This is a genomic window from Saccharopolyspora oryzae, assembly GCF_027853915.1.
In the GTDB taxonomy this organism is placed as follows: domain Bacteria; phylum Actinomycetota; class Actinomycetes; order Mycobacteriales; family Pseudonocardiaceae; genus Saccharopolyspora; species Saccharopolyspora oryzae.
In genome coordinates this window covers 1-56,826 of sequence record NZ_JAQGLA010000044.1, presented here as the reverse complement: position 1 = coordinate 56,826, position 56,826 = coordinate 1, and the positions used below count along the sequence as shown (strand labels likewise).

Genomic DNA, 56,826 nt, shown 5'->3' with positions numbered 1-56,826 from the left:
TTAACCCACCCCACGACCGGTCGGAGGTGTCCAGCCGGCCTTCGTCGGCGGCTGCGGCGATGCTGCGGCGCAGGTCGGGGCAGGACTCCGCGGGTTCGCCGGGGGAGCGGGACGCGAACACCGCGCACTGCTGGGTGCTCTCGGCGCTCCACTGGACGCTGGTGTGCTGTGGGCTGTTCTTCTTCGCCAGCACCGTCGTCGCGCACCGCTCGCACTGGACCGGGCGCAGGCCGTCGCGCAGGTAGGCGTCCCGGTCGGCGACCGTGCCCTCGCGGACCGCGTCGCGCTGGTGCGGGCGGTCGGCGAGGTCCGGTGCCTTGGCCCAGGTGGACATCAGCTCTGCGCCTCCTTGCGCGCCAGGTTCTCCGCGACCTCGCGCTCCCACGCCTCGTTGGCCCGGGTGGTGTCCACTTCGAACTCGAAGCGCGCCACCATGTCCTCGGTGACCTCCTCGACGTCCACGTAGAACTGGTCGTACCAGCGGCGCAGCTGGTACACCGGGCCGTCCTCCTCGCACAGCAGCGGGTTGTCGATGCGGGTCTTGTTCCGCCAGATCTCCACGTCCTGCAGGAATCCGACGCCGGTGTTCTTGGCGATCTTGGCGGCCAGCTTGTCGGCGTCCTCGTCGGAGAGCCCGGGCAGCTTCTTGACCAGCACGCCCCACTGCAGCACGAACGAGTCCGCGGTGATCGGGTAGTGGCAGTTGATCAGGATCGTCTCGATGGTGAAGCCCTTGTACTCGTTCCACAGCCGGTCGATCATGTACGACGGCCCGTAGTACGAGGCCTCCGAGCGGGCCACGTTGTCGCTGCCGGAGTAGCTGCCCGCGCCGATGTCGGGCCGGCCCTTGGTGGTCAGGTACTGGCTGGCGACGTGGCCTTCGAAGACGTTCTTGAAGTAGGTCGGGAACGCGAAGTGGATGTAGAAGAAGTGCGCCATGTCCACCACGTTGTCCACGATCTCGCGGCAGTTGGAGCCCTCGATGCGCACCGAGTCCCAGGTCCAGTTGCTCCACTCGTCGGAGTCGACCTCCGGCAGCTCCGGGATCGTCACGTGCTCCGGCGGCGGGTTGCCCTGCGGGTCGTTCCACACGAACAGCTGCTTGTTGCGCTCCATCGCCAGCCACGCGCGGGTGCGCGCCCGCAGCGGAACCCGCTTGGCGTAGGGGATTCCGGCGCAGCGCCCGTTGCCGGACCAGCGCCAGTCGTGGAACGGGCAGGCGATCGCGTTGCCCTTCACGGTGCCTTGGCTGAGGTCGCCGCCCATGTGCCGGCAGTACGCGTCGAGCACGTTCAGCTCGCCGTCTTCGCCTTGGAACACCACGAGTTTCGTGCCGAACGCCTCCACCGCGTGCGGCTGGCCGTCCTTGTACTGCTCGGCCAGGCCGAAGCAGTGCCAGCCGCGCGCGAACCTGGTGGGTGGCGTGCCGACGTCGATGGTGCGCACCTCGTCGTTGCTTGCCGCGGTCATCTCGTCCCTCCCGCTCGTTCCGCGCCGGATGCCAGGTGCCGGGCGGCGAGGTATCCGAACGTCATCGCAGGTCCGAGCGTTGCGCCCGGGCCCGCATAGGTGTGGCCCATCACGGCGGAGCTGGTGTTGCCCGCCGCGTAGAGCCCGTCGATGGGCGTGCCGTCCTCGCGCAGCACGCGCGCGTGCACGTCGGTGCGCAGTCCGCCCTTGGTCCCGAGGTCGCCCGGCACGATCTTCACCGCGTAGAACGGTGCGACCTCCAGGGCGGCCAGGCTGGGGTTGGGTTTGTTGGTCGGATCGCCGTAGTAGCGGTCGTACCCGCTCGCGCCCCGTTGGAAGTCGGCGTCGACACCGCTGCGCGCGAACCCGTTGAACCGCTCGACGGTGCTGCGCAACGCGTCGGCCGGGACGTCGATGCGCGAGGCCAGCTCGTCGATGGTGGGGGCGCGGTGGACGGCGCCGTGCTTGTACCAGCGTCCGGGGAACGGTTGCCGCGGGCCGAGCCCGGCGAACATGTACCGGTTGCGGTAGCGCTGGTCGGCGATCAGCCAGGTCGGCATGTTCTGCGCGGGCCCGTCGCCGGAGCCGTACATCGCGTGCACCGCGTCGACGTAGGGCGCCGCCTCGTTGACGAAGCGCTCACCTGCGCCGTTGACCAGGATGCAGCCCGGCAGGGTGCGCTCGGCGAGGCAGAACCACGGGCCGCCGGGCAGCGGCACCGACGGGCCCCACCAGGCGTCGTCCATCAGCTCCACGTCCGCGCCGAGCCGTTGCGCGGCGAGGATGGCGTCGCCGGTGTTGGCCTTGGCGCCGACGGTCCACTGCGTCCCGATCGGATCGCGCTGGTGCTGCTTGCGCATCACCTCGTTGTGTTCGAAACCGCCTGCTGCCAGCACGATTCCGCGTCGCGCGTGCAACGTCCGGCGCTCGCCGTCGCGTTCCACGACGACACCGGTGACCCGGTCGCCGTCCTGCTCCAGCTCGACCAGCGGCGTGTTCAGCAGCACCGGCACACCCGCGTCGCGCAGTCCGACCCGCAGCCCGGCGGTCAGCGCCTGGCCCAGGCCGAGCAGGTGCTTGCGGCGGGCTCGGGCGAACAGCCAGCGCAGCCCGACGCGCACGGCGCGGAGGGGACCGCGCGGGTGGCGGGCGAGCAGGTTGAGCCAGCGGAAGTCGGCCTGCGTGATGACCAGGTTCGCCGGTGCTTTGCGGTAGCCGCGTTCGAGGTCGGGGAGCAGGTCGCCGAGGAGCCGGCCGTCCAGCGGCGCCGGTTCGATCGACCGCCCGCCGACCCGGCCGCCGGGGGCTTCTGGGTAGTAGTCGGCGTAGTCGGTCACCCAGTGCATGCGCAGCGGCGTGCGCGGCAGCAGCTCGGCGAGCATCCGCGGCCCGGCGTCCAGGAACGCCTCCTGCCGCTCGGCGCTGACCGCGTCGCCGACGATGTGGGCGAGGTAGCTGCGCGCTGCCTCGGGTGTGTCGGTGATGCCCGCGTCGGCCAGCACGTGGTTGTTGGGTATCCACACGCCGCCGCCGGACCGGGCCGTGGATCCGCCGAACTTGGCGGCCTTCTCCACGACCACCGCGTCGAGCCCGTGCAGCGCGGCGGTCAGCGCCGCCGCCATCCCCGCGGCTCCGCTGCCGACCACCACGACGTCGAACCTGTCTGCGGTCATCGCACCTCCTCGCGATCAGCCTCGCGATCAATACTGAAACATGTTATAGATTTCTGCGCCAGTGGCGCTATGGTGTAGCCAGAAATCAGGCAGTTGTTCGCTCGAAGCCGTGAAGAGAACCTGTTTCAAACTGGTGAGGATGCGATGGCCCAGCGCAGCACGTTGCACGCCGATGTGGTGATCATCGGCTTCGGCGCGGCCGGGGCTTGCGCCGCGCTGGAAGCGGCGCACGCCGGGGCCCGGGTGGTGGTGCTCGACCGGTTCGGCGGTGGCGGCGCCAGTGCGCTGTCCGGCGGTGTGGTCTACGCCGGCGGCGGCACGCGGGAGCAGCGCGCGGCCGGGGTGTCCGATTCGCCCGAGGCGATGTTCGCCTACCTGCGGCAGGAGGTCAGCGACGCGGTCTCGGAGCGCACCCTGCGGCGGTTCTGCGAGGGCAGCACCGAGATGGTCACCTGGTTGGCGGAGCACGGCGTGCCGTTCGAAGGCAGCTTGTGCCCGTACAAGACCTCGTACCCGAGCAACCGGCACTACCTCTACTACTCGGGCAGCGAAGCCGCCGGCGGCTTCCGCGACGTCGCCCCTCCGGCCCCGCGCGGCCACCGAACCAAGGGCCGGGGGACGTCGGGGAAGGTGCTCTTCAACGCACTGGCCGCGGCCGTGCGGCGAGCCGGTGTGCAGGTCCTGACTCAGACGCGGGCGACCGAGCTCGTCGTCGACGCCGACGGGCGGGTCTGCGCGGTGGAGTGCGAGCAGCTGCGCGGAACGGCGGCACGCGAGCACCGGATGGTGAGTCGGGTGGCCGCGAAACCCGGTCTCTACGTGCCGAAACTGGCCCGGAAGCTGCACCGGCGCGCCGAGAGCTTGGAACGCCGCGCGGAACCGCTGCGGATCCACGCCGACCGCGCGGTGATCATCGCGGCCGGTGGGTTCGTGTCGAACCGGGAGATGATGCGCCGCCACGCACCCGCCTACCGCGCCGGGCTGCCGCTGGGCACCCAAGGCGACGACGGCAGCGGAATCCGGCTGGGGCAGAGCGTCGGCGGGGTACCGGACAAGCTCGACCGGGTGTCCGCATGGCGGTTCATCACACCGCCGAGCGCGCTGCTGTCCGGGCTGCTGGTCGACCAGCGCGGATCGCGCATCGGCGACGAATCCCGCTACGGCGCGGCGCACGGCCAGGCGATCGTGGAGGAGCACGGCGGACGCGCCTGGCTGCTCGTCGACCGGGACCTGCGCCGCCGGGCCAAGCACCAGCTGCGCAGCCAGACGGTGTGGTTCCAGCGGATGCAGGCGGAATACCTGCTGGCCACCGCGGCGACCGGCGACACGGTCGAGGCGGTGGCGCGCCGAGCAGGCGTGGACCCGGGACACCTCCAGGCCACTGTGGACACCCACAACGACGCGGCGCGGGCCGGGAAGCCGGATCCCGCCGGGAAACCGGCGGACTTCGTGCGGCCGGTGGACCAGCCGCCGTACTCGCTGCTGGACGTGTCGGTGCGACCCAGCACGGCCTACCCGTGCCCGGTGCTGACCCTCGGCGGCCTGCGCGTCGACGAGGACACCGGGCAGGTGCTCGACGAACGCGGCGATCCGGTCGCGGGGCTGTACGCGGCCGGGCGGTCGGCGGTCGGGATCTGCTCGAACTCCTACATCAGCGGGCTGTCCCTGGCCGACTGCGTCTTCTCCGGCCGCCGCGCCGGAGTCCACTCGGTGAAGGAGCTGAGCGATGCTGACAGTTGAGGCGCGCACCGAGATCGCGCAGCGCTTGTGGGACGCCGAGGTCCACCGCGAGCCGATCCCGCCGCTGGTGGAGACGCACCCGGAGCTCGACGCGGTGGACGCCTACCAGGTCCAGCTGCTCAACGTGCAGCGCCGCGACGAACCGGTGCTGGGGCACAAGGTCGGCCTGACCTCGCCGGTCATGCAGCAGATGATGGGCGTCTCCGAACCGGACTACGGGCACCTGCTGGCGAGCATGCGGCTGGCCGAGGACGAGCCCGTTCAGATCAGCCGCTACTGCGTGCCCCGGGTGGAGGTCGAGGTCGGCTTCCTGCTCGGCGAAGACCTGCCCGCCGAGTGCACCGAGGCCGACGTGCTGGCGGGCACCGAGGCGCTGGTCCCGGCGATCGAGCTGATCGACAGCCGGATCGCGGACTGGCGGATCAGCCTGGTGGACACCATCGCCGACAACGCCTCGTCGGCCGGCTTCGTGCTCGGCGAGGCCCGGATCGCGCCTGGCGACGTCGACCTCCGCGCGATCGACGCGACGCTGCTGTGCAACGGCGAACCGATCGAGCGCGGCCGGTCCGACGCGGTGCTGGGCAACCCGGCGACAGCGGTGGCCTGGCTGGCCCGCAAGGTGTCCGCCTACGGCGTCCGGCTGCGAGCGGGGAACGTCGTCCTCCCCGGCTCCTGCACCAGAGCCATCGACGTCACCCCGGGCGACATCTTCCGAGCCGACTTCCGGTCCGCAGGAGCCGACCTCGGCTCCGTGTCCCTGGAGTTCCGCTCGTGAGCGCGAAAGCCGGTTCCAGCCGGTTTTCGCACTCACGACCCATGACCTGCAGAAAGGAGGCGGGATGAGCAGTTCTGTGCCAACCCCGGACCACCTCAGCCGCACCTCAGGGGACCGTGACGCAAACCAGCCACAAGAAACCGCGAAACGCGAGATCGATCGCGAACGCGACCACCACTGTGAATCGCGGAGAGGCGGAACTGCGACTGCGGCGATTGTCGGGTCGGGGAACATCGGTACCGACTTGCTGTACAAGTTGAGCCGGTCCGCGCACATCGAGCCCAGGTGGATGATCGGCATCGATCCGTCCAGCGCCGGGCTGCGCCGGGCCGCGGACCTGGGTGTGGAAGCCAGCGCGGAGGGCGTGGACTGGCTGCTGGACAACCACCGGCCTGACGTCGTCTTCGAAGCCACCTCGGCGGGCGTGCACCGGGCCAACGCGCCTCGCTACGCCGAAGCCGGCATCCGCGCCGTCGACCTCACCCCGGCCGCGATCGGGCCGTACGTGGTGCCGCCGGTGAACCTCGACCAGCACCTCGACGCGCTGAACGTCAACCTGATCACCTGCGGCGGCCAGGCCACCATTCCGATGGTGCACGCGGTCTCGCGGGTGGTGCCCGTGGAGTACGCCGAGATCGTCGCCTCGGTGGCGTCGGTGTCGGCCGGACCCGGCACCCGCGCCAACATCGACGAGTTCACCCGCACCACCAGCACCGGGATCGAGGTGCTGGGCGGGGCGCAGCGCGGCAAGGCGATCATCGTGCTCAACCCGGCCGACCCGCCGGTGATCATGCGCGACACCATCTTCTGCGCGATCCCCGCCGATGCCGACACCGACGCGATCGCCGCCTCCATCGAGAAGATGGCCGCCGAGATCGCCGAATACGTGCCCGGCTACCGGCTGCTGGTGGAGCCGCAGTTCGACCCGCCGTCCGCGGCCACCGGCGGCAAGGCGCGGGTGGCGATCTTCGTGGAGGTCGAGGGCGCGGGCGACTTCTTGCCGCCGTACTCGGGGAATCTCGACATCATGACCGCCGCCGCGGTGCGGGTGGGCGAGCAGCTCGTGCGGAAGGAGGCAGTGCGATGACCGGTCTGCCCAGCACCTACTCCGATGCGCTGGACCTGCGCATCACCGACACCTCGTTGCGCGACGGCTCGCACCACAAGCGCCACCAGTTCACCGCGACCGAGGTGCGCGACATCGTCGCGGCGCTGGACGGCGCGGGCGTCCCGGTGATCGAGGTGACCCACGGCGACGGTCTCGGCGGCTCCTCGTTCAACTACGGCTTCTCCCGCACGCCGGAGCAGGAACTCATCACCATCGCCGCGGAAACCGCGCAGCGGGCCAAGATCGCGGTGCTGATGCTGCCCGGCGTCGGGGTCAAGGACGACATCGTGGTCGCCCGCGACAACGGCGCGTCGGTGTGCCGGATCGCCACCCACTGCACCGAAGCCGACGTGTCGGAGCAGCACTTCGGCCTGGCCCGCGAGCTCGGCCTGGAAACCGTCGGGTTCCTGATGATGGCCCACTCGCAGCCACCGGAGGTGCTGGCGGAGCAGGCGCGGATCATGGTCGACGCCGGCTGCCAGTGCGTCTACGTCGTGGACTCGGCTGGCGCCCTGGTGCTGGAGCAGGTCGCCGAGCGGGTCTCCGCGCTGGTCGCGGAGGTGGGCGACCAGGCGCAGGTCGGGTTCCACGGGCACGAGAACCTCGGTGTCGCGGTGGCCAACTCGGTGGCCGCGGCCCGTGCCGGCGCGGTTCAGATCGACGGCAGCGCAAGGCGTTTCGGTGCCGGGGCGGGCAACACGCCGGTCGAGGCGTTCGTCGGGGTGTGCGACAAGCTCGGCATCCGCACGGGCGTCGACTTCTTCGCCATCGCCGACGCCGCCGAGGACGTGGTGCGCCCCGCCATGCCGGAGGAATGCCTGCTGGACCGCTCGGCGCTGATGATGGGCTACGCCGGGGTGTACTCCAGCTTCCTCAAGCACGCCGCCCGCCAAGCCGAGCGCTACGGCGTCAGCGAGGCGGAACTGCTGGTGAAGGCGGGCGAGCGCAAGCTCGTCGGCGGCCAGGAGGACCAGCTCATCGACATCGCGCTGGAGCTCAAGCGCTCGTGAGCGCTTTGGGGCGCCACAGCACCCCGAAGTGCTCACGAAGGTAACGAGATGCGGAAACGGGAGCGCCGATGAAGGACAGTCGAGCAGTCGTGGAACGGGTCCGGGGACTGCTGCCCGACCTGCGGGAACGGGCGCAGCGAGCCGAGGAGCTGCGCAGGATCCCGGACGAGACCATCGCGGACCTGCAGGAGATCGGGTTCTTCTCGCTGCTGCAGCCGGAGCGCTACGGCGGCTGCGAGGCCGACCCGCTGGAGTTCTACACCGCGGTCAAACTCCTCGGCAGCGCCTGCGGATCCACCGGGTGGGTCGCCTCGATCCTCGGGGTGCACCCGTGGCACCTGGCCCTGTTCCCGCAGGAGGCGCAGGACGACGTCTGGGGCGCGGACCCGAACACCCGCATCTCCTCGTCCTACGCGCCGATGGGCAAGGCGAAGGTCGTCGACGGCGGCTACTTGCTGAACGGGCGCTGGAGCTTCTCCTCCGGCTGCGACCACGCCTCGTGGGTGTTCGTCGGCGGCCCGGTCGAGGACGGCGACGGCAAGCCGGTGGACTTCTGCACCTACCTGCTGCCGCGCGGCGACTACCGGATCGAGGACGTCTGGGACACCGTCGGCCTGCGCGGCACCGGCAGCAACGACGTCGTGGTGGAGAACGCGTTCATCCCGCAGCACCGGGCGCTGAGCTTCATCGCGATGTCGCAGAACAAGTGCCCCGGTCACGAGGTCAACACCTCGGCGCTGTACCGGATGCCGTGGGGCACGGTGCACCCCTCGACCATCACCGCGCCGATCATCGGCATGGCCCAGGGCGCTTACGACGCGCACGTCGACCACCAGGTCAAGCGCGTGCGGGCGGCGTTCGCGGGGGAGAAGGTCAAGGAAGACCCGTTCGCCAAGGTGCGGATCGCCGAAGCGGCCAGCGAGATCGACGCGGCCTGGCTGCAGCTGACCCACAACCTGTCCGAGGAGTACGAGCTGGCCAAGGCCGGTGAGGAGATCCCGTTCTCGCTGCGGCTGCGCGCTCGTCGCGACCAGGTGCGGGGTACCGCGCGGGCGATCTCGGCGGTGGACCGGCTCTTCGAGAACTCCGGCGGTCGCGCGCTGTGGTCGGGAACCCCGATCCAGCGCTTCTGGCGCGACGCCCACGCCGGCCGCGTGCACGCCGCCAACGACCTGGAACGCGCCTACCTGATGTTCGGTACCGGAGAATTCGGCCAGCCAGTGAAGGACACGATGGTCTGATGGTCACTTTCGACAGCACGAGCCGGACGACGAAGCTGCCGTCCGGGCTGACCTTGCACCACCACGAGGCCGGCGACCCGGCCCAGTCCACTGTGGTCATGTTGCACGGAGGTGGTCCTGGCGCCTCGTCGTGGAGCAACTTCTCCCGCAACATCCCCGTTTTCGCCGAGCGCTTCCACGTCATCGCGGTGGACCAGCCCGGCTTCGGGCGCTCGGACAAGCCCACCGAGCACGGCCAGTACTTCACGCACAGCGCCTCCGCGCTGCTCGAACTGCTCGACGAGCTCAGCGTCGAACGCGCGCACCTGCTCGGGAACTCGCTGGGCGGCGGCACCGCGGTCCGCTTCGCGCTCAACCACCCGGACCGCGCCGGACGACTGGTCCTGATGGGGCCGGGCGGGTTGAGCCTGAACGTGTTCGCGCCCGATCCCACCGAAGGCGTGCGCAAGCTCAGCGCGTTCGGCGCACCACCGGGCCCGAGCAAGGAGAAGCTCGCGGACTTCCTGCGGACGATGGTCCACGACCAGTCGCTGATCACCGACGAGCTCGTCGAGGAGCGCTTCGCCGCAGCGTCCACGCCGGAGTCGCTGGCCGCGATGCGCGCCATGGGCGCGTCGTTCATGCAGCCCGACACCTACGAAGAAGGCCTGCTGTGGCGGGAGGTGCACCGGCTGCGGCAGCGGGTGCTGCTGGTCTGGGGCCGCGAGGACCGGGTCAACCCGCTGGACGGCGCGTTGCTCGCGCTGAAGCTGATCCCGCGCGCGCAGCTGGAGAAGTTCGCCGAATTCAACCGGATCGCCCAGGACTTCCTGCTCGACTGAGGTCCTGGCACGTGGGAGGAGGCCCGCCGTGGGCATTCGTTCGCTCGGCTACCTGCGCATCGAAGCCACCGACGTCGAAGCGTGGCGCGTGTACGGGTTGAAAGTGCTCGGCATGGTCGAAGGCAGCGGACCCGACCCGGACGCGCTCTACCTGCGGATGGACGACTTCCCGGCCCGGCTGGTGATCCTGCCGGGCGAGCAGGACCGGCTGGAGTCGGCCGGGTGGGAGGTCGCCACCGAGGAGGAGCTCGACGAGGTCAGGGAACGGCTGGACGCGGCCGGCGTCCCGTACAAGGAGGGCACCGCTGGAGAACTGGCGGACCGGCGGGTCAACGGCCTGATCAAGTTCGCCGACCCGTCCGGAAACGGGCTGGAGGTCTTCCACGGGGTGGCGCTGCAGCACCGCCGCGTGGTCAGCCCGTACGGGCACCGGTTCGTCACCGAGGAGCAGGGGCTCGGGCACGTGGTGCTGTCCACCCACGACGACGAGGCGGCGCTGCGCTTCTACCGGGACGTGCTGGGATTCCGGCTGCGCGACTCGATGCGGCTGGCGCCGGAGCTGGTCGGCCGCCCGTCCGACGGCGACCCGGCGTGGCTGCGGTTCTTCGGCTGCAACCCGCGGCACCACAGCCTGGCGTTCCTGCCGATGCCCACGCCCAGCGGCATCGTGCACCTGATGGTCGAGGTCGCCGACGTCGACGACGTGGGCCTGACGCTGGACCGGGCGCAGCGGCGGAAGGTGCCGCTGTCGGCGACGCTGGGACGGCACGTCAACGACCTGATGCTGTCGTTCTACATGAAGACCCCCGGCGGCTTCGACGTCGAGTTCGGCTGCGAAGGCCGCCAGGTCGACGACGAGGACTGGATCGCCCGCGAGAGCACCGCTGTGAGCTTGTGGGGCCACGACTTCAGCGTCGGTGCTCGATGAGCGTGGTCGCGGTGGACCAGGCGGCGTTCCGGCGGGTGCTGGGGCACTTCGGCACCGGGGTCGTGGTGATCACCGGGGCGGGACCGGTCGGCTTCGCCTGCCAGTCGTTCGCCGCGCTGTCCCTCGACCCGCCGCTGGTGCTGTTCTGCCCCGCGCGCAAGTCCCGCGCCTGGCCGGCGCTGGAGCGCGCGGGGCACTTCTGCGCGAACGTGCTGTCGGAGTCGCAGCAGCCGGTGAGCACGGTGTTCGGCCGCAGCGGCGACGACAAGTTCGCCGAGGTGTCCTGGAGCCCGGCCCCGTCCGGCGCGCCGGTGCTGACGGGTGCGCTGACCTGGATCGACTGCAGCATCGAGGCGGTGCACGAAGCGGGTGACCACTACATCGTCGTCGGCCGGGTCGAAACCCTCGGCGAAACGACGCCGGAACGCCCGCTGCTGTTCTACCGAGGCGCCTACGCAGGCCTCGGCCCGACATCGCAGCCCCCGCCGCCGGACCTCGAAGCCTTCCTGACCGGTCTCCACCCCGACGACTGGATGTGACGGCGCCACCGGGCCCGTGAGCACTTTCTGGGGCTATGGCACCACAAAGTGCTCACGGGTCCGCCTGGCTCGCCGGGTCCCGTGAGCACTTTGGGTCGCTGGAGCAGCCCAAAGTGCTCACGGTGACTCAGCGCAGGCGCTCGATGATGGTGGCGGTGGCCAGTGCACCGCCCGCGCACATGGTGATCAGGGCCGTGGTGGCGTCGCGGCGCTCGAGTTCGTGCAGGGCCGTGGTGATCAGCCGGGCGCCGGTGCTGCCGACGGGGTGGCCGAGGGCGATGGCGCCGCCGTTGACGTTGACCCGGTCCATGTCCGGTTCGTGCACCGCGGCCCACGACAGCACCACCGAGGCGAACGCCTCGTTCACCTCGAACAGGTCGATGTCGCCGATCTTCATCCCGCTGAGTTCCAGCACCCGCTGCGTGGCCTGCACCGGGCCGTCCAGGTGGTAGTACGGTTCGCCGCCCACCAGGCACTGCGCGACGATGCGGGCGCGGGGTCGGAGCCCGAGCTCGGCCGCGCGGTCGGCGTCGGCCAGCAGCACCGCGGCAGCGCCGTCGGAGATCTGCGAGGACGTGCCCGCCGTGTGCATCCCGTCCGCGAGAACGGGTTTCAGCCCGCCGAGGGCCTCCATGCTGGTGTCGCGCAGACCTCCGTCGCGGGTGACCGGATCACCGCCGGGGACCTGCACCGGCACGATCTCGCGGTCGAACCGCCCTTCCCGCCAGGCCGCGGCGGCGCGGTCCTGGGAGCGCAGGCCGAAGGCGTCGATGTCCTCGCGGGTCAGGCCGCGGCGGGCCGCGATCCGGTCGGCGGCCTCGTACTGGTTCGGCAGGTCGATGTCCCACGAATCCGGCCGCGGCATCCCGACGTCCACGCCGAGGTTGCTGCGCAGCGGGACCCGGCTCATCGCCTCGACACCGCACGAGATCCCGACGCGCACCGCGTCCGCCGCGATCAGCCCGGCGATCAGGTGGGTGGCCTGCTGCGCCGAACCGCACTGGGCGTCGACCGTGGTGCAGCCGACGTGGTGCGGCAGGCCGGAGTGCAGCCACGCGGTGCGGGTGACGTTGTTCGACTGCTCGCCGGCCTGGGTCACGCAGCCGCCGATCGCCTGGTCCACGTCGGCGCCGTCGACACCGGCGCGTTCGAGCAGGCCGCGTTGTGCCGCGCCGAGGATCTCGGCCGCGTGCAGTCCGGAGAGCGCGCCTCGGCGCTTGCCGATCGGGGTGCGGACGGCGTCCACGATCACCGGGTTGCCCACCTGGTCCTCCCTTCGAACAGCATTGTCGATCAAAATTAGAACATGTTCCTATTGTTCGACAAGCTCTCCGGAGGGATTGCGCGAAGTTTCGTAATCTTGCTCGATCCGGGGTGAGTTACAGGGGTTTACTGAGCGCTGACGATGTGCTTTTCTGGCGTAGAACTCGTTTCATTTCTTGATCGGATTCCCCGCGTAGGAGGTAGCCGTGGTCGCACCGCGCATTCCGGAGGGCTTCGACTTCACCGATCCCGATCTGCTCGCCGAACGGCTACCGCTGGCCGAGTTCGCCGAGCTCCGCAACACCGCGCCGGTGTGGTGGAACGACCAGCCCAACAGGTGCGGTGGTTTCGACGACGGCGGCTTCTGGGTGGTCAGCAAGCACGCCGACGTCAAGGAGGTCTCCCGGCGCTCCGACGTCTTCTCGACCCGGGAGAACACCGCGATCATCCGGTTCAACGACAGCATGACCCGCGAGCAGATCGAGTTGCAGCGGTTCATCATGCTCAACATGGACCCGCCGCAGCACACCAAGGTGCGCCAGATCGTCCAGCGCGGCTTCACGCCACGCGCGATCAAGACCCTGGAAGCGGCGCTGAAGGACCGGGCGCAGCGCATCGTCACCGAGGCCCGCGCGAACGGCAGCGGCGACTTCGTCACCGACGTGGCCTGCGAGCTGCCGCTGCAGGCGATCGCCGAACTGCTCGGCGTGCCGCAGGACCACCGCAAGGAGATCTTCGACTGGTCCAACCAGATGATCGGCTACGACGACCCGGAGTACGGCGTCGACCCCGAGGTCGCGGCGGCCGAGATCCTCGGCTACTTCAGCGGCATGGCCGAGGAGCGGCGCGGCTGCCCGATGGACGACATCGTGACCAAGCTCGTGCACGCCGACGTCGACGGCAGCGCGCTGACCTCCGACGAGTTCGGCTTCTTCGCGATCCTGCTGGCGGTGGCCGGCAACGAGACCACCCGCAACGCGATCACCCACGGGATGCTGGCCTTCATGGACAACCCGGACCAGTGGGAGCTGTACAAGGAGCAGCGGCCGAAGACCACCGCCGACGAGATCGTCCGCTGGGCGACCCCGGTGGTGTCGTTCCAGCGCACCGCGCTGACCGACACCGAGCTCGGCGGGGTGCGGATCAAGGAGGGCCAGCGGGTGGGGCTGTTCTACAGCTCGGCGAACTTCGACCCGGATGTCTTCGACGAGCCGGAGCGCTTCGACATCACCCGCGACCCGAACCCGCACGTCGGCTTCGGCGGTACCGGCGCCCACTTCTGCCTCGGCGCGAACCTGGCCCGCCTGGAGATCGACCTGATCTTCAACGCGATCGCCGACCACATGCCGAACATCCAGCGCGTCGGCGAACCCCGCCGCCTCCGCTCAGGCTGGCTCAACGGCATCAAAGAAGTCCAGGTCCAGTACTCCTGACCCGACCAGCGGCGGTTTCCATCCTCGTCTCGCGCGGCGGTGCGGGTGGCGGAACCTCAGACGCCGCTTGGCTGCGGGATCCCGTTGTCCAATGCACGGCGAACGGGCTGTCCTCGCCAGGCGACGTCTGAGAACCCGCGGCGGTGCCGGTCGTGCTTCGCCGCTGCGGTCGTCTGATCGAAATTCAATGGAAATCGGACCTCCGATTTCCATTGAATTTGCGGAACTTCTCCCCAGGCCGGACGGGTCGTCCACATCCGTCGGCGTGTCGGTGTCCGACACGCCGGGGCCGGCACACCGGGGGACCGCAGTTTCAATTGAAACTGCGGATCCCAGGCACGGCGGATCACAGTTTCAATTGAAACTGCGGAACTCGGGGTCCGATCGGGGGTCAGTCGGCCGGGCGGAGGGTTTTCACGGCTCGGTCGAACTCCCAGAAGGCTCGCATGGAGCGGATCAGGCCTGATTCGTCGACGTGGTAGACGAAGACGCCTTCGGCGTCCATGGTGCTGCCGTCGGGGAGGAACGTCGAGATGCAGCCGACGTTGGCGACCTCGCGGCCCGCCGCGAACGAGTCGTGGACGTGGAACTCGATGCGGTCGGCCTGGGCGATCGCGAGGTCCCAGAACGCCGCGATGCCGTCGTGGCCGTGGTGACCGCAGCCCTCCGGGTCGAAGATCGACGGGCCGACCGGGTCCTCCACCACGCCGTCCGGCGCGAACAGCGCCACCCACTCGTCCTTCGCGCCGCGGGTCACCGCGCTCATCGACTTCAGCGCCGCATCGCGAGCCGGGTGCGGCTCGGTGCTGGCCGACCAGTGCACGCCCTCGACCATGCCATCCTCCGATCAGGTGGTGTGACTTCCGAGCAGTGCAAGAATCCCGGGCGGTTCCCGCGGAACCGGGCTTTCGCGCCGCTGCTCCCGGTCGAACGCCTCAGAACTGGCTGAGGACTTCGTCGGCGAACTTCCGGATCGAGTCCTGCTTGGCGCTCAGGTCGGCGTCGAAGCCGTGGCCGTCGAACAGCCAGGGGACCACGATCGCGTCCGTCACGCCGATCTCGGCCTGCTCGCGGTAGCCGGACGCGCCGAAGCGGTCCACGCACACCGCCTGGATCTCGAACGGCGCGTCCGAACGGTCGTAGGACGCGCGCAGCTCGGTGAGGCGGTCGATCGTGCTGCGCAGCTCGTCCAGCGTCATCATCGCCGACGCCCAGCCGTCGCCGATCCGGGCTGCTCGCCGCAGCGCGGCCTCGGTGTGCCCGCCGATGTAGATCGGCACCGGGCTGGCCGGCGCCGGACTCATCTGCAGGCGGTCGAAGTCGAAGAACTCGCCGTGGTGCTCGACCATCCCGCCGCCGAGGATCAGCCGCAGCACCTCGATGGCCTCGTCCACGCGCGCACCGCGCTTGGCGTACGGCGCGCCGCACCACTCGAACTCCTCCGGCGCCCACCCGAGCCCGATGCCCAGGCCGAAGCGGTCGCCGGTGAGCACCGCGACCGACGCCAGCTGTCGTGCCAGCAGCACCGGATTGCGCGGCCCCAGCTTGAGGACCGAGGTGTAGAAGCGGATCCGCGAAGTGGCCGCACCCATCGCCGCGGCCGCGATCAGCGGGTCCGCCCAAGGGGTTTCGGCGTCCCACATCCGCGAGCCGTCCGGCGTGTACGGGTAGGCCGCGGAGACCTTTTCGGAGTAGAACAGCGAATCGGGCAGGGCGATGGCGGCGAAGCCGCATTCCTCCGCGGTGCGGGCCAGCTCGGTGAGCTGGTCCAGCGGGCTCATCGCCACCGACATCGTGAACTTCATCGTTCCCCCGGTTTCCGGGCGCCGACCACCCACATCGAGAAGTACTGCGAGCCACCGCCGTAGGCGTGGCCGAGCGCGGTGCGCGCGCCGTCCACCTGGTGCTCGCCTGCTTTGCCGGTGACCTGCATCGCCGCCTCGGCGAACCGCAGCATGCCGGAGGCGCCGATCGGGTTGGACGACAGCACGCCGCCGGAGGGGTTCACCGGCAGTCGCCCGTCCAGCGCGGTCTCGCCTGCTTCGGTGAGCTTCCAGCCCTGGCCTTCGGCGGCGAAACCGAGGTTCTCCAGCCACATCGGCTCGAACCAGGAGAACGGCACGTAGATCTCCGCGGCGTCCACTTCGGACAGCGGGTCGCCGATCCCGGCCTCCCGCCACAGCGCTGCCGCCGCGTCCCGCCCGGCCTGCGGGTTCACCTGGTCGCGCCCGGCGAAGGTGGTCGGTTCGGTGCGCATCGCCGTCGCGTGGATCCACGCCGCGGACTGCCCGGCGGCGCTCTCGTCGCCGATGACCACCGCGCACGCACCGTCGGAGGACGGGCAGGTCTCGTCGTAGCGGATCGGATCCCACAGGACCTGCGAGGCCAGCACCGATTCCATGGTGATGTCGCTCTGCTTGAGGTGCGCGTACGGGTTGCGCGCGCCGTTGCGGCGGTCTTTGGCCGCCACCATCGCGCCGATGTGCTCAGGCGCGCCGGAGCGGCGGATGTAGGAGCGCACGTGCGGCGCGAAGTAACCGCCGGCGCCCGCGCCGACCGGCATGTTGAACGGCGGCAGGATCGACAGCGCCCACATCGCGTTGGACTCGGACTGCTTCTCGAAGGCCACCGCGAGCACCCGCCGGTGCACCCCGCCCTGCACCAGGCTCGCCGCCACGTTGGCCGTCGAGCCGCCGACCGATCCAGCGGTGTGCACGCGGATCATCGGTTTCCCCGTCGCACCGAGGGAATCCGCGAGGTGCAGCTCGGGCATCATCACGCCCTCGAACAGGTCGGGGGCCTTGCCGACCACGACGGCGTCGACGTCCGGCCAGTCCAGGCCGGCATCGGCCAGCGCGCGCTCGGCGGCTTCCCGGCACAGCCCGGCGATCGAGACGTCGAGGCGCTTGCTGGTGTGGTGCGTCTGGCCGGTCCCGATGACCGCCGCCAACCGCTTGCCCATCAGGACCTTCCCTCCATCACGCAGACCAGGTTCTGCTGCAGCGCGGGCCCGCTGGTGGCGTGCGCCAGCACCCGCGTCGCGGTACCGGACATCACGCGGGAAGCGGCTTCGCCGATGCGCGCCAGTCCCGCGGCGAACATCGGATTGCCGCACAGCGGGCCGCCGGACGGGTTGATCGCCACGTCGTCGCCGAGCCCGATGGCACGGCGCAGCAGGATTTCCTGGTGGGTGAACGGTGCGTGCAGTTCGGCGAGCTCGACGTCGCCGACGTCGGCCGCTCGGGCCGCGGCGGTGGTCGACGGCGACCGGAGCAAGTCGCGGGCACCGAGGCTGCCGGACTCGATCCGGTGCTCCAACCCGGTGATCCACGCCGGACGTTCGTGCAGCTCCCGGGCCCGTTCGGCGCTCGCGAGCACGACCACGGAGGCGCCGTCGGTGATCGGTGCGCAGTCATGCTCGCGCAGCGGATCCGCGATGTGGGGCTGGGCCAGCAGGTCTTCGACGTCGACCTGGCCCGAGCGCTGCGCGTCCGGTCCGGCGGAGGCCCGGCTGCGGGCGGCGACTTCGGCCATGTCCCGTTCGGTCCACGCGCCGGAGTCCAGGCCCAGGCGGGCCTGCAGGCCGGCGATGCTCACCGAGTCGGGCCACAGCGGCGCGGCGGTGTACGGGTCGAGCTGCAGGGCGAGCGTCCGGCGCAGGTCACCGGCCGAGGACTTGCCGAAGCCGTAGACCAGCGCGGTGTCGACCTCGCCGGTGCGGATCTTCACCCACGCCTCGTACAGCGCCCAGGCGGCGTCCATCTCCACGTGCGATTCGTTGATCGGGGGGAACGCGCCGATGGCGTCGACCGCCGCGATGAACGAGAACGCCCGGCCCGCCAGGTAGTCCGACGAACCGGAGCACCAGAACCCGATGTCCTCGGTGCGCAGCCCGGTGCTGGTGAGGACGTCCCGGAAGATCGGGACCAGCATCTCGACCCCGTTGGTGGTGCCGTGGGTGGCGCGCACGTTCGGTGCCTGCGCGAACCCGACGACGGCTACGTCTTCCACGGTGAACTCCTCGGCGGGCTAGAGGTGTTGGGAGTAGGTCTCGAAGGGGGCGTCGGGCTCGCCGGTGGGGCGGAAGTGGTCGATGTTCTGGAGCGTGTAGTTCCACTCCTCGCGCGGTTTCCACTCCGCGCGGACCCGCATGCCCATGCGGACTTCGTCGGCGGCGCAGCCCAGCACCAGGTGGAGGAAGGGGATGTCGGAGCCGTCGAGCAGGACGTAGGCCGACACGTACGGCGGCTTGATGCGCTGGCCCAGGAACGGCACGTTGACGATGCAGAACGTCGTCACGGTCCCGGTGTCGGGCAGCTCCACCTCTTCCTCGGTGGGCACGCCGTCGGTCGGGCAGGCGCCGCGCGGCGGGATGTAGACCTTCCCGCACTCCGGGCAGCGCTGGCCGAGCAGCCTGCCCTCGGCGAGCCCGCGCAGGTAGCGGCTCTCCTCGGGGGAGGCCGAGTGCTGGTAGTGCAGGTGCACCGGCGAGGTGATCATGGTGACCGGTTCGGGATCCTCCTCGGGCGCGGCGGGGGAGTCGCCGACCGGCTCGAAGCAGGCGATGTCGCGGATCCCGTTGCCGCGCTCGGCCGACCAGCGGACCTGGACCCGCATGCCGGTGCGGATGGCGTCGGGCGAACCGACGTCCACCGCGTGCAGCATCGGGGTGTCGGCGCCGTCGAGCAGCACGAACGCCCAGGCGAACGGGTGCTGCAGGGGCTGGCCTTCGATCGGCTGCGGCATCCACGACCAGCTCAGCACCGTGCCGCTGGTGCCGACCTGGACGAACTCGTCGAGCGCGGCGGCGGTGTCGGGGTCGTACTCGACGGGGGGCACGTGGACCCGGCCGTCGCTGCCGCGCACGCCGACGATGCGGCGGCCGCGCAGTTCGGTGGCGAACCGGCGGTGGACCGGTCCCAGGGAGCGGGTGTAGTCGAAGCCGACTTCGAGCGGTGCGCTGAGTGGTTCGGAGAGCCCAGTCACGAACTGAAGTGAAACATGTTCTCGATTTTGGGGCAACATGCGGGCAGGATGGGAACCGGTGGATCCGTCGGGACGAGGAGGATCGCTGATGAGAATCGGACTTCAGCTCGGTTACTGGGGCGCGGCGCCGCCGCCGAACGCGGAGGAACTCGTTCTCGAAGCCGACCGCACCGGGTTCGACTCGGTCTTCGCCGCGGAGTCCTGGGGTTCGGACGCCTTCACCCCGCTGGCCTGGTGGGGATCGCGGACCAGTCGCGTGCGGCTGGGTACGTCCGTGGCGCAGGTCGCCGCGCGCACCCCGGCTTCGTGCGCGATGCACGCGCTGACCCTGGACCACCTCTCGGGTGGTCGGTGCGTGCTCGGGCTCGGGGTGTCCGGACCGCAGGTGGTGGAGGGCTGGTACGGCACTCCCTTCGCGAAACCCCTTGCGCGGACTCGGGAATACGTCTCGATCGTGCGCCAGGTGCTGGCCCGCGAGGCTCCGGTGCGCAACGACGGGCCGCACTACCGGCTGCCCTACGACGGGCCGGGCTCGATCGGGCTGGGCAAATCGCTGCGGCCGATCACCCATCCGCTGCGCGCCGACCTGCCGATCTGGCTCGGTGCGGAAGGTCCGCGCAATGTGGCGCAGACGGCTGAGATCGCCGATGGGTGGATCGCGGTCTACTTCTCGCCGCGCGTCGCCGGGATGTACGAGGACTGGCTGGGGGAGGGCTTCGCCCGGCCGGGCGCTCGCCGCGGCCGCGCGGACTTCGAGGTCGCCGCGAGCTGCCAGGTGGTGGTGACCGACGATCCGGCCGCCGAACGGGCGAAGCTGAAGCCCTCGCTCGCGCTCTACATCGGCGGGATGGGTGCGCCGGGGATGAACTTCCACGCCGAGCTGTTCCGCCGGATGGACTACGACGAGGTCGTGGACGACGTGCTGCGCCTGTTCGGCGAGGGCCGGCGGGACGAGGCGGCGGCCGCGGTGCCGGACGAGATGGTCGACGACATCGCGATCATCGGCGACGCGGAGACCGTGCGGAGCCGGGTGGTGGAGTGGGAGAAGTCCGGAGTGGACACCCTCCTCGTCGGATGCCGCAGCACCGACCACATCCGCGACATCGCCGCGGCTCTCGGTCTTCCTGGTGCGGATTGAGTCCTATGTGGATGGATGTGGGGCTTGCCCGCCGTGTGGAACAGGTTCTAGATTTGTTGAGTTTCCGATTTCCGCGTCGTCGTTGACAGGAGTTCGCCGTGTCCGACATCGGGCTGTGGAAGATCGCAGAGCAGGAGCCGAACCGGGTTGCCGTGATCGCCCCTGATGGCGGTGAGCTCACCTACGGAGAACTCGCCGCTGCCGCGGACCGGTACGGCCGCGGGTTGCAGAGCATGGGGCTCGACGTGGGTGACAGCGTCGTGCTGATGCTGCCCAACGGGCCGGATCTGCTGGCCGCCTACTTCGCCGCGATGCAGTGCGGGCTGTACGCGGTCACGGTGAACTGGCACCTGGTCGGCGCCGAGGTGTCCTACCTGATCGAGGACAGCGGTGCGAAGGCGTTCATCGCTCATGAGCGGTTCAGCGCAGCGGCTTCCGACGCTGCGGCGCGCTGCGGGCTCCCGGGTTCGGCGCGCTTCGCGGTCGGGGAGATCCCGGGATTCCAGCAGTTGTCCCAGCTCGGTGCGCAAGAGCCACCGAAGCGCCCGGACGTCCGCACCATGGGCTCTCCGATGCTCTACACCTCCGGGACCACCGGTCGTCCTAAGGGCGTCAGGCGGCCGCTGACCGGAGCCGATCCCGATGTGGTGCCGGCCGCAGCGACGTGGTTCTTCGGCATCTTCGGGATCAAGCCCTTCGACGGGCACGTGCACCTGTGCGGCTCGCCGCTCTACCACACCGCGGTGCTCAACTTCGTCACCCACTCCATCCAATTAGGACATACCGCGGTGCTGATGGACCGCTGGGATCCGGCCGAGATGCTGCGGCTGATCGAGCGGTACCGGGTGACCCACACGCACATGGTGCCCACCCAGTTCCACCGGCTCCTGGCGCTGCCGCCCGAGGTCCGGCAGCGCTACGACGTGTCGTCGCTGCGCGCGGCGATCCACGGCGCCGCGCCGTGCCCGCAGGAGGTCAAGCGGGCGATGCTGGAGTGGTGGGGGCCGGTCGTGATCGAGTACTACGCGGCTACCGAAGGCGGTGGCACGGCGATCGGCGCGGCCGAGTGGCTGGACAAACCGGGATCGGTCGGCAAGCCGTGGCCGGGCTCGACGGTCAAGGTCCTCGGCGACGACGGCGCGGAGCTGCCACCGGACGAGATCGGCACGGTGTACATGCGGATGGGCGGCTCGAGCTTCGAGTACCACCGGGACGCCCGCAAGACCGAGCAGGCGCGCGTCGGGGACCTGTTCACCCTCGGCGACGTCGGCTACCTGGACGCGGACGGCTACCTGTACCTGTGCGACCGCAAGAGCGACATGATCATCTCGGGCGGGGTGAACATCTACCCGGCGGAGGTGGAGAACGCCCTGTCGGTGCACCCGAAGGTCGCCGACGTGGCGGTGTTCGGGGTCCCCAACGAGGACTGGGGGGAAGAGGTCAAAGCCGTGGTCCAGCCCGCCGAAGGCGCGCACCCCGGCGACGATCTGGCCGAGGAGCTGCTGGCCTACGCCCGCGACCGCCTGGCGAAGTTCAAAACCCCCCGGACCATCGACTTCGCCGAAGAGCTCCCCAGGGACCCCAACGGCAAGCTCTACAAGCGCAAGCTCCGAGCCCCCTACTGGGAAGACCACGACCGCGCGATCTGAACCCATCGAGCACCGCTCCCCCGCCCACCGGCGTCCGGTCGTGACCGGGTGATCCGCAATTTCAATGGAATTTCGAGGTTCGAATTCCATTGAAATTGCGGACCTCCGCCACGGAACAGGCCGGTTGCCGACACGTGTCGGCGTGTCGGGTGCCGGACACGCCGGTGGACCCCAGTTTCAATTGAAACTGCGGTCCACGATCGGGTGCCGTTCGGCGGGGAGGTCAGCGGGCGCGGAAGTGGGGGGTTCGCTTCTCGGCGAAGGCTCGGGGGCCTTCCTTGGCGTCTTCGCTGGTGAAGACCTCCACGCCCAGGCGGGCGTCCACTTCGAACGCCTCGTTCTCCGGCATGCCTTCGGTTTCGCGGATCGTGCGGAGGATCGCCCGGACCGCCAGGGGGCCGTTGGCGGCGATCAGGTCGGCCAGCTCCAGGGCTTTGGCGAGGGCTTGGCCGTCCGGGACCACGTGCCCGATCAGGCCGATCTCCTTGGCCTCGGCGGCGCGGACGTGCCTGCCGGTGAGGAGGATGTCCGCGGCCACGGTGTAGGGGATCTGGCGGGGCAGGCGGACCGCTGAGCCACCCAGGGGGAACAGCCCCCAGCGGGCTTCTGAGACGCCGAAGCGGGCGCTTTCGCCGGCCACCCGGATGTCGGTCGCTTGCAGGATCTCCGTGCCGCCCGCGATCGCCGGGCCTTCCACCGCGGCGATCAGCGGTTTGGTCAGGCGGCGGCCCTTGAGCAGCGGTTCGATGACGGACATGTCCATGCCCCGGGTGGTGTCGCCGGGGTGGGACTGCGTCATCGCCTTGAGGTCCGCGCCCGCGCAGAACGCGCCGCCCGCGCCGGTGAGGATGCAGGCGCGGATCTCGTCGTTGCGGTCCACTTCGTCCCAGGCCTCCCGCATGATCTGCATCATCGGGCCGGACAGCGCGTTGCGGGCTTCGGGGCGGTTCATCGTCACCACGAGCACCGGGCCGCGGCGCTCGAGCAGGCAGTGGGGTTGTTCGACGACCTCGGTGCTCGACGTCATGGGGGAACCTTCCACTTGGCGGATTTCCTTGTGTCAAGGGGAAACCGGATCTGGATCGTCCAAGGAGCCCGATACTGCCGGTGAAATCCGGTTGGGCCCAACGGGTTCTTGCCCCGGACGATAACACGTTCTACTTTCTTCAGGGTGGCGTACAACATCGCAGATCTTTTCGAGCACGCCGTCGATCTGGTGCCAGATCGCGTCGCCGTGATCTGCGGCGAGCGACGGTTCACCTTCGCGCAGCTGGACGAGCGGGCCAACCAGCTGGCGCACCACTACACCGCTCGTGGACTCGGGCGCGGCTCGCACATCGGGATCTACTCGCGCAACGGGATCGAGGCGCTGGAGGCCATGCTGGCCGCCTACAAGATCCGCGCCGTACCGATCAACATCAACTACCGCTACGTGCCGGCGGAACTCCGCTACATCTTCGACAACGCCGACCTGGCGGCGCTGGTGCACGAACGCCGCTACAGCGACAACGTCGCGCAGATCCGCCCGGAATTCCCGGGCCTGCGCGAAGTCCTCGTCATCGAGGACGGAACGGACCTCGAGCACGACGGGACCGAGTACGAATCCGCGCTGTCCGGGCAGTCCGGTGAACGGGACTTCCCGGAGCGCAGCGCGGACGACCTGTACCTGCTCTACACCGGCGGTACCACCGGCATGCCGAAGGGCGTCATGTGGCGCCACGAGGACGTCTGGCGGGTGCTCGGCGGCGGCATCGACTTCATGACCGGTGAAGCGATGCAGGACGAGTGGCAGCAGGCGCGCGCCGGGGCCGACAGCGGCGGCCTGGTCCGCCTGCCGGCCGCGCCGTTCATCCACGGTGCCGCGCAGTGGGCGAGCTTCGGCAACCTCTTCGCGTGCAGCGCGGTGGTGTTCGTGCCGCAGTTCGACGCGCACGAGGTGTGGCGGACCATCGAACGCGAGAAGGTCCACGTGCTGGCGATCGTCGGCGACGCGATGGCCCGGCCGCTGATCGAGGCCTACCGCGACGGCGACTACGACGCCTCCTCGCTGCTGGCGATCTCCAGCAGTGCGGCGCTGTTCTCGCCGTCGGTGCAGCGGCAGTACCTCGACGAGCTGCCGAACGTGGTCATCACCGACTCGATCGGATCCTCCGAGACCGGGTTCAGCGGCATCGGTGTGGTCTCCCGCGACACCGAGCAGTCCGGTGGCCCGCGGGTCAACGCCGACGCCTCCACGAGGGTCATCCGCGACGACGGGACCTTCGCCGAGGTCGGCGAGGTCGGGTGGTTGGCGCGCAGCGGGCACGTGCCGCTGGGCTACTACAAGGACGAGGTGAAGTCGCGGAAGGTGTTCGTCGAGATCGACGGCACGCGCTACGTGGTGCCCGGCGACTACGCCCGGATCGAGGACGACGGCACGGTGACGATGCTGGGCCGCGGTTCGGTGTCGATCAACACCGGCGGGGAGAAGGTCTTCCCGGAAGAGGTGGAGGCCGCGCTGAAGTCGCATCCGGACGTCTTCGACGTGCTGGTCGTCGGCGTGCCGGACGAGCGGCTGGGCCAGCGCGTCGCGGCGGTCGTGCAGCCGAGACCGGGAGCAGTGGCCCGGCTGGCCGACATCGACGCGCACGCGCGGGAGCGGATCGCCGGGTACAAGGTGCCGCGCAGCTTGTGGCTGGTCGACGAGATCACCCGCTCACCCAGCGGAAAACCCGACTACACCTGGGCGAAGAAGCACACCGAGGCGCACCCGCCGACGGAGGTGCGAGAGCCCGCGAACCGCACGGCTCCGGGCTGAGCCGCGCCGGACATCCCGCAAATTCCATTGAAATCGGACCTTCGATTTCAATGGAATTTGCGTCCCCGCCGGTGCCCGGAGCGCGCCGGATCTCGAGAGGACCGATCAATGCGAACGACACTGTGCGACACCCTGGGCATCGAGCACCCGATCGTCGGGTTCACGCCGTCCGAGCACGTCGCGGCGGCGATCAGCCGGGCCGGCGGGCTCGGGGTGCTGGGCTGCGTGCGGTTCAACGACCCCGACGAGCTGGACGCGGCGCTGGACTGGATGGACGCCAACACCGGCGGCAAGCCCTACGGGGTGGACGTGGTGATGCCGGCGAAGATCCCCACCGAGGGCGCCGCGGTGGACCTGGCGGAGTACATCCCGCCGGAGCACCGGGATTTCGTCCGGCGCACCCTCGACGAGCTGGGCGTACCGGAGCTGCCCGCCGACGAGCAGCAGCGGGAAGGCGTGCTGGGCTGGCTGCACTCGGTGGCCCGGTCGCACGTGGACGTCGCGCTGCGGCACCCGGTGCGGCTGATCGCCAACGCGCTGGGCTCACCGCCGGTGGACGTCATCGAGCAGGCGCACCAGCACGACGTCCTGGTGGCGGCGCTGGCGGGCAAGGCCGAGCACGCGGTGCGGCACGTGGACAACGGCGTGGACATCGTCGTGGCGCAGGGGCACGAGGCCGGTGGGCACACCGGTGAGATCGCCAGCATGGTGCTGGTGCCGGAGGTCGTCGACGCGGTCGGCGACCGGGTTCCGGTGCTGGCGGCCGGCGGCATCGGGTCCGGACGGCAGGTCGCGGCGGCGCTCGCGCTCGGCGCCAGCGGTGCGTGGATGGGGTCGTACTGGCTGACGACCGTCGAGTACCAGCAGATCCCGGGCAACTCGGTGACGCAGCAGGCACTGCTGGCGGCCGGGTCGAGCGACACGGTGCGCTCCCGGATCTACACCGGCAAACCGGCTCGGCTGCTCAAGACCCGGTGGACCGATGCGTGGGCGGTGGACGGTGCGCCCGATCCGCTGCCGATGCCGCTGCAGAACATCCTGGTCAGCGAGGCCCACCAGCGCATCATGCGGGCCGAGGACCCGTCGGTGGTGTCGATGCCGGTGGGGCAGATCGTGGGCCGGATGAACGAGGTCCGACCGGTCGCGGACGTCATGGCCGACCTGCTGGCCGAGCTCGACAAGACCATCACCGGTCTCAACGACCTCCGCTGAGCGATCGGGACCGGGGTGTCACCCACCCCGGTCCTGATGCCTGCGCTCCGGTGGTCCGTGGAACCGCAGTTTCAATTGAAACTGTGATCCGCCGTGCCTGGGAATTGCAGTTTCAATTGAAACTGCGGACCACCGGCGTGTCGGGACCTGTCCCACCGGCGGGTGAGATGAGTTCTGGTGTTCCAGCGGGGGTCGGTGTCCGGTTTCCGTTGGCGCAGCAGGTCGTTCTGCGGGAGTCGGTGGGGTTAGGGCCGGGGGACGTAGGTGGAGTCCTCGCGGTGGTAGACCGGGTCCTGGGTGTTGAGGGCTTCGGCCATCAGGTGGCGTTTGAGGATCTTGTGGGTGGCCGTGCGCGGGAGATCGGTCGCTAGGCGGATGTAGCGGGGCCACTGCTTGGGGCCCAGGTCCGGTTGCTCGGCGAGGAAGTCTGCAAGCTCGGCCGGGGTGAAGGCGGGGGTGGTGACCAGGGTGGCCATCACCTGGTCGCCGGTCTTCGGATCCGGGACCGCGTAGACCGCCGCTTCGCGGATCTCCGGGTGGCGCAGCAGGATTCGTTCGATCGGGGCGGTGGCGAGGTTCTCGCCGTCGACGCGGAGCCAGTCGGCGGTGCGGCCTGCGAAGTGGCAGAAGCCTTCGGCGTCCAGGTAGGCCAGGTCGCCGCTCCAGTACATGCCGTGGCGCATCCGGTCCGCGTCGGCGTCCGGGGCGTTGTAGTAGCCGGCGAACCAGCCGGAACCGGTGGTGTTGACCAGCTCGCCGATGGCTTCGCCGGGGTTGAGCAGCTGTCCTTCGGCGGAGAACTCCGCTGTGGCGCAGGGATTTCCGGTGTCCGGGTCCAGCACCGCCACGCCGTCCGGGAGGCGGCCGAGCGCGCCCGGCGGGGTGTCCGGGGTGCGGGGGATCGCGATGCCGCCCTCGGTGGAGCCGAACCCGTCGACCACCCGGCAGCCGAACCGCTCGGCGAAGCGCCGCACGTCCTGCTCGTTGGCCTCGTTGCCGTAGACCACGCGCAGCGGGTTGTCCGCGTCGTCCGGCCGCGGTGCGGTGGCGAGCACGTGGGAGAGCGGTTTGCCCACGTAGTTGGCGTAGGTGACGCCGAACTCCCGCACGTCGGGAAGGAAACCGGATGCCGAGAAGCGGCGGCGCAGGGCGATGGTCGCGCCGGCGGCCAAGCCGACCGCCCAGCCCGCCATCAGGGCGTTGGAGTGGAACAGCGGCATCGCCACGTACGCCACGTCGTCGCTGGTCAGCTCGAAGCGGTCGGCCAGCATCCGGCCGGGGAAGGCGATCTTGCCGTGCGTGCAGCGGACCGCTTTCGGGTCGCCGCCGGTGCCGGAGGTGAACACCAGCACCAGCAGGTCGTCGGGATCGGTCGCGACCGGGGCGATCTCGGCCCCGGCGTGCTCGGCGAGCAGGGCCGACCACGGGGGAGTGTCGACCAGCAGGACCGGAACGCCCAGGTCCAGGCCCGCGAGCAGGTCGGCGTGCGCCGAGTCGGTGAGGATCACCTGGCAGTCGGTCAACCGCACGTCGCGGGCCAGCGCCTCGCCGCGCCGCGTCGGGTTCAACCCGACCAGCACCGCGCCGGAGAGGGCCGCGCCGCCGAGCAGGAAGGCGAACTCAGGGACGTTGCCGAGCAGCACCCCGACGTGGAACGGGCCTGGGCCGCGCAGGGAGCGCAGCAGCGAAGCGTACTGCGCACTGGTGCGCACGACCTCGGCCCATGACCACGAGCGGTCTTCGAAGCGCAGGCCGCAGTGCTCGTCCTTGGTGCGGTTCAGCAGGAGTTCGGTCACGGTCGGTGTCATGTCAACCCGCCAAGGCGTCGCCGAGCCGACCGAGCTGCACCGCCGCGCCACCGAGGGCGAACTCGTTGCGCTTGGCCGCCACGAAGTAGCGGTGCAGCGGGTGGTCGAGGTCGATGCCGACACCGCCGTGCACGTGGACCGCGGTGTGCGCGACCCGGTGCCCGGCGTCCGCCGCCCAGAACTTCGCGGTGGCCAGCTCCGCCTCGCACGGCAGTCCTTCGTCCAGGCGCCACGCGGCCTGCCACAGCGTCAGCCGGGCCGCTTCGACGTCGATGAACGCGTCGGCGAGCCGCTGGGCGACCGCTTGGAAGCTCCCGATCGGCCGCCCGAACTGCACCCGCTCGCGGGCGTACTCGCTGGTCAGCTCCAGGGCTCGGGAGATGACGCCGACCTGGTGCGCGCACACCCCGACGGTGGCGCGGGCGAGCAGCCAGTCCAGCACCGAGCGATCGTGCAGGACGTGGTCGTCGTCGACCCGGACCCCGTCGAGGTCCAGCCGGGCTTCGCTGTCGGAGTCCACGATGCGCTGGCGCTGCGGGCTCAGCTGGCCCGATCCGACCAGGAACACCCGCGGGCCGTCCGGGGTCCACGCCGGGACCAGGACGAGATCGGCGATCGTGCCAGCCGGGACACCGGTCTTGCTGCCGCTGAGCACCCATGCGCCGTCCTGGCGTTCGGCGCGGCAGGACGGAACGGCCGGATTCGGGTTGTGCTCCTCGACCAGCGCGGCGGTGAGCACCAGCTCGCCCCGGGCCGCCGGCGCCGCCCAGGTGCGTTTCTGCTGGTCCGTGCCGAACTGGGCGATGGCGGACGCGGCAGTGGTGATCGAGCTCAGGTAGGGTGCTGGAGCGACGGCGCGACCGAGTTCGATCAGCACGCTGCACTGCTCCAGCAGGCCGAACCCGCCGCCTCCGACGGTTTCCGGCAGCCCGGCGGAGAGCACGTCAGCGGTCGCCAGTTGTGTCCACAGTGCACGGTCGAAGCGGTCCTCGCCGCGCTCCACCTCGCGCAACCGCTCGTTGGTGACGTGGTCGTCGAGGATCTTCCGGGCGAGTTCGGCCAGGTCGTCCTGCGCCTCGGTCAGTGCGAAGTCCACAAGTCCTCCTTCGAAGTCGGGTCGTGCCCGGGTCAGCGCTTGGCGGGTGGGAGGCCGAGGCCCACTGCGGCGACGATGTCGCGCTGCACCTCGTTGGTCCCGCCGCCGAAGGTGAGGATCAGCGAGGAGCGGTGCATGCGTTCGATGCGGCCGCGCAGGGCCGAGCCGGGGGAGCCCTGGCGGACGTGTGCCGCGCTGCCGAGGACCTCCATCAGCAGGCGGTAGGCCTCGGTGGCGAACTCGGTGCCGAAGACCTTCGTCGCGGACGCGGTCGCCGGGGCGGGCTGCTGCTCGATGGTGGTGGCGATCTTCCAGTTGACCAGCTTGAGGAACTCCGCCCCGGCGTGCGCGCGGGCCAGGTGGTGGCGCACCCACTCCTGGTCGATCACCCGGCGCCCGTCGGTGAGCCGGGTTTCCCGCGCCCAGTCCAGCACTTCGTCCAGCGCGGACCGCAGCGGGGCGGCCGAGGTGAGTGCCACGCGCTCGTGGTTGAGCTGGTTGGTGATCAGCGGCCAGCCCTCGTTCTCGTTGCCCACCAGCGCGGACGCGGGCACCCGCACGTCCTGGTAGTAGGTCGCGCTGGTGGTCGGCCCGGCGACGGTGTGCACCGGTGTCCAGGAGAAGCCGGGGGAGTCGGTGGGCACGATCAGGATGCTCAGCCCGCGGTGCTTCTTGGCCTCGCGGTCGGTCCGGCAGGCCAGCCACACGTAGTCGGCGTACTGGATCAGGCTGGTCCACATCTTCTGCCCGTTGACCACGTAGTCCCCGCCGTCGCGGTCAGCCGTCGTGCGCAGCGAGGCCAGGTCGGTGCCGGCTTCCGGCTCGGAGTAGCCGATCGCGAAGTGGATCTCGCCGCCGGCGATCTTGGGCAGGTAGTGCGCTTTCTGCTCCGGGGTGCCGTACCGCATGATCGTCGGCGCGATGCTGTTGAGCGTCAGGAACGGGACCGGGGCACCGGCGATCGCCGCCTCGTCGGTGAAGATCAGCTGGTCCAGCGTGCTGCGGTCCTGGCCGCCGTACTCGGTGGGCCAGCCCAGCGCGAGCCACCCGTCGGCACCCATCTGCCGGACCACTTCGCGGTAGGCCGCGCCGTCGCCGTAGTCGCCGTGCGCGGCCAGTTCCGCGCGGATCTCGGGAGTCATGAGCTTGCCGAAGTAGTCGCGCAGCTCTTCGCGCAGCTGCTCCTGCTCGGGCGTGTAGGCGATGCGCATGCACCCCTCCTGCGATCGGGAGCGTGTGGAACATGTTTCAACAACCATAAGCCGGAGAGGGGTGCCAGGTCGACACATCAGTAGTGGGACCGGGTGTCGCTCGCGGATCGGCGTGCGGAAACTGGTTCTACGGTGCGGTGGCGGAGCGAAATCGCGCCGAACGGAGCAGTCACGCTCGCACCAATGGGTCGTTGAGCAGCTGAGCAGATGTTCCGAATGGGACCAGTTAGAACCAGTTGCACGTTATGAGACGTGCGGAAAACCGTTTTTTCTAGGGTTTTTCCCATGAGCCTTGCCACTGTGAAAGAACACGTTCTACTGTTGTGCGAGTTACAGTCCTCGGCTATCGCGGTGAGGTGACCGGCTGGTGAAGGCAGCGGTGCTCGAGCAGATCGGTGATGGCGGGCTGGACGTGCGCGAGGACGTCGCCACCACCACCCCCGGGCCGGACGAGGTGCGCGTGCGCATCAAGGCCGCCGGGGTCTGCCACAGCGATGTGTCCGCGATGAGCGGCGCGCTGCCCGCGCTGGCACCAGGCGTGATGGGACACGAAGGCGCTGGTGAGGTGCTGGAGGTCGGCAGCCGGGTGACCGAACTGCGGCCCGGTGACCGGGTGGTGCTCTCGTTCGTGCCGCCGTGCGGGCGCTGCGCGTACTGCCTGGGCGGACAGCCGCACCTCTGCGAGGTGCACACCGTAGCGGCCTTCGTCACGCCGCGCTTCGAGATCGGCGGCCGACCGGCCTACGGGTTCGGCGGGTGCGGGGCGTTCGCGGAAGAAGTCGTGGTGCCCAGCGCCGGCGCGATCAAGGTCGACCAGGACGTCCCCTTCGAGATCGCCGCGCTGATCGGGTGCGGCGTGCTCACCGGGGTCGGTGCGGTGCTCAACACCGCGAAGGTCGAGCCGGGGTCCACTGTGGCCGTCATCGGCTGCGGTGGGGTGGGGATCTCGGTGCTCCAGGGGGCTCGGCTGGCCGGTGCGGCGCAGATCGTCGCGGTGGACCCGGTGGTCGAGAAGCACGCCGCGGCAAAGCGGTTCGGCGCCACGCGCGCCACCACGCCGGAAGGCTTGGAGGACGTGAAGCACGAAGTCACCGGCGGTCGCGGGTTCGACTACGCCATCGAGGTCGTCGGCCAGGCGGGCACGATCCGCGCGGCCTACGACGCGACCCGGCGCGGCGGCAGCGTGGTCGTCGTCGGCACGGGCGGTCCCGAGGAGACGGTCGAGTTCAACGCTCAAGAACTGTTCATCAACGAGAAGAAGATCCTGCCGTCCTTCTACGGTTCGGTCGATCCGCGGCGCGACACGGCGCGGATGGTGGACCTCTGGCGCGCCGGACGCCTCGACCTGGACGGCATGATCTCCCGCCGGATCGGGCTGGACGAGATCAACGACGGACTGGCCGCCCTGCAGGAGCAGGGCAGCGCGCTGATCCGCCAGATCGTGACCTTCGACTGAGAACCCCCGTCCCGGATCCGCGGCTGCGCGGAACGCGGACGCACGACGAAGCGAGGAGTGGTGGTGCGGAGTCTGGAAGGCAAGGTCGCAGTCGTCACCGGTGCCGGTGCCGGGCTGGGGCGCGCGGAAGCGCTGGCGCTGGCCCGGGCCGGAGCCGACGTGGTGGTCAACGACGTCGCCGAACGCGCATCGGACGTGGTCGCCGAGATCGAGGAGATCGGCGGCAAAGCGGCCGCGGTGCTCGGCGACGTCTCGGCCGGTGAGACCGCGCAGGAACTGGTGTCCACCGCGGTGCAACGATTCGGCGGACTGCACGTGGTGGTGAACAACGCCGGTGTGCTGCGCGACCGGATGCTGTTCAAGATGACCGATCAGGAGTGGGACGACGTGATCCGCGTCCACCTGCGCGGCCACTTCTTGTTGTCCCGCAACGCCGCCGCGTTCTGGCGCGACCAGTACAAGCAGGACGGGAAGACCTACGGCAGCGTGATCAACACCGCCTCGGAGGCCTTCCTGCTCGGTGCCGCGGCGCAGCCGAACTACGCGGCGGCCAAAGCCGGGATCGCCGCGCTGACGGTGTCCAGCGCGCGTGCCCTCGCCCGCATGGGCGTGCGCGCGAACGCGATCTGCCCGCGAGCCCGGACGGCGATGACCGAGGAAGTGTTCGGCCCGGCGCCGGAGGACGGCGTCGACCCGCTGTCGACGGACCACGTCGCACCGCTGGTCGCCTACCTGGCTTCGCCGGCTGCGGAGCGGATCAGCGGGCAGGTGTTCGTCGTGCACAGCGGGATGATCGCGCTCATGGCCGCGCCGGTCGTCGAGCAGCGCTTCGACACCAGCGGACCACTGTGGACCGAAGACGAGCTCGCCGACACCGTCGGGTCCTACTTCGCCGAGAGAGATCCGGAGCGGAACTTCGCCGCCGCGGAACTGCTCTCGCTCCCCTAGACCATCCACGCCGAACCCGCTGTGCAGGGAGGACTTCCGATGGCGCTGACCGTGCAGCAGCACCGCGACGCTGCTGGGCTCAAGGACGGATTGCTGCTGGTCGACGGCCAGTGGCGGCAGGCCCGCGCGGGCCGCACCTGGACCCACCACCACCCGGCGACCGGCGAGACCATCGGCGAGATCGCCGTCGCCGACGTCGAGGACGTCGACGAAGCGGTGCGCGCCGCGCGCCGCGCGTTCGACGAGAGCCCGTGGCCGACGATGCGGGTGGGGGAGCGCTCCCGGCTGCTGCGCCGGTGCGCGGACCTGCTCCGGGACAACGCCGCCGACCTGCGGGCGCGGCAGGCGCTGGACAACAGCGTGCCGCTGTCGTTCGCCACCGTCTACGCGGGTTCGGTCGACGTGGCCGCCGACGTCTTCGACCACCACGCCGGGTGGATCGACAAGGCAGGCGGCGAGACGTTCCCGCCGTACCAGGGTGGCGACCACCTGGCGATGACGCTGCGCGAACCGATCGGCGTGGTGGCCGCGGTGCTGCCGTGGAACGCGCCGTTCCTGCTGTTCGCGCAGAAGATCGCTCCCGCGCTGGCCGCCGGCTGCACCGTGGTGATCAAGCCGTCGGAGTACGCGACGTTCTGCGTGCTGCGGATGGTGGAACTGCTGCAGGAGGCCGGAATCCCGGACGGCGTGGTCAACGTCGTGACCGGACCCGGTGATCCGACCGGTGAAGCGCTGATCACCCACCCGCAGGTGGACAAGGTCAGCTTCACCGGCAGCCGCGAAGTGGGGCGGCGGGTCGTCGAGGCCTCGGCGGGCACCATGAAGCGGGTGTCGCTGGAGCTCGGCGGCAAGAGCCCGGCGATCGTGTTCCCGGACGGCGACGTCGGTTTGGCAGGCATGACCGCGATGGGCATGGTCACCCTCGGGTTGTCCGGGCAGGCGTGCGTGGCCACGACCAGGGCGCTGGTGCACCGCGACGCCTACGACGAGTTCGTCGGCGCGGCGGAGATGATCGCCGGCTCGGTGACCTACGGCGACCCGTTCGATCCCGGCGTGCTCTCCAGCCCGCTGATCAACCAGCGGCAGCTGGACCGGGTGCTCGGCTTCATCGAGCAGGGCCAGCAGGAAGGCGCCCGGCTGGTCACCGGCGGCGGGCGCGCCGACGGCGACCTCAGCGCCGGGAACTTCGTGCAGCCGACCATCTTCGCGGACGTGGCCAACTCGATGACCATCGCGCAGCAGGAGATCTTCGGCCCGGTGCTGACGGTGGTGCCCTTCGACGACGAGGACGAAGCGGTGCGGCTGGCCAACGACACCGAGTACGGGCTCGGCGCCGGGGTGTACACCAAGGACGTGCAGCGGGCGTTCCGGGTGGCCAAGCGGATCCGCTGCGGAACGGTCGGCATCAACGGGTTCCAGGTGGAGCCGCACCTGCCCTTCGGCGGCTACAAGCAGTCCGGGATCGGCCGCGAAGGCGGGCGTTCCGCCTACGAGGCCTACACCGAGCTCAAGACCGTCCTGCTGCCGCTGACAGAGGAGCTGATGTGAGGTGAGGCTGGCGGGCAAGGTCGCGATCGTCACCGGTGGCGCGCGGGGGCAGGGCGCAGCGGCCGCGCGGCGGTTCGTCGCCGAAGGCGCGCGGGTGCTGGTCGGCGACGTGGCCGACGAGCAGGGCAAGGAGCTGGTCGAGGAGCTCGGATCGGCCGCGGTCTACCAGCACCTGGACGTGTCCTCCGAGGACGACTGGGTCGACGCGGTGCGCACCGCGGGCGAGCTGGGCCGGATCGACGTGCTGGTCAACAACGCAGGGGTCCTCCACCTGTCGGAGCTGGCCGACACGAGCCTGGCCGACTACGAGCGGGTGATCCGGATCAACCAGATCGGCACCTTCCTGGGCATGCGGGAGGTGATCCCGGCGATGTCCGACGGCGGCGGCTCGATCATCAACGTGTCCTCGGTGGAGGGAATCGGCGGGATGCCGCTGCTGGTGGCGTACTCGGCGAGCAAGTTCGCCATCCGCGGCATGACCAAGGTCGCCGCGATGGAGCTGGGCAAGCACGGCATCCGGGTCAACTCGGTGCACCCCGGGGTGATCGACACCCAGATGGTCTCCGACGCCGCGGGCGGCCCGGTCCCGATGGACCACGTCGGCAAGCGGGTCGCCCTCGGCCGCGTCGGTCAGGCTTCGGAGGTCGCGGACCTGGTGGTGTTCCTGGCCAGCGACGAGAGCTCTTACTGCACCGGCGCGGAGTTCGTCGCCGACGGCGGTGCGACGGCAACGCACTCGCTCGCTTGAGCGGGAGGGTGACCGGGAGTTCCTCCTCCGGGGCCGAATCCCCGGAGGGGTGACCCCCACGCGATTTCCATTGAAATTGCGGGAATCCGGTGCTCCGGGACTGGACCGGAGCAGGTGAAGGCCTCGGATCGACGTGGATCGGGAGGTGTGCTGGTGGCGGTGCGGAGTGCTGGGGCGGGTGCGTTCGTCCAGGTCGGGCGGATGGCCACGTTGGGCTGGGAGGTGCTGCGGACCATGCCGCGGCGCCCCTTCCAGGTGCGGGAGGCCGTCCAGCAGGCGTGGTTCTTCGCCAGCGTGACGATCCTGCCGACCGCGATGGTGGCGATCCCGTTCGGCGCCGTCATCGCCATGCAGCTCGGGTCGCTGACCCAGCAGATCGGGGCGCAGTCGTTCACCGGCGCCGCCAGCGCGCTGGCCATCCTCCAGCAGGCCAGCCCGCTGATCACCGCCCTGCTGGTGGCCGGGGCGGGCGGCTCGGCGGTGTGCGCGGACATCGGTGCGCGCACCATCCGCGAGGAGATCGACGCGCTGGAGGTGCTGGGCGTCTCTCCGATCCACCGGCTGATCGTGCCCCGAGTGGCCGGCGCGATGCTGGTATCGCTGCTGCTCAACGGCATGGTCAGCGTCGTCGGCGTGCTCGGCGGCTACTTCTTCAACGTGATCCTGCAGGGCGGGACCCCCGGCGCCTACCTGGCCAGCTTCAACGCGCTCGCGCAGCTGCCGGACCTGTGGATCAGCGAGTTCAAAGCGCTGCTGTACGGGTTCGTGGCCGGCGTGGTCGCGGCCTACCGCGGTCTCAACCCGTCCGGCGGGCCGAAGGGCGTGGGCGACGCGGTCAACCAGGCCGTGGTGATCACGTTCCTGCTGCTGTTCCTGATCAACCTGGTGCTCACCGGGATCTACCTGCAACTCGTGCCGCCGAAGGGGCTGTGAGCCGATGGCCGTCGTCGAAGCCGCCTCCCCGGCGCGGAACCGCTTCTTGCGCGGACCTGGTGACGCGCTGGCCGATCTGGGCTGGCAGCTGTCGTTCTACCTGCGCGCCCTGGCCCTCGCGCCGGTCGCTCTGCGCCGCTACTCGCGCGAGACCGCGCGGCTGCTGACCGAGGTGGTGTTCGGCAGCGGCGCGCTGGCCGTCATCGGCGGCACCCTCGGCGTGATGATCGGCATGACGGTGGCCACCGGTGCGGTCGTCGGCCTGCAGGGCTACTCCTCGCTGGACCAGCTGGGCACCTCGGCGCTGACCGGGTTCATCGCCGCCTACTTCGACACCCGCGAGGTCGCGCCGCTGGCGGCAGGTCTGGCGCTGTCGGCGACCGTGGGGTGCGGGTTCACCGCGCAGCTGGGCGCGATGCGGATCTCCGACGAGATCGACGCGCTCGAGGTGATGGGCGTGCGGACCGTGCCGTACCTGGTGACCAGCCGGGTGCTGGCCGGGGTGACCGCGGTGATCCCGCTGTACGTGGTGGGGCTGCTCGGTTCCTACTTCGCCTCCCGGCAGATCACCGTGTGGTTCTACGGCCAGTCCGCGGGCACCTACGACCACTACTTCCACCTGTTCCTGCCGCCGGAGGACGTGCTGTGGTCCTTCGGCAAGGTGATCGTGTTCAGCATCGCGGTGATCCTGACGCACTGCTACTACGGCTACACCGCGCGCGGCGGCCCGGCCGGCGTCGGGGTCGCGGTGGGGCGCGCAGTGCGCACCTCGATCGTGCTGATCTCGGTGCTGGACTTCTTCCTCAGCCTGGCGATCTGGGGTTCCACCACGACCGTGCGGATCTCCGGATGAGGGCCGGGTGGAGCAGGCGCCGCTACCAGGCGCTCGGGGCGGTGTTCCTGCTGGTGGCAGGGGCGTTCTTCGCGGGCACCATCGCGGTCTACCGCAAGGCGTTCACCTCGGTGGTGGCGGTGAGCCTGGAGACCGACCGGGTCGGCAACCAGATGCGCGTCGGTGCCGACGTGAAGGCGCGCGGCGTGGTGGTCGGTGAGGTGCGCGGTGTGCGCGCGGTCGGTGATCACGCGGTGCTGGACCTGGCGCTCAAGCCCGATCAGGCCGAGCTCATCCCGGCCAGCGCATCGGCGCGGCTGCTGCCCAAGACGTTGTTCGGCGAGCGCTACGTTTCCTTGCAGATCCCGGAGAACGCCGGTTCGCAGGTGCTGGCCGACGGCGATGTGATCCCGCAGGACCGCAGCGGTTCGGCGATCGAGGTCGAGAAGGTGCTCGACGAGCTGCTGCCGGTGCTGCAGGCGGTGCAGCCGGAGAAGCTGTCCACGACGCTGACCGCGGTGTCGCAGGCGCTGGACGGGCGCGGCGAGCAGCTGGGCGACACGCTGGTGCAGCTCGACGACTACTTGCAGAAGATGAATCCGTCGCTGCCGAAGCTGGAGTCGGTCCTCTCGCGCATCGACGACGTCGCCGACACCTACCACGAGGCCGCCCCGGATCTGGCGCAGGCGCTGGGGGATCTGACCACGACCAGCCAGACCATCGCCGAGCAGCGCACGCAGCTCCAGCACATGATCGGCGGCGTCACCAGCAGCGCTGACAGCCTCAACAGGTTCCTGGACCTGAACAAGAACAACCTGATCAACCTGACCAGCACGTCGCGGTCCACTTTGGAACTGCTGGCGGAGTACTCGCCGCAGTACCCGTGCATGCTCAAGCAGTTCGCGGACTCCATCGAGCCCGGCGAGCGCTCCTTCGGCAAGGGCAGCGAGAACCCGGAGATCGCCAAGTTCACCATCGAGATCACCGGCAGCCGCGGCAAGTACGTGCCCGGCAGGGACGATCCGAAGTACCTGGACCAGCGGGGGCCGCGCTGCTACCCGTGGGTCGAGCCGCCGGACACCTTCCCGCAGTACCCGCCGGGCGGTCCGGTGCAGGACGGCTCGACGTTCCCGGAACCGCCGCGCGACCGCGACGAGGTGTTCCCGTGGTCCACGCCGGCCTCGACCACGACGCAGTCGGTGGCGAACTCGTCCGCTGAACGCGACCTGCTCTCGACGCTGCTCGCGCCGCAGATGGGCGTGGCCAGGGAGGACGTGCCCGGCTGGAGCGGCCTGCTGGTCGGGCCGGTGTACCGCGGAGCGGAGGTGGAGGTCAAATGAGGTCGATCACTGCGCCGCTGCTCAAGCTCGGGCTGTTCGCGCTGGTCACGGTGGTGCTGACCAGCGTGCTGGCGATGACCATCTCGGCGCAGACGTCCAGTTCGTCCAGCGCTTACACCGCGCGGTTCGTCGACGCCTCCGGGCTCAACCTCGGCGACGACGTGCGGATGGCCGGGGTGAAGGTCGGCCGGATCACCGGGCTGGAGGTCGTCGACGGCAAGCACGCGCTGGTCAGCTTCGACGTCGACGCGAACCGCAAGCTGCCGGGGGACGCCTCGGCGACGGTGAAGTACCGCAACCTGGCCGGGCAGCGGTACCTGGCGCTGGACGCGGCGATCCGCAACCCCGATGACGTGCTGCCGCCGGGCGGGGAGATCCCGCTGGAGCGCACCCACCCGGCGTTGAACCTCACCGCGCTGTTCAACGGGTTCAAGCCGCTGTTCCAGGCGCTGTCGCCGCAGGACGTCAACCAGCTCTCCGGTGAGATCGTCCAGGTGCTGCAAGGCGAATCGGGCACTGTGGACAGCCTCCTCGCGCACACCGCGTCGCTGACCACCACGCTCGCCCGCAAGGACGAGGTGATCGGCCAGGTGATCGACAACCTCAACACCGCGGTCGGCGCGGTCAACGCGCGAGGCCCGCAGCTGGGCGATCTGATCAACTCGCTGCAACAGCTGACCACCGGGCTCGCCGAGCAGCGGAAACCCGTCGGCGAAGCCATCTCCGCGCTCGACGAGCTGGCCGGGACCACCGGTGATCTGCTCGAGCAGGGCCGGGAACCGCTGCGGCGCAACATCGTCGAGCTCGACCGGGTCACCACCGTGCTCAACACCGACATGCCCAAGCTGGAGCACGACCTGCAGACCGTGCCGGACCGGCTCAACGCGTTGACCCGGACCGTCAGCTACGGGAGCTGGTTCAACTTCTACCTGTGCCGGATGTCGGGCACCGTCGGGATCTCCGACCTCAACATCAAGGTCCCGATCCTGCCCGCGCCGCCCTCGGAGATGCCGGAGAGGTGCCAGTCGTGAAACCGTTGCGGGAGCGGAACCAAGCGGTCGTCGGGCTGGTGACGGTCGTGCTGCTGGTGTGCGCGACGACGGGCGCGTTCTTCGCCAAGGACCTGCCGGTGCTCGGCGGGCGCACCTACCAGGCGTACTTCACCGAATCGGCCGGCCTCGCCGCGGGCAACGACGTGCGCATCGCCGGGATCCGCAGCGGCGAGGTCACCGACGTCTCGCTGGAGGGCAACCGGGTGCTGGTGTCGTTCCGCGTCGACGACGCGGAGGTGGGCGACCGCAGCAGGGCCGGGATCGAGATCAAGACGCTGCTCGGCGAGAAGTTCCTGGCGCTGCAACCGGAAGGCGACCAGGAGCTGTCCGACCCGATCCCGGTGGAGCGCACCGCCGCGCCCTACGACATCCCCGACGCGCTGGACCAGCTCACCCGCACCGCCGACCAGGTCGACACCCAGCAGCTCGCGCAGAGCTTCCGCACCCTCGCCGACACCTTCCGCGGCGCGCCGCAGCACTTCGGCGAGGCGGTGGACGGGCTTTCCGCGCTGTCGCAGACGATCTCGTCGCGCGACCAGCAGCTGGCGGAGCTGCTGCGCAACACCAGCGGCGTCAGCAAGATCGTCGCCGACCGCGACGAGCAGGTCCAGCGGCTGATCGCCGACGGCAACCTGCTGCTCGGCGAGCTGCAGCAGCGCCGCAGCGCGATCTCCTCGCTGCTGAGCGGGACGCAGAAGCTCTCCGACGAGCTGCGCGGTCTGGTCGCCGACAACCAGGCGCAGCTGCGGCCGACGCTGGACAAGCTCAACCAGCTGACCGAGATGCTGCAGCGCAACCAGGACAACCTGAACCGCACCATCGCGGCGATGGCGCCGTACGTGCGCGGGTTCAACAACACCGTCGGCAACGGCCGGTGGTTCGACGGCTACATCTGCGGGTTGTTCCCGCCCCCGATCAACGCCGGTCCGCTGCAGACGAACACGAACTCCTGCGAGCTCCCGGTGCCGAGCCGACCCGTCGGAGGTGGCTGATGTCCGAACCGGACGAGTCGCGACCCCGTTCCCGAACGCTGACCGGCAAGGTGATCGGTCTCGGGTGCGTGCTGTTGCTGCTGGTCAGCGCGGGTGTGTGGTGGGTGTTCAGCGGGACGGTCAAGCCGCTGACCGCCTACTTCGACAAGGCCGTCGGCGTCTACGCCGGGTCGACCGTGCGGGTGCTCGGCGTCGAGGTGGGGCGGATCGACGCCGTGGTGCCGCAGGGCGAGGTGGTCCGGGTGGACCTGCACGTCGACGAGGACGTGCAGATCCCCGCCGACGTCAAGGCCGTGGTGGTGGCGCCGAGCCTGGTCAGCGACCGGTACGTGCAGCTCACCCCGGCCTACTCCGGCGGTCCGGAGCTGGCCTCCGGCGCGGTGCTGCAGAAGGACCGCACGGCAACCCCGGCCGAGCTCGACGAGCTCTACAAGAGCGCGCGGACGCTCGCGCAGGCGCTCGGGCCGGACGGGGCGAACAACACCGGGGCGTTGACGGACGTGCTGAACACCTCGGCCGCGGCCCTGAACGGCAACGGCGCGGACCTCAACACCACCGTCAAGCAGCTCGGTGATCTGGCCGGAACGCTGCAGGAGAACCAGGGAGACCTGTTCGCCACGGTGGACAACCTCAACAAGTTCACCGCCGCGCTGGCCGCCAGCGACGGGCAGATCCGGCAGTTCAACGGGCGTCTCGCCGACGTCGCCGGGTTCCTCGGCAGCGAGCAGGAGCAGATGGGTGCGGCGCTGGGGTCGCTTTCGGGGGCGCTGGGCGACGTTTCGGCGTTCATCCGGGACAACCGCGAGCAGATCGCGTCCAATGTGGACAACCTGACCGGCGTCACGCAGGCGCTGGTGGACCAGCGCAAGGCGCTGGGCGAAGTGCTCGACGTGGCGCCGCTGGGCGCGACGAACTTCATCAACGCCTACGACTCCGCCTCGGGCAGCGTGACCGTGCGCGGTCACATCAACGAGCTGACCAACCCGCCGATCCTGATGGTGTGCAAGCTGATCCAGAACACCATGCCGGAACCGGTGCCCGAAGAGCTCAAGAAGGCGTGCGACGAAGTGGCGCCGGTGCTCGACGGCAAGCTCGGACTGCCCTCGATCGGCGAGACCATGCACTACCTCCAGCAGGGCCAACTGCCGCCGCTGCCGTTGCCGCTGGTGGACGCCAACCGCAAGGGAGGCGGCCAATGAAGCGGAGTGCGCTGGTCCTGGTGATGTTCATGGTGTCCGGTTGCTCGGCCGGAGGGTTCACCGGCCTGTACAACGCTCCGCTGCCCGGTGGTGCCGAGCTGGGCGACCGGCCGTACCAGGTGAGCGCGCAGTTCGCCGACGTGCTGGACCTGGTGCCGCAGTCCAGCGTGAAGGTCAACGACGTGCCGGTCGGCCGGGTGGAGAGCATCGAGCTCGGCCCGGACAACACCACGGCGCTGGTGCGGATGTCGGTCAACGGCGACGTGCGGTTGCCGGCCAACGCCGACGCCCGGCTCCGCCAGTCCAGCTTGCTGGGGGAGAAGTTCGTCGAACTCGCCGAACCCGCTAAACCCGCATCCGCCCAGCTCGCCGACGGCGCGGTGATCCCGCTGGAGCGCACCAACCGGAACCCGCAGGTCGAGGAGGTGCTCGGCGCGCTGTCGATGCTGCTCAACGGCGGCGGGGTGGCGCAGGTGCAGGACATCGTGCGGGAGCTGAACAAGGCCTTCACCGGCAACGAGCCGGAAATCCGCTCGCTGCTGAACAACCTGAACGAGACGGTGTCCAGGTTGGACGGTCAGAAGGAGAACATCACCCGGGCCATCGACGGTCTCGACCGGCTGTCGACGACGCTGCGGGAGGAGACCGGCACGGTGTCCGAAGCGCTCGACAAGATCGGGCCGGGGTTGCAGGCGCTGAACGAGCAGCGCGACCAGCTGGTGGGGATGCTGCAGTCGCTGGACCGGCTCTCCGGCGTCGCGGTCGACACCGTCAACCGCAGCAAGGACGACATGCTGGCCGACCTGCGCGCGCTGACCCCCACGCTGCAGAAGCTCGCCGACACCGGCGACAAGCTGCCCGACGCCATCGGCTACCTGGCGACCTACCCGTTCCCGGAATACGTGATGAAGCCGCTCAAGGGCGACTTCGTCAACGCCGACGTCCGCTTCGACCTGGACCTGAGCGGCATCGTGGAGAACCTCACCCGCTCCTCCGGGCCGCTGATCCCGATCCCGGGCATCAGCGACTCCGGGCAGTCGGGCCTGCGGCTGCCGCCACCGGCCCCGCCGCTGCCACCGCTCCCGCTGCCGAGCCCGTCGCAACCCGGCTCGAAGCCGCTGCTCCCCGTCCCGCCGCTGCTGGGAGGCCAGTGATGTTCAGCCGCAAGACCAAGGTGCACCTGGCGCTGTTCCTGGTCCTGGCCGTCGTCGGCATCGGCTACACCGGTGGTCGCTACGCCGGGCTGGACCGGTTCTTCGGCGGCAACGGCTACTCGGTGACTGTGCAGCTGGCCGACTCCGGCGGGTTGTTCACCAACTCCGAGGTCACCTACCGCGGTGTGGCGGTGGGCCGGGTCACCGCGATGCGGTTGACCGCCGCCGGCCTCGACGCCGAGCTGCACATCGACGACTCCGCCCCGCCGATCCCGGCCGACACCCGGGCGGCGGTGGCCAACCGGGCGGCGGTCGGCGAGCAGTACCTGGACCTGCGGCCGGGCCGCGACGGCGGTCCGCACCTGGCGGACGGGGCGGTGATCGCGCAGGACCGCACCGACGTGCCGCTGCCCCCGGAGTCGCTGCTGGTCGACCTGGACCGGCTGGTCGGAAGCGTCCCGGTCGACGACCTGCGCACGGTCGTCGACGAGGTCGGCACCGCCTTCGACGGAACCGGTGCGCACCTGCAACGCCTGCTGGACTCGACCAGCTCGGTGACCGCCGCGGCCCAGCAGCACCTGCCGCAGACGACGGAGCTGCTGAACAACAGCGACGTCGTGCTGCGCACCCAGCAGGAGCAGGGCGAGCAGATCAAGTCGTTCAGCAGCGGCCTGCGCCAGATCTCCGGGCGGCTCAAGGAGTCCGACCCGGACCTGCGCGGGATCATCCGGGACGCGCCGGTCGCCAGCCAGGAGGTGCAGGGGCTGCTGGACAGCGCGGGCACCGACTTCGGCGTGGTGACGGCCAACCTGCTGACCACGATGAAGATCACCGAGGTCCGCACGGCGGGCATGGAGCAGATGCTGGTGGCGCTGCCGGTCATCTCGGCCTTCTCGCACACGCTGTCCCCGGACGGCACCGGTCACCTCGGGCTGGTCCTGAACTTCTTCAACCCGATCGCCTGCACCCGGGGCTACGAGGGCACGCCCCGCCGCCCGGGCAGCGAAACGGCGCCCGGCCCGGTCAACGAGGACCTCGGCTGCGACGAGCCCCCGGGCAGCGTGATCAGCGTCCGCGGCTCCCAGAACGCGCCGCGCGCGCCGATCCCGGACCCGGTCCCACCGCCGCCCCCGTTCAAGCCCTAGGAGGGCCTGGTCGGCTGACCTGCGGTAGTGGTTGATAATTTGTTGAACATGCAGGTAGATCGACAGGTGAACGGTTCAGCCCGGGTGCGCGCGACGGGCGCTGCGAGGCGCTTCGGCGCGGTCCTGGCCGGGGCCGGCCTGACCGCGCTGCTGGTCGCGGGCTGCTCCTCGAGCGAGCAGGCGCCCTCCGACTTCGCCGGGATGCCCGGTGAGCCGCCGGTCTCCTCCGGTGACGCGGCTGCTCCGCTGCCGGTCGTGGAGGAGCCGACCGACGCCGACGAGCAGTTCGACGACGGTTCCGAAGGCGGGAACTTCCAGGGGCAGCAGCACGGCGGTCAGCCGCTGATCGTCCGGGACAGCGGCACCAAGCTGACCGAGGACTGCCAGTCGCGGAAGGTCATCGTGCTGGGCAGCGACGTCGACCTGACGCTGAACGGCACCTGCACCCTGGTCAAGGTCCAGGGCGCCAACTCCACCGTCCAGGTCGGCTCGGCGCAGAAGATCATCGCCGTCGGCACCGGCGACACGGTGCGCTACGCCACCGGTCAGCCGCAGGTGATCAACCCGCGCGGCAACGACGTCTCCCAGGGCGGCTCCGCGACCCCGTGAGCCCAGGCGCGATCTCGCGGTGGGAAGTACCGCGAGATCGCGCTCTTTCAGGCCGCTCTGCGTCCGAAGTGGACCGTTTTGGCGGTGAGCAGGAACAGGTCCGGGCGCCGGTCGATGCCCGCCGGATCGGCCGGGTCGAGCAGCCGGTCCACCGTCGCCAGGTCCTCGGCGTCCAGCTGGCCGTCGAGGCCGTGGCGGTAGCGTTCGAGGGTTCCGCGCACCCACCGCCGGGTGTCGCCGTCCAGCGGCGCCGGCCGGTCCACCAGGAACGTCTTGCTGCGCGCCTCGACGAGCCCGGCCGTCCGCAGCATGTCCGCCCAGGTCTCCGCGGTCGCGACCGATCCGGGCAGCTCGGCGCGCATCTGGTTGAACCGCTCGGACATCGCCGCGTCGATCCGCGTCTGCAGGCCGGGGCGGCCGAAGCCGAGGTCGTTCGGCAGCCAGCGGGTCGGCAACCCGCCCTCCACGACCGCCAGCACGCCGCCTGCCGTCAGCAGTCGCGCCATCCGGTTCAGCGCGTCCTGCTGGTCGCCGACGTGGTGCACGGCCTGCGCCGACCAGATCAGGTCCGCGGCCTCCAGCTCGTCGAGCCCGGCCGGGAACTCGGCCTCCCGGGTGCGCAGCTCGACGCCGAGCCGCTTCGCCCGCTGCTCGGCCCGCACCAGCAGCTCCGGCGTGCCGTCGACCGCGGTCACCTGGGCCGGCGGGAACGCCGCCGCCAGCTGGCAGGCGGCCACGCCGGGGCCGCTGCCGACGTCCATGATCCGCTGCGGTTCCAGGTGCGCCAGCTCCGCCAGCGCCTGCTGCACGTACGGGCGGTTCACCTCGCCTTCGAGCTCCATCACATCGGCCATCGCGGCCCAGTCGAGGTCGGTCATCCGCACTCCAATCCGAGGTGGTCTGGAGCCACGATGCGCGCGTGCCGGCCGACTTGACAAACCTTGTTGCTGTTTCTGCAATGAGGTCATGGACGAAGTGCTCGCCGCGGTCGGACCGCGCCTCAGAGGTATCCGCCAGCAGCGCAAATGCACCCTGTCGGCGCTGTCGGAGAAGACCGGCATCTCGGTCAGCACGCTCTCGCGCCTGGAGTCCGGGCAGCGCAAACCGAGCCTGGAGCTGCTGCTGCCGATCGCCCACGCCCACCAGGTGCCGCTGGACGAGCTGGTCGGCGCCCCACCGGTCGGCGACCCGAGGGTGCGGATGAAGCCGGTAAAGCACGGCGACGCCACCACGGTGGTCCCGCTGACCCAGCAGCCGGGCGGGCTGCAGGCGTTCAAGATGATCATCGGTCCGGCGCGCAGCGAACCGGACCCGCGCACCCACGAGGGCTACGAGTGGCTGTACGTGCTGAGCGGGAAGCTTCGGCTGGTGCTCGCTCAGCACGACGTGGTGCTCAAGGTGGGGGAGGCCGCCGAGTTCGACACCCGCCTCCCGCACTGGTTCGGCAGCACCGGTGAGGCGCCCGTCGAAGTCCTGAGCCTGTTCGGCCCGCAGGGCGAGCGGATGCACGTCCGGGCCAAACCGGCCTCGTGAGCGGCGGTGGTCGCTCCCGCCACTCGCGCACCTCTTTGCCCAGGTGGACGCCCCTGCGCGCAGTTCCCATACTGAGGTTGTCGGCCTCGCGGGACTCGAGAGGGGTGCGTGATGGGGCGCGCGGTAGGTATCGACCTGGGGACGACGAACTCCGTGGTGGCCGTGCTGGAGGGCGGCGAAGCCACCGTGATCGCGAACTCCGAGGGCTCGCGGACGACACCGTCGGTGGTGGCCTTCGCGAAGAACGGTGACCTGCTCACCGGTCAACCGGCGAAGAACCAGGCGGTCACCAACGTGGACCGCACCATCCGGTCGGTCAAGCGCCACATGGGCACCGACTGGTCCGTCAAGATCGACGACAAGGACTACACGCCGCAGGAGATCAGCGCCCGCGTGCTGATGAAGCTCAAGCGCGACGCCGAGGCGTACCTGGGCGAGGAGGTCACCGACGCGGTGATCACGGTGCCCGCCTACTTCGACGACTCGCAGCGCCAGACCACGAAGGAAGCCGGTCAGATCGCCGGGCTCACCGTGCTGCGGATCATCAACGAGCCGACCGCCGCGGCCCTGGCCTACGGGCTGGAGAAGGGCGAGAAGGAGCAGACGATCCTGGTCTTCGACCTCGGTGGCGGCACCTTCGACGTGTCGCTGCTCGACGTCGGCGAAGGGCTGGTCGAGGTCAAGGCGACTTCCGGTGACACGCACCTGGGTGGTGACGACTGGGACGAGCGGATCGTCGAATGGCTGGTCGAGCGGTTCCGCGCGTCCGCGGGCATCGACCTGACCAAGGACCGGATGGCCATGCAGCGGATCAAGGAAGCCGCGGAGAAGGCCAAGATCGAGCTGTCCAGCTCCTCGCAGACCAGCATCAACCTGCCCTACATCACGGTGGACGCGGACAAGAACCCGCTGTTCCTGGACGAGACGCTGTCCCGCGCCGAGTTCGAGCGGATCACCTCCGACCTGCTGGAGCGCTGCCGCAAACCGTTCGGCAACGCGATCCGGGACGCCGGGATCAAGGTCGGCGACATCAACCACGTGGTGCTGGTGGGCGGCGCGACGCGGATGCCCGCGGTGACCGACCTGGTGCGAGAGCTCACCGACGGCAAGGAACCGAACAAGGGCGTGAACCCGGACGAGGTCGTCGCCGTGGGCGCCAGCCTGCAGGCCGGTGTGCTGCGCGGTGAGGTCAAGGACGTCCTGCTGCTCGACGTCACCCCGCTGTCGCTGGGCATCGAGACCAAGGGCGGCATCATGACGAGGCTGATCGAGCGCAACACCACGATCCCGACCAAGCGCTCGGAGACCTTCACGACGGCCGAGGACAACCAGCCGTCGGTGATGATCCAGGTGTTCCAGGGCGAGCGGGAGATGGCGGCGCACAACAAGAAGCTCGGCATGTTCGAGCTGACGGGCCTGCCGCCGGCGCCGCGCGGTCTGCCACAGATCGAGGTCACCTTCGACATCGACGCCAACGGCATCGTGCACGTCTCCGCGAAGGACCTGGGCACCGGTCGCCACCAGTCCATCAAGATCAGCGGCGGCTCCGCGCTGCCGAAGGACGACATCGACCGCATGGTCAAGGACGCCGAAGCGCACGCGGAAGAGGACCGGAAGCGCCGCGAGGAAGCGGAAACCCGCAACCAGGCGGAAACCCTGGTCTACCAAACGGAAAAGGTCCTCACCGACAACGCGGACAAGATCCCGGCCGACACCCGCACCCAGGTCCAGGACGCGATCAAGGACGTCAACGAAGCCCTGAAGGGCGACGACGTGGAACGCATCCGCTCGGCGGTCGACCACCTGGCGTCCACGTCCCAAGCCATCGGCCAAGCGATGTACGGCCAAACGCCCCCGAGCGCGGAACCCGAACCGGGCGACGAAGACGTCGTCGACGCCGAGATCATCGACGAGGACGACAAGAAGAAGGACTGACGGCATCTGGTCTTTTCCGGTGAAACAACTGGCTTTCCCTATGCGTTCCAGCACTCCTGGCTAACCTGGAAGATCCTCGGAAGATCCGTGCGAGCGGCATTGCGAGGTCTGGGGTGGAGTGCAGCTTCTGGGAATTCGGCGCGATCGTGCGACACGAGAAAGCCCGCCACGACTCCGGGGGCGTGTCGTCGGTAGAAGCGCAGCGCAGGTTCGACATCCCGGCGTTCGTCACGTCCCGCGACAGCGGACTCGACCAGCCGGAAGACCCGAAAGCGGTGCTGGAAGCAGCAGAGGACAGCGTGCGCGCCAAGGGCTGGATCGACCGCGGGCGGCTTAGCGACCAGTGGTACGAGATCGTGTCCGCCCTGGCCTACGGCCACTCGCTGACGTACCTGTACCTGACGGCGCCCGACGAGCCGGAAACCCGCGCGATGGCGGCGGTGAACAACCTGGCGTTCCGCATCGTCCTGAGAGGTGACCGCGTATGGATCGATGAAGTCGCTGCCGCCGAGGCGGAACGATCGGTCGTGGACTGCTTGCCCGACGTCAACCCGGCGAACGGGCGAAGTGTCCTAGTGCCAACGGAAATCCTGTCTGCAGCAGCCCTAGAAGCCGAGAATCACAAGTCAGACCAGGGCGATTGGATAGCCTACGAACTCGGTCAAGCGGACCTGGACCCAGCCGACGCCAGAGAAGTGGGCCGGCTCGTGACGCTGAGCGACCGCGTCATCGGGCAGCTGAACGCTGCGATTCGGGACGATGCAGGGCGAATCCATTTCGCGCCGTGGGCGATCGTCACGCATCACGCGCCTTCGGGGCGGGTTGCCAGCACCGTTCAGCCGCCTCGCGGCACGCACACCCTGATCGCTCCGGCCGGAGTCAACGGGCTCGTTGCCGCGTTGTCCCGTTATCGACGTGAAATTTGCTTACGACTCATGGGCTAGCTCTTCCTGCCGTAGAAACACCCAATTGGATCAATGAGTTGGTTGGTAGGCGAGTTTTGGTTGATTTCGGCCAGCAAGGTCGAGACCATCGCCTGCGGACGCTGATCTGCGCGGGGGGAGGACCTGCGTGAGCTCACCGGAAATCGTCAACGGTCGCACCAAGTTCTACCTCGACATGGATCGAGTACCGGAACTCATCGCCGATCTCGACGCTGTGCGTGCGAAATTCGAGGAAGTGCGAAAGCAGGCGCAACAACTGGGAAATCCGCGACCGCCGTTCGCGGATGGTGTGACCGAAGAAGTATTCCGGAAGATCGCTGAGCGAGCGATGGGCGGCTGGGGCAACTTGCACGAGAACGTCGCCGCTATGTCGAAGTGGATCGACGACTTCAAAGCCGCCGTGCAGCAGGCGTTTGACGAGCACCAGCGAATTGATCAGGACAACACCGAGATGGGCTGATCTTGCATCCCAAACGCAACTTCGCGATAGCCGTGGGTCTGTTGATCGTCACGAGCACGGCCTGCGCGGACACCGCCGGCAAGCCGGTGCCTGCCAGTACCGGCGAGCAAACCACTCCGGTGGCCGACGACGCGCTGCACATCGAGCGGCCGAAGCAGCTCAAGGCGATCAGCGATCCCTGTCAGCTTTTGACGCCTGACCAGGCGCGGCAGCTCAACGCGGGCCCCACTTCTTCCGGCCAGTCCGAGTGGGGGCAAGCGGACTGCACGTGGCGCAACCAACAGCTCCGCATCGACATCGCGCCGGACACGGTGCAGGGCCAAGGTCTGGATTGGCTGGTCAAGACCGCCGGCAACGGCAAGCCCACAGCGGAGGTCAACGGGTACCCAGGGGTGCGCTACGGCATCAGCAGCGATTCGTGCGGTACCTACGTGGCTACTTCGGATACGGAGCTTTTCCTGGTGGGCTTCCAGGTGGGTTCCGAGGGGCGGGGAAACCCGGAGTACGCGGATCCTTGCGCGGTGACGGACAAGGTCGCCGCGCTGGTGCTGGAGAACCTTCCGCCTGCCTGACCTGGGGGTGCTGGAGCTGTGGAGCTGTTCGGTTGGTTGTTCGGAACTCGAGAGGTGCCGGGCCGCGCGCAGGTGGAATTCGACCATCAGAAGATTTACCGAGCGCTCGAGTCCGGACCGGGTTTCGCCGCTGCGTCGCGTGCCGCGGCCCAGTGGCGGGACCAGGTCAGCGCCGCGTTCGCCGAGGCCGACGCGGATCTGTGCCGAGTGCTGAAGAAGTTCGACGCCGCGATGCAGGGCCATGCCGGGGAGCGCGCGAAGGAGAGCACGACTCCGCTCTCGCAGTCGATCCAGGACTCCATCGACGTTGCTGCTCACGTCAGCGGGATGGTCGCGCAGCAGACCCAGGTTTCCGCGGACTTCAAGAACTCCTTCCCCGCTCCGCATCCGGTGCCGCCGGCCAACATCGGGTTGAGCGACTACGTCAACCCGGTCGCTTTCGGCTTCAAGAGCGGTGTGCGCGCGGCCCACGAGGAGAAGCATGCCCAAGTCGAGGCCGACGCCCGGCGGAAGTACGAGTCCTACGCCTGGGACAGCAACGACCGGGTCGACGGAATGCTGCCGTTCGCACCGCCGCCCGAGTTCGACGCTGACGTAGAACCAGCGCGGACCGTTCCGGTGAACGAGGTCGACCCGAGCACGAGCAGCATCGACAGGGCGACTCCGAAGCCAACCTCCGAAGCGTCACCCTCCGTGCCGGTTGAATGGGCGCCCGCATCGAATCCGATCACGGCGGAAGGGCAGCAACCGGCGGACTTCGAGCCGAGCGCTCCGGCTGAATCCGACTCTGCATGGGTTGCCCCGGCGGCTGACGGCGGAACTCCGTTGGCCGGTGGGGTGGTTCCTGATCAAAGGCAGGGCGGAGCAGGAGGAAGCATCGCCGGCGGGGCAGTCGTGTCGCCGGGCGAAAGTGGTGGTCGCCAGCGTGCGAGTTTGCCCAGACCAGGGACCGGCACCGGGCGAGGCGGCGGAACGGGGACGGGGCGGGGTGTTCCAGGTGCTCCCGGTGGCGGTGGGCGCTCCGGAACGGGCAGCGGCACTCCAGCCCAAGGCGCCGTGGGCTCCAGTGGTCCGGGCGCGCGTGGGGCTTCCGGCGGTGCTGCGGTTGGTGGGCCTGCTTCGGGCGGGCGGGGGCAGCGGGAGGAGGAGAAGGAGCACGGGCGGAAGTTCGTCAGGAGCGGGAAGGACGCGTGGGAGGATCTCGAGATCCCCAAGGTCGCTCCGCCGGTGTTCGGCGACTGGGAGGCCGAGGCGTTGCGGGGCAAGCCGCCGCGGCCGCCGGAGGAGAAGTAGCGGGGTCGGGCCGAGGGGAAAAGGGTCGGTTAGCCTGCTGCGGTGTTCTTCTTCTTGATCGCCGGAGTGCTGTTCGCCATCTTTGCGGTTGGTTTCCTGCGCGACCGCAGGCGGGTGCACAACGGCGTGTACCTGTTCTTCGCCTTGATGTTCTTGGCCGCCGGGTTGCTGTTCACGCTCGCCAAGGCCTCGGAGTGGGCCGCGGTGGCGATCCTCATGGCGGTGGTCATCCTGATGCCGGTGATGGTGCTCGTGCTCGCCGGTTTCCTGATCGCCAACGGGGTCACGATGCTGCGCCGCGAGGGCAGGCGGGTGGCGAACCTGCTGTCGCTGGCCGCCGGCGTCGGGATCATCGGCGTGATCGTGGTGAGCGGTCTGGCCAACTACTTCCACGTGTGGCTGCTCCAGGCGATCATGGGCGCCATTGTCAACGTGCTGTCCTACGTCTCGTTCCTGTTCGTGTGCTTCCTGCTGTACTCGTTTGTCTACGGCAAGTTCCCGCACAAGACCGATGTCGACTTCATCGTGGTGCTCGGGTCCGGGCTGTTCGGTTCCCGGGTGCCGCCGCTGCTGGCCAGCCGCCTCGACCGGGCTCGCGAGGTGTTCGACGCCGAGCGTGCCCGGGGGCGGCAGCCGCTGCTGGTGACCTCCGGCGGTCAGGGGCCGGGCGAGGACCTGCCCGAGGCGCGCGCCATGGCCGACTACCTGATCGAGCGCGGCGTTCCCGCCGAGCAGATCCTGGTCGAGGACCAGTCGCGCACCACCGACCAGAACCTCCGGTTCAGCAAGGCGATCATGGCGGCGGCGAAGCCGGACTTCCGCTGCCTGGTGGTCACCAACAACTTCCACGTCATGCGGGCCGCGGGGATCGCCCGGACGGAGAAGGTCAACGGCCAGGTGATCGGTTCGCCGACCGCGCGGTACTACTGGCCGAGCGCGACGATCCGCGAGTTCGTGGCGGTCTTCCTGTCGCACAAGGTGATCAACGGCATCATCTGCGTGCTGCTGATCCTCAGCGGGCTGAACGTCGACCGCTGACCGTCCGATGAGGACCGGAGCCGTTCGGAGCGCCGTTCCGAACGGCTCCGTATAGGATCGCTCGCGTCCGTTCGCAGTGCACTGGTGCCTGCGCAGTTCTCGTTTTCCTTTCACGGGGTAGGGGAGTTTTGAGCACGCGGTTGGTTCCGGCTGTGGTGGCAGTCGGCTTGGCGGTCATCTTGTCCGTGGTCCTGTTCGTTCCGTACGTCGCGCGGCAGTACCGCAGACGTGGCGAACTGGGCATGGGCAACGCTGCGCTGGCCCTGGCCGGGCTCGTCTACACCCTCGCGCTGTTCGCCTACGTGCTGCTCCCGCTGCCCGAGCTGCGGCCGGACTTCTGCGCGGTGTACGGCACGAGCGGTCCACAGTGGATTCCGTTCAACTTCCTCAGCGACATGCAGAAGGACGCCATCGGCACCGGGGTCGCCGCCACGCTGCGCAACCCGGCGCTGACCCAGGTGCTGCTGAACGTGGCGCTGTTCGTACCGCTGGGCATGTTCGTCCGGTACATGTTCAAGCGCGGCGTGCTGGCCACCACGGCCATCGGCCTGGGGGTTTCGCTGCTGATCGAGGTCACGCAGGTCACCGGCGTCTGGTTCCTGTACCCGTGCGCGTACCGGCTGTTCGACGTGGACGATCTGATGGCCAACGGACTGGGCGGGCTGATCGGCGCGTTCGCCGCGCCGGTGCTGCGCGCCGTCCCGGGGCAGCGCCTCGACGTCGACCCGGGACAGCCGCGGCCGGTCACCAAGTCCCGGCGGCTGCTCGCGATGGTGTGCGACCTGTTGGCGTACCAGTTCACCGCTGCCCTCTGCGGCACGTTCGCCAACGTGGTCCTGCTCGCCGTGCACGGTGAGCTGATCGGCACTTCTGACACCCCGCCCACCGAGCTGCCCGGGCACGACGTGGCGAGCGCCGTGGGGCTCTGGGTGCCGTGGGCGCTGCTGGCGGTCGTCGTCCCGCTGGCCAGCAAGGCGCCGAGCCTCGGGCAGGGCATCGTGCGGTTGCAGGCCACGACGCGCGACGGGCGACCGGCGGGACCGGGCGCCCGCCTGGGCCGCAGCATGCTCGGCATCGGTGGTTACATGCTCTTCTCGCAGCTCGGCGGGCTGCTGTGGCTGGTGTCGTTCGTCTTCGGCCTGGCGTCGCTCATCGCGATCTTCACCACGGCCGGGCACCGCGGTCTGTCCTACGTCCTGACCGGACTGCGGCTGACCGACTCCCGCGCCGTCGATCGCGTCGAAGCGCTCAGCTGACCTCGCGCGCGGGGAGTGCGGCCGACACCTCGAAGCCGCCGTCGGGCAGCTGGCCGGAGCTGATCTCACCGCCGGCCAGCTGCACCCGTTCGGCCAGGCCGATCAGGCCCTGACCACCGCTGGGCAGGCTGCGCTGGAAGCCCGCGGCCGGGCGGCCGTTGCGGATCGAGACCGCGAGCTTCTTCTCCCGGTACTCGAGCGAGACCGTCGCGCGGGCGCCCCCGGCGTGCTTGTGGACGTTGGTCAGGGCCTCCTGCACGACCCGGTAGGCGGCGCGTTCCACCTGGTCGGACAGGTCGCGGCGGTCGCCGGTGATGGCCAGTTCGACGTCGAGCCCGGCCTCGCGGGAGGCCGACACCAGCTTCTCGACGTCGTCGAGCTTCGGCTGCGGCGGTTCCGGGGTGTCGTCGCCGGGGTTGGCGCGCAGCACGCCGATCATCTGCCGCAGCTCGTCCAGCGCACCGCGTCCGACCTGCTGGATGGTCGCCGCCGCGCTGGCCGCCTTCTCCGGGTCGTTCTTGGCGACCATCTCCAACGCGCCCGCGTGCACCACGACCAGGCTCACCTGGTGCGCAACCGAATCGTGCATCTCCCGGGCGATGCGGGCGCGCTCCTCGCTGCGCGTCCGCTCGGCGATCAGGGCCCGTTCGCGCTCGGCCCGCTCGGCCCGCTCCACCCAGTGCACCAGCCTCGCCCTCCGGCTGGCCATGTAGCGGCCGATGACGACGGGGAAGCTGTAGAGCAGCGCCTGCATGACGATGGAGGTGATGAGCGCCTGGGCGTTCTGGGCGGACATGTCGTTCAGCCGGACCAGGCTCAGGGCGCTGATCGCCGTGATGCCCCAGATCTGCCAGCTCTTCCGGCCGTAGGCGCCCAGCGCGTACAGCGCGGGGAACAACGCCAGCGACCCCAGCGGCGCCACGAGGTGCAGGGCCGTGTTCACGATGGCCACCGCGGTCGGGAACCGGCGCATCCCCAGCAGCGCCAGCGATCCGGCCAGCGCCGGGACCAGCAGCGGCAGCGCGTCCGGGAGCTCCGGCCGGTTCTGCAGGACGCTCCAGGCGGAGAGGAACGAGAAGATCGCACTGATCGCGGCCAGCACCACCCACCTGGGCAAACCCGCCAGCCAGGACGGCCGCGAGCCGACGAACGGTGCTTCGGCGGTGTTCGACGAGGACGTGCTCAGCTTCTCGATTGCCACGCCGCGAGCGTATGGCAACGGCCCGTGCGCCGGATGAACCCCGGGTCGTACGCCCGGGGTATGACGTCGTCGCGCGGCGGGTGATTTCCCTGCACCCGGCGGATGATCGGCGAATGGGCCTGGAGTGCGACGACCGCGCAGCGCTCCCGGTCATAGCGTCGCGGCATGCTTTTCACCCACGACAACGCGCCCACGGTCCGGATGACCGCGGCACCTGCGCGCACCCGCCTCGACGGCGTGGACATGGCCAGGGGACTGGCCGTGCTGGGGATGTTCGTCGCGCACATCGGCCCAGCGGTGATCAACCCGACCGCTGGCGGCGCGGCCGACTTCCTGGCGATGCTGGGCAACGGGCACGCCTCGATCCTGTTCGCCACGTTGGCCGGGGTGTCGCTGGCGCTGCTGACCGGCGGCGACCGGTTGCACCAGGGGCTGGCGCTGCGCCGGGACCGGGTGCGCATCGGCGTGCGCGCGGTGATCCTCTTCGTACTCGGCATGGCGATGACCGAGCTGGGCGTCCCGATGATGGTGATCCTCTCGTTCTACGCGCTCTACTTCCTGCTGGCGCTGCCGTTCCTCCGGGTGCGGCCCGCGGTGCTGCTGGTGGTCGCGGCGGTGTGGGCGGTCGTCGGGCCGGTCGCGTCGTTCTTCCTCCGCACCGCGATCAGCGGGGAGACCGCGGGCGGTGCCCTGGCGTTCACCGATCTGACCTCGCTGTCCACCGCTGGTGCGGGCATCCAGCGGCTGCTGCTCGACGGCGCCTACCCGGTGCTGACCTGGATGCCGTTCGTGCTCGTCGGCCTGGCCGTCGGCCGGCTGGACCTGCGGTCGACCGCGGTGCGCCTGCGACTGCTGGTCAGCGGTGTCGTGCTGGCCGTGGTCGGGGCGGGCGGTTCGTGGCTCGCGCTGAACGTCTTCGGCGGGATGCGCGCTCTGCAGCCGGTTCTGGAGGCCCTGCGCCCGATCGCCGAGCAGATGGGCAAGGACCCGCTCGACGTGCTGCAGATGACGGGCTTCGGCACCGCCCCCACCACCACACCGGCGTTCCTGCTGATCAACGCGCCCCACTCCGGGACGTCGTTCGAGATCGCGGCGTCGACCGGTGCTGCGCTGGCGGTCCTGGCGGTGTGCCTGTTCGCGGGCGACCACCTGGGCAAGCTGTTCGCGCCGCTGTCGGCGGTCGGTGCGCTGGCCCTGACCGTGTACGTGGCGCAGGGTGTCGCGCTGAAGATCCTGATGGACTCCGCCGGCGAGGCGCTGATGGCGCAGCCGTGGTTGCCGCTGCTCGGTTTCGCCTTGGTGTCCCTGGTGTTCTGCGCGCTGTGGCGGCCGTTCCTGGGGCGCGGACCGCTGGAGCGGGTCATGCACTGGACGTCCACCAAGACCTCCAACGCCCTCGTTCGCGCCTGACGCAGCCTTTTCATCTTGGTCGGTGACCGCATCTGCGGTGCAGGAGTACGACACTCGGTCAGGGGCCGCCAAGCGCCGGTAGGCGCTTTCGGGCCCACCCTCTCAGCTTGCGCCGCCGCGGGTTCTCAGACGTCGCCTGGCGAGGACAGCCCGTTTGCCGTGTATTGGCATACATAAAAACGGGCTCCCGGAGTCCAGGCGGCGTCTGAGGTTCCGCTACCGGCACCGCCACGCAAGGTGACTCTGGAAAACCTCATTTCGGCTGTTTCGCGGGGAACCGGTGCGCTGAGCCGGTTCCCCGCAGTGGTTTGATCGGATCGTGGATCTGCTTCGCCATCTCCGGTTCTTCGTGGCGGTCGCCGAGGAAGGCCACTTCGGGCACGCCGCCGACCGGCTCGGGATGACCCAGCCGCCGATCTCGCAGGGCGTGCAGCGGTTGGAGACCAAGCTCGGCGTCACCCTGCTCACCAGGGGTTCGCGCGGTGTCCAGCTGACCACCGCTGGAGCTGAACTGCTGCCTCGCGCGCGAGCCCTGCTCGACGGTGCCGAGCAGTTCGAGGAAGAAGCCCGGCGGCAGCGGGAGAACCGCGGGGCGGTGCGCATCGGTGTCATCGCGGCGCTGAGCGACTGGCAGGTCGCCGCTTGCGCCGCGGCGGTGCGGGCGGCGGCGCCGGATCCGGCCGCTCGCACCGTGATCACCACGACCGCCTCGACCGTCGACCTGGTCGACGCGGTCTCCGCGGGACGGCTCGACTGCGCGGCGGTGCACCACCCCGCGCTGATCGGTGCGCTGACGCCCGGTCCGGTCCTGAAGATCCCGCGCTGGCTGCTGATCCCGGAGGACCGCAAGCCGGTGCTCCGATCGCTGCGCGGGCTCGCGTGCGCGACGGCTCCGCGCAGCCACGGCACGGCCGCGTTCGACCTGCTGGTGGACACCTTCCGCGCCAAGGGACTGGACCCCGAGTTCCTCCCCGCGCCGGGGGACCGCGACGCGATCACCGCGGTCGCCGCCGGGAGGGCGTTCGCGCTGACCGCCGACCCGGCGTTGGACGGCCCGGGCGTGGTCCGGGCACCGGCCGGCGACGACCTGGCGCTGCGGGTGCGGCTGGTCTGGCAGGAATCCGCGGCGGAAGACGTGCGCACCGCGTTCGAGGTGGCGCTGCGGAGCACGCGATGAGCCCGGTCGAGCGCCGCATCCGCGAGGTGCTCGCCGATGCCGGTGCCGAGGGCTGGGTGCACGCGACGCAGTTCGGCGGTGGGCGGGAGCTGTGCGTCGGCGCCGACGAGCTGGTGGTCGCCGCTTCGGTCTACAAGCTGCCGCTGCTGGTGG

The 56,826-nt window shown here is 69.8% G+C and carries 51 protein-coding genes; 36 read left to right on the top strand and 15 right to left on the bottom strand.

The window, feature by feature from the left end; genetic code table 11:
• From OU415_RS23490 to kstD, 3 genes are all read right to left on the bottom strand, one after another.
• The coding region (locus OU415_RS23490) for a hypothetical protein (protein WP_270951263.1) at positions 1–334 on the bottom strand (334 nt) is incomplete at its 3' end.
• Positions 334–1,470, bottom strand: a complete 1,137-nt coding sequence (locus OU415_RS23485) for a Rieske 2Fe-2S domain-containing protein (RefSeq protein ID WP_270951262.1) — start codon at positions 1,468–1,470, stop codon at positions 334–336. The genes OU415_RS23490 and OU415_RS23485, both read right to left, overlap by 1 nt.
• Complete coding sequence (gene kstD / locus OU415_RS23480) at positions 1,467–3,143, bottom strand: 3-oxosteroid 1-dehydrogenase (protein WP_270951261.1); 1,677 nt, start codon at positions 3,141–3,143, stop codon at positions 1,467–1,469. The genes OU415_RS23485 and kstD overlap by 4 nt, the downstream gene beginning before the upstream one ends.
• Positions 3,144–3,287: 144 nt before the next feature.
• Here kstD and OU415_RS23475 point away from each other — a divergent pair, with 144 nt between their 5' ends.
• The 8 genes from OU415_RS23475 to hsaB all read left to right on the top strand — a co-directional run bounded on the left by OU415_RS23475 (position 3,288) and on the right by hsaB (position 11,305).
• Positions 3,288–4,883 (top strand): FAD-binding protein, encoded by a 1,596-nt coding sequence (locus OU415_RS23475; protein WP_270951260.1) that lies wholly within the window; start codon positions 3,288–3,290, stop codon positions 4,881–4,883.
• Complete coding sequence (locus tag OU415_RS23470; RefSeq protein ID WP_270951259.1) at positions 4,870–5,658, top strand: 2-keto-4-pentenoate hydratase; 789 nt, start codon at positions 4,870–4,872, stop codon at positions 5,656–5,658. The genes OU415_RS23475 and OU415_RS23470 overlap by 14 nt, the downstream gene beginning before the upstream one ends.
• Positions 5,659–5,812: 154 nt before the next feature.
• Positions 5,813–6,745, top strand: coding sequence for an acetaldehyde dehydrogenase (acetylating) (locus OU415_RS23465; RefSeq protein WP_270951265.1), 933 nt, complete (start codon positions 5,813–5,815; stop codon positions 6,743–6,745).
• On the top strand, positions 6,742–7,776 hold the full coding sequence (dmpG, locus tag OU415_RS23460; protein WP_270951258.1) for a 4-hydroxy-2-oxovalerate aldolase: 1,035 nt from the start codon (positions 6,742–6,744) through the stop codon (positions 7,774–7,776). The genes OU415_RS23465 and dmpG overlap by 4 nt, the downstream gene beginning before the upstream one ends.
• A gap of 68 nt (positions 7,777–7,844) precedes the next feature.
• Positions 7,845–9,017, top strand: a complete 1,173-nt coding sequence (gene hsaA, locus OU415_RS23455; RefSeq protein ID WP_270951257.1) for a 3-hydroxy-9,10-secoandrosta-1,3,5(10)-triene-9,17-dione monooxygenase oxygenase subunit — start codon at positions 7,845–7,847, stop codon at positions 9,015–9,017.
• On the top strand, positions 9,017–9,838 hold the full coding sequence (hsaD, locus tag OU415_RS23450) for a 4,5:9,10-diseco-3-hydroxy-5,9,17-trioxoandrosta-1(10),2-diene-4-oate hydrolase (protein WP_270951256.1): 822 nt from the start codon (positions 9,017–9,019) through the stop codon (positions 9,836–9,838). Before hsaA ends, hsaD begins: the two co-directional genes overlap by 1 nt.
• A 28-nt stretch (positions 9,839–9,866) precedes the next feature.
• Positions 9,867–10,766 (top strand): iron-dependent extradiol dioxygenase HsaC, encoded by a 900-nt coding sequence (gene hsaC / locus OU415_RS23445; RefSeq protein ID WP_270951255.1) that lies wholly within the window; start codon positions 9,867–9,869, stop codon positions 10,764–10,766.
• On the top strand, positions 10,763–11,305 hold the full coding sequence (hsaB, locus tag OU415_RS23440; RefSeq protein WP_270951254.1) for a 3-hydroxy-9,10-secoandrosta-1,3,5(10)-triene-9,17-dione monooxygenase reductase subunit: 543 nt from the start codon (positions 10,763–10,765) through the stop codon (positions 11,303–11,305). The genes hsaC and hsaB overlap by 4 nt, the downstream gene beginning before the upstream one ends.
• Positions 11,306–11,432: 127 nt before the next feature.
• Here hsaB and OU415_RS23435 read toward each other — a convergent pair whose 3' ends face one another.
• Positions 11,433–12,569, bottom strand: a complete 1,137-nt coding sequence (locus tag OU415_RS23435) for a steroid 3-ketoacyl-CoA thiolase (RefSeq protein WP_270951253.1) — start codon at positions 12,567–12,569, stop codon at positions 11,433–11,435.
• Positions 12,570–12,774: 205 nt separating this feature from the next.
• Here OU415_RS23435 and OU415_RS23430 point away from each other — a divergent pair, with 205 nt between their 5' ends.
• Positions 12,775–14,001 carry a cytochrome P450 gene (locus OU415_RS23430; RefSeq protein ID WP_270951252.1) on the top strand — a complete coding sequence of 409 codons (1,227 nt, stop codon included), beginning with the start codon at positions 12,775–12,777 and terminating at the stop codon, positions 13,999–14,001.
• A 391-nt stretch (positions 14,002–14,392) separates the two neighbouring features.
• On the opposite strand, the gene OU415_RS23425 is transcribed toward OU415_RS23430, so the two are convergent.
• The 5 genes from OU415_RS23425 to OU415_RS23405 form a co-directional block, all read right to left on the bottom strand.
• Entirely contained in the window at positions 14,393–14,836 is a 444-nt protein-coding gene (locus tag OU415_RS23425) for a nuclear transport factor 2 family protein (RefSeq protein WP_270951251.1), read from the bottom strand.
• A 100-nt stretch (positions 14,837–14,936) separates the two neighbouring features.
• Positions 14,937–15,806, bottom strand: a complete 870-nt coding sequence (locus OU415_RS23420; RefSeq protein ID WP_270951250.1) for a TIGR03619 family F420-dependent LLM class oxidoreductase — start codon at positions 15,804–15,806, stop codon at positions 14,937–14,939.
• Complete coding sequence (locus OU415_RS23415; RefSeq protein ID WP_270951249.1) at positions 15,803–16,963, bottom strand: thiolase domain-containing protein; 1,161 nt, start codon at positions 16,961–16,963, stop codon at positions 15,803–15,805. Before OU415_RS23415 ends, OU415_RS23420 begins: the two co-directional genes overlap by 4 nt.
• Complete coding sequence (locus tag OU415_RS23410) at positions 16,963–18,012, bottom strand: thiolase domain-containing protein (protein ID WP_270951248.1); 1,050 nt, start codon at positions 18,010–18,012, stop codon at positions 16,963–16,965. The genes OU415_RS23415 and OU415_RS23410 overlap by 1 nt, the downstream gene beginning before the upstream one ends.
• An 18-nt stretch (positions 18,013–18,030) precedes the next feature.
• A complete protein-coding gene (locus OU415_RS23405) occupies positions 18,031–19,026 on the bottom strand; it encodes a Zn-ribbon domain-containing OB-fold protein (protein WP_408641896.1) in 996 nt (331 codons plus the stop codon).
• A 49-nt stretch (positions 19,027–19,075) separates the two neighbouring features.
• Between OU415_RS23405 and OU415_RS23400 the strand changes: the two genes are divergently transcribed.
• Positions 19,076–20,125 (top strand): LLM class F420-dependent oxidoreductase, encoded by a 1,050-nt coding sequence (locus OU415_RS23400; RefSeq protein WP_270951246.1) that lies wholly within the window; start codon positions 19,076–19,078, stop codon positions 20,123–20,125.
• A gap of 98 nt (positions 20,126–20,223) precedes the next feature.
• A complete protein-coding gene (locus OU415_RS23395; protein ID WP_270951245.1) occupies positions 20,224–21,774 on the top strand; it encodes an acyl-CoA synthetase in 1,551 nt (516 codons plus the stop codon).
• Between the two features lie 223 nt (positions 21,775–21,997).
• On the opposite strand, the gene OU415_RS23390 is transcribed toward OU415_RS23395, so the two are convergent.
• The gene (locus tag OU415_RS23390) at positions 21,998–22,801 is read right to left on the bottom strand and encodes a crotonase/enoyl-CoA hydratase family protein (RefSeq protein WP_270951244.1); all 804 of its coding nucleotides are present in this window, start codon (positions 22,799–22,801) and stop codon (positions 21,998–22,000) included.
• 144 nt (positions 22,802–22,945) lie between these two features.
• On the opposite strand from OU415_RS23390, the gene OU415_RS23385 reads away from it, so the two are divergent.
• Both OU415_RS23385 and OU415_RS23380 read left to right on the top strand, forming a co-directional pair.
• The gene (locus OU415_RS23385) at positions 22,946–24,571 is read left to right on the top strand and encodes an acyl-CoA synthetase (RefSeq protein ID WP_270951243.1); all 1,626 of its coding nucleotides are present in this window, start codon (positions 22,946–22,948) and stop codon (positions 24,569–24,571) included.
• A 108-nt stretch (positions 24,572–24,679) separates the two neighbouring features.
• Positions 24,680–25,783 carry an NAD(P)H-dependent flavin oxidoreductase gene (locus OU415_RS23380; protein WP_270951242.1) on the top strand — a complete coding sequence of 368 codons (1,104 nt, stop codon included), beginning with the start codon at positions 24,680–24,682 and terminating at the stop codon, positions 25,781–25,783.
• Between the two features lie 245 nt (positions 25,784–26,028).
• Here the strand turns inward: OU415_RS23380 and OU415_RS23375 are convergent, their stop codons facing one another.
• From OU415_RS23375 to OU415_RS23365, 3 genes are read right to left on the bottom strand one after another with little or no spacing between them, the layout of a single operon-like run.
• A complete protein-coding gene (locus OU415_RS23375) occupies positions 26,029–27,591 on the bottom strand; it encodes a long-chain-fatty-acid--CoA ligase (RefSeq protein ID WP_270951241.1) in 1,563 nt (520 codons plus the stop codon).
• Between the two features lies 1 nt (position 27,592).
• The gene (locus tag OU415_RS23370) at positions 27,593–28,687 is read right to left on the bottom strand and encodes an acyl-CoA dehydrogenase family protein (protein WP_270951240.1); all 1,095 of its coding nucleotides are present in this window, start codon (positions 28,685–28,687) and stop codon (positions 27,593–27,595) included.
• A 32-nt stretch (positions 28,688–28,719) separates the two neighbouring features.
• Positions 28,720–29,898, bottom strand: coding sequence for an acyl-CoA dehydrogenase family protein (locus tag OU415_RS23365; protein WP_270951239.1), 1,179 nt, complete (start codon positions 29,896–29,898; stop codon positions 28,720–28,722).
• 367 nt (positions 29,899–30,265) lie between these two features.
• Between OU415_RS23365 and OU415_RS23360 the strand changes: the two genes are divergently transcribed.
• The 13 genes from OU415_RS23360 to OU415_RS23300 all read left to right on the top strand — a co-directional run bounded on the left by OU415_RS23360 (position 30,266) and on the right by OU415_RS23300 (position 43,854).
• Complete coding sequence (locus tag OU415_RS23360) at positions 30,266–31,354, top strand: Zn-dependent alcohol dehydrogenase (RefSeq protein WP_270951238.1); 1,089 nt, start codon at positions 30,266–30,268, stop codon at positions 31,352–31,354.
• Positions 31,355–31,414: 60 nt separating this feature from the next.
• Complete coding sequence (locus OU415_RS23355) at positions 31,415–32,302, top strand: 3-oxoacyl-ACP reductase (RefSeq protein ID WP_270951237.1); 888 nt, start codon at positions 31,415–31,417, stop codon at positions 32,300–32,302.
• 39 nt (positions 32,303–32,341) lie between these two features.
• Positions 32,342–33,850 carry an aldehyde dehydrogenase family protein gene (locus OU415_RS23350; RefSeq protein WP_270951236.1) on the top strand — a complete coding sequence of 503 codons (1,509 nt, stop codon included), beginning with the start codon at positions 32,342–32,344 and terminating at the stop codon, positions 33,848–33,850.
• A gap of 1 nt (position 33,851) precedes the next feature.
• Positions 33,852–34,598: a glucose 1-dehydrogenase gene (locus OU415_RS23345; RefSeq protein WP_270951235.1), complete on the top strand. Its 747-nt coding sequence runs from the start codon at positions 33,852–33,854 to the stop codon at positions 34,596–34,598.
• Between the two features lie 201 nt (positions 34,599–34,799).
• Positions 34,800–35,531: an MlaE family ABC transporter permease gene (locus OU415_RS23340; protein ID WP_270951264.1), complete on the top strand. Its 732-nt coding sequence runs from the start codon at positions 34,800–34,802 to the stop codon at positions 35,529–35,531.
• Between the two features lie 4 nt (positions 35,532–35,535).
• Entirely contained in the window at positions 35,536–36,384 is an 849-nt protein-coding gene (locus OU415_RS23335) for an MlaE family ABC transporter permease (RefSeq protein ID WP_270951234.1), read from the top strand.
• Positions 36,381–37,703, top strand: a complete 1,323-nt coding sequence (locus OU415_RS23330) for an MCE family protein (RefSeq protein WP_270951233.1) — start codon at positions 36,381–36,383, stop codon at positions 37,701–37,703. The genes OU415_RS23335 and OU415_RS23330 overlap by 4 nt, the downstream gene beginning before the upstream one ends.
• On the top strand, positions 37,700–38,734 hold the full coding sequence (locus OU415_RS23325) for an MCE family protein (protein WP_270951232.1): 1,035 nt from the start codon (positions 37,700–37,702) through the stop codon (positions 38,732–38,734). The genes OU415_RS23330 and OU415_RS23325 overlap by 4 nt, the downstream gene beginning before the upstream one ends.
• Complete coding sequence (locus tag OU415_RS23320; RefSeq protein WP_270951230.1) at positions 38,731–39,747, top strand: MCE family protein; 1,017 nt, start codon at positions 38,731–38,733, stop codon at positions 39,745–39,747. Before OU415_RS23325 ends, OU415_RS23320 begins: the two co-directional genes overlap by 4 nt.
• Positions 39,747–40,946 (top strand): MCE family protein, encoded by a 1,200-nt coding sequence (locus OU415_RS23315; RefSeq protein WP_270951228.1) that lies wholly within the window; start codon positions 39,747–39,749, stop codon positions 40,944–40,946. Before OU415_RS23320 ends, OU415_RS23315 begins: the two co-directional genes overlap by 1 nt.
• The gene (locus OU415_RS23310) at positions 40,943–42,100 is read left to right on the top strand and encodes an MCE family protein (RefSeq protein ID WP_270951227.1); all 1,158 of its coding nucleotides are present in this window, start codon (positions 40,943–40,945) and stop codon (positions 42,098–42,100) included. Before OU415_RS23315 ends, OU415_RS23310 begins: the two co-directional genes overlap by 4 nt.
• Entirely contained in the window at positions 42,100–43,245 is a 1,146-nt protein-coding gene (locus tag OU415_RS23305) for an MCE family protein (RefSeq protein WP_270951226.1), read from the top strand. The genes OU415_RS23310 and OU415_RS23305 overlap by 1 nt, the downstream gene beginning before the upstream one ends.
• Before the next feature lie 66 nt (positions 43,246–43,311).
• Entirely contained in the window at positions 43,312–43,854 is a 543-nt protein-coding gene (locus OU415_RS23300) for a DUF3060 domain-containing protein (protein WP_270951225.1), read from the top strand.
• A gap of 47 nt (positions 43,855–43,901) precedes the next feature.
• On the opposite strand, the gene OU415_RS23295 is transcribed toward OU415_RS23300, so the two are convergent.
• Positions 43,902–44,732 carry a class I SAM-dependent methyltransferase gene (locus tag OU415_RS23295; protein WP_270951224.1) on the bottom strand — a complete coding sequence of 277 codons (831 nt, stop codon included), beginning with the start codon at positions 44,730–44,732 and terminating at the stop codon, positions 43,902–43,904.
• An 88-nt stretch (positions 44,733–44,820) separates the two neighbouring features.
• Between OU415_RS23295 and OU415_RS23290 the strand changes: the two genes are divergently transcribed.
• The 8 genes from OU415_RS23290 to OU415_RS23255 all read left to right on the top strand — a co-directional run bounded on the left by OU415_RS23290 (position 44,821) and on the right by OU415_RS23255 (position 52,885).
• On the top strand, positions 44,821–45,387 hold the full coding sequence (locus tag OU415_RS23290; RefSeq protein ID WP_270951223.1) for a helix-turn-helix domain-containing protein: 567 nt from the start codon (positions 44,821–44,823) through the stop codon (positions 45,385–45,387).
• A gap of 111 nt (positions 45,388–45,498) precedes the next feature.
• Positions 45,499–47,322 carry a molecular chaperone DnaK gene (dnaK, locus tag OU415_RS23285; RefSeq protein WP_270951221.1) on the top strand — a complete coding sequence of 608 codons (1,824 nt, stop codon included), beginning with the start codon at positions 45,499–45,501 and terminating at the stop codon, positions 47,320–47,322.
• A gap of 113 nt (positions 47,323–47,435) precedes the next feature.
• The gene (locus OU415_RS23280; protein ID WP_270951219.1) at positions 47,436–48,266 is read left to right on the top strand and encodes an ESX secretion-associated protein EspG; all 831 of its coding nucleotides are present in this window, start codon (positions 47,436–47,438) and stop codon (positions 48,264–48,266) included.
• Positions 48,267–48,393: 127 nt separating this feature from the next.
• A complete protein-coding gene (locus tag OU415_RS23275; RefSeq protein WP_270951217.1) occupies positions 48,394–48,726 on the top strand; it encodes a hypothetical protein in 333 nt (110 codons plus the stop codon).
• Between the two features lie 32 nt (positions 48,727–48,758).
• Positions 48,759–49,298 carry a DUF3558 domain-containing protein gene (locus tag OU415_RS23270; RefSeq protein WP_270951215.1) on the top strand — a complete coding sequence of 180 codons (540 nt, stop codon included), beginning with the start codon at positions 48,759–48,761 and terminating at the stop codon, positions 49,296–49,298.
• Positions 49,299–49,316: 18 nt separating this feature from the next.
• Positions 49,317–50,591, top strand: coding sequence for a hypothetical protein (locus tag OU415_RS23265; RefSeq protein ID WP_270951213.1), 1,275 nt, complete (start codon positions 49,317–49,319; stop codon positions 50,589–50,591).
• A 42-nt stretch (positions 50,592–50,633) separates the two neighbouring features.
• Positions 50,634–51,629: a YdcF family protein gene (locus OU415_RS23260; RefSeq protein ID WP_270951212.1), complete on the top strand. Its 996-nt coding sequence runs from the start codon at positions 50,634–50,636 to the stop codon at positions 51,627–51,629.
• A gap of 128 nt (positions 51,630–51,757) precedes the next feature.
• Complete coding sequence (locus OU415_RS23255; RefSeq protein WP_270951210.1) at positions 51,758–52,885, top strand: VanZ family protein; 1,128 nt, start codon at positions 51,758–51,760, stop codon at positions 52,883–52,885.
• Here the strand turns inward: OU415_RS23255 and OU415_RS23250 are convergent.
• Positions 52,878–54,086 carry a sensor histidine kinase gene (locus OU415_RS23250; RefSeq protein WP_270951209.1) on the bottom strand — a complete coding sequence of 403 codons (1,209 nt, stop codon included), beginning with the start codon at positions 54,084–54,086 and terminating at the stop codon, positions 52,878–52,880. The genes OU415_RS23255 and OU415_RS23250 overlap by 8 nt on opposite strands.
• A 165-nt stretch (positions 54,087–54,251) precedes the next feature.
• Between OU415_RS23250 and OU415_RS23245 the strand changes: the two genes are divergently transcribed.
• Both OU415_RS23245 and OU415_RS23240 read left to right on the top strand, forming a co-directional pair.
• Positions 54,252–55,496: a DUF418 domain-containing protein gene (locus OU415_RS23245; protein WP_270951208.1), complete on the top strand. Its 1,245-nt coding sequence runs from the start codon at positions 54,252–54,254 to the stop codon at positions 55,494–55,496.
• Between the two features lie 319 nt (positions 55,497–55,815).
• Positions 55,816–56,673: a LysR family transcriptional regulator gene (locus OU415_RS23240; protein WP_270951207.1), complete on the top strand. Its 858-nt coding sequence runs from the start codon at positions 55,816–55,818 to the stop codon at positions 56,671–56,673.
• Positions 56,674–56,826 lie beyond the last annotated feature (153 nt).

Coding starts and splice junctions, on each gene's coding strand:
- OU415_RS23485 (WP_270951262.1), bottom strand. CDS start 1,470: ATGACCGCGGCAAGCAACGACGAGGTGCGCACCATCGACGTCGGCACG.
- kstD (WP_270951261.1), bottom strand. CDS start 3,143: ATGACCGCAGACAGGTTCGACGTCGTGGTGGTCGGCAGCGGAGCCGCG.
- OU415_RS23475 (WP_270951260.1), top strand. CDS start 3,288: ATGGCCCAGCGCAGCACGTTGCACGCCGATGTGGTGATCATCGGCTTC.
- OU415_RS23470 (WP_270951259.1), top strand. CDS start 4,870: ATGCTGACAGTTGAGGCGCGCACCGAGATCGCGCAGCGCTTGTGGGAC.
- dmpG (WP_270951258.1), top strand. CDS start 6,742: ATGACCGGTCTGCCCAGCACCTACTCCGATGCGCTGGACCTGCGCATC.
- hsaA (WP_270951257.1), top strand. CDS start 7,845: ATGAAGGACAGTCGAGCAGTCGTGGAACGGGTCCGGGGACTGCTGCCC.
- hsaD (WP_270951256.1), top strand. CDS start 9,017: ATGGTCACTTTCGACAGCACGAGCCGGACGACGAAGCTGCCGTCCGGG.
- hsaB (WP_270951254.1), top strand. CDS start 10,763: ATGAGCGTGGTCGCGGTGGACCAGGCGGCGTTCCGGCGGGTGCTGGGG.
- OU415_RS23425 (WP_270951251.1), bottom strand. CDS start 14,836: ATGGTCGAGGGCGTGCACTGGTCGGCCAGCACCGAGCCGCACCCGGCT.
- OU415_RS23420 (WP_270951250.1), bottom strand. CDS start 15,806: ATGAAGTTCACGATGTCGGTGGCGATGAGCCCGCTGGACCAGCTCACC.
- OU415_RS23415 (WP_270951249.1), bottom strand. CDS start 16,963: ATGGGCAAGCGGTTGGCGGCGGTCATCGGGACCGGCCAGACGCACCAC.
- OU415_RS23405 (WP_408641896.1), bottom strand. CDS start 19,026: ATGTTGCCCCAAAATCGAGAACATGTTTCACTTCAGTTCGTGACTGGG.
- OU415_RS23400 (WP_270951246.1), top strand. CDS start 19,076: ATGAGAATCGGACTTCAGCTCGGTTACTGGGGCGCGGCGCCGCCGCCG.
- OU415_RS23390 (WP_270951244.1), bottom strand. CDS start 22,801: ATGACGTCGAGCACCGAGGTCGTCGAACAACCCCACTGCCTGCTCGAG.
- OU415_RS23380 (WP_270951242.1), top strand. CDS start 24,680: ATGCGAACGACACTGTGCGACACCCTGGGCATCGAGCACCCGATCGTC.
- OU415_RS23375 (WP_270951241.1), bottom strand. CDS start 27,591: ATGACACCGACCGTGACCGAACTCCTGCTGAACCGCACCAAGGACGAG.
- OU415_RS23365 (WP_270951239.1), bottom strand. CDS start 29,898: ATGCGCATCGCCTACACGCCCGAGCAGGAGCAGCTGCGCGAAGAGCTG.
- OU415_RS23350 (WP_270951236.1), top strand. CDS start 32,342: ATGGCGCTGACCGTGCAGCAGCACCGCGACGCTGCTGGGCTCAAGGAC.
- OU415_RS23340 (WP_270951264.1), top strand. CDS start 34,800: ATGGCCACGTTGGGCTGGGAGGTGCTGCGGACCATGCCGCGGCGCCCC.
- OU415_RS23335 (WP_270951234.1), top strand. CDS start 35,536: ATGGCCGTCGTCGAAGCCGCCTCCCCGGCGCGGAACCGCTTCTTGCGC.
- OU415_RS23330 (WP_270951233.1), top strand. CDS start 36,381: ATGAGGGCCGGGTGGAGCAGGCGCCGCTACCAGGCGCTCGGGGCGGTG.
- OU415_RS23325 (WP_270951232.1), top strand. CDS start 37,700: ATGAGGTCGATCACTGCGCCGCTGCTCAAGCTCGGGCTGTTCGCGCTG.
- OU415_RS23315 (WP_270951228.1), top strand. CDS start 39,747: ATGTCCGAACCGGACGAGTCGCGACCCCGTTCCCGAACGCTGACCGGC.
- OU415_RS23310 (WP_270951227.1), top strand. CDS start 40,943: ATGAAGCGGAGTGCGCTGGTCCTGGTGATGTTCATGGTGTCCGGTTGC.
- OU415_RS23305 (WP_270951226.1), top strand. CDS start 42,100: ATGTTCAGCCGCAAGACCAAGGTGCACCTGGCGCTGTTCCTGGTCCTG.
- OU415_RS23295 (WP_270951224.1), bottom strand. CDS start 44,732: ATGACCGACCTCGACTGGGCCGCGATGGCCGATGTGATGGAGCTCGAA.
- OU415_RS23290 (WP_270951223.1), top strand. CDS start 44,821: ATGGACGAAGTGCTCGCCGCGGTCGGACCGCGCCTCAGAGGTATCCGC.
- dnaK (WP_270951221.1), top strand. CDS start 45,499: ATGGGGCGCGCGGTAGGTATCGACCTGGGGACGACGAACTCCGTGGTG.
- OU415_RS23245 (WP_270951208.1), top strand. CDS start 54,252: ATGCTTTTCACCCACGACAACGCGCCCACGGTCCGGATGACCGCGGCA.